At 60.7% G+C, this 57300-nt stretch carries 52 protein-coding genes, 1 pseudogene and 1 riboswitch (1 of these 54 only partly in view); of the genes and pseudogenes, 32 read left to right on the plus strand and 21 right to left on the minus strand.

Translation table 11 applies throughout. The annotated features are described in order from the left end of the window. The 13 genes from ACB030_RS14350 to ACB030_RS14410 all read left to right on the plus strand — a co-directional run. A protein-coding gene (locus ACB030_RS14350) for a PstS family phosphate ABC transporter substrate-binding protein (RefSeq protein WP_371160677.1) crosses the window boundary here: on the plus strand, positions 1-305 show its end. It extends 670 nt beyond the left edge of the window; the window shows 305 of its 975 coding nt (coding positions 671-975); the start codon falls outside the window, past its left edge; it ends in the stop codon at positions 303-305. Between the two features lie 152 nt (positions 306-457). Beyond that, positions 458-1267, plus strand: a complete 810-nt coding sequence (locus tag ACB030_RS14355) for a M48 family metallopeptidase (RefSeq protein WP_205641273.1) — start codon at positions 458-460, stop codon at positions 1265-1267. Further along, positions 1255-1761 carry an N-acetyltransferase family protein gene (locus ACB030_RS14360; protein WP_371160680.1) on the plus strand — a complete coding sequence of 169 codons (507 nt, stop codon included), beginning with the start codon at positions 1255-1257 and terminating at the stop codon, positions 1759-1761. Before ACB030_RS14355 ends, ACB030_RS14360 begins: the two co-directional genes overlap by 13 nt. A 110-nt stretch (positions 1762-1871) precedes the next feature. Next, positions 1872-2774 carry an ROK family protein gene (locus tag ACB030_RS14365; protein WP_371160682.1) on the plus strand — a complete coding sequence of 301 codons (903 nt, stop codon included), beginning with the start codon at positions 1872-1874 and terminating at the stop codon, positions 2772-2774. Between the two features lie 41 nt (positions 2775-2815). Beyond that, entirely contained in the window at positions 2816-3541 is a 726-nt protein-coding gene (locus tag ACB030_RS14370; RefSeq protein ID WP_025327844.1) for a copper homeostasis protein CutC, read from the plus strand. A 181-nt stretch (positions 3542-3722) separates the two neighbouring features. Further along, the gene (locus tag ACB030_RS14375; protein WP_005324672.1) at positions 3723-4334 is read left to right on the plus strand and encodes an FKBP-type peptidyl-prolyl cis-trans isomerase; all 612 of its coding nucleotides are present in this window, start codon (positions 3723-3725) and stop codon (positions 4332-4334) included. Between the two features lie 145 nt (positions 4335-4479). Continuing rightward, positions 4480-5361, plus strand: coding sequence for an ABC transporter ATP-binding protein (locus tag ACB030_RS14380; protein ID WP_371160685.1), 882 nt, complete (start codon positions 4480-4482; stop codon positions 5359-5361). An 82-nt stretch (positions 5362-5443) separates the two neighbouring features. Next, on the plus strand, positions 5444-6457 hold the full coding sequence (locus tag ACB030_RS14385; RefSeq protein WP_371160687.1) for an ABC transporter permease: 1014 nt from the start codon (positions 5444-5446) through the stop codon (positions 6455-6457). Further along, a complete protein-coding gene (locus ACB030_RS14390; RefSeq protein ID WP_106886124.1) occupies positions 6454-6753 on the plus strand; it encodes a DUF2845 domain-containing protein in 300 nt (99 codons plus the stop codon). The genes ACB030_RS14385 and ACB030_RS14390 overlap by 4 nt, the downstream gene beginning before the upstream one ends. 479 nt (positions 6754-7232) lie before the next feature. After that, entirely contained in the window at positions 7233-8252 is a 1020-nt protein-coding gene (locus tag ACB030_RS14395; RefSeq protein WP_106886125.1) for an amino acid ABC transporter substrate-binding protein, read from the plus strand. A 67-nt stretch (positions 8253-8319) separates the two neighbouring features. Beyond that, positions 8320-9507: an amino acid ABC transporter permease gene (locus ACB030_RS14400; RefSeq protein ID WP_371160690.1), complete on the plus strand. Its 1188-nt coding sequence runs from the start codon at positions 8320-8322 to the stop codon at positions 9505-9507. A 9-nt stretch (positions 9508-9516) separates the two neighbouring features. After that, positions 9517-10611, plus strand: a complete 1095-nt coding sequence (locus tag ACB030_RS14405) for an amino acid ABC transporter permease (protein ID WP_234571031.1) — start codon at positions 9517-9519, stop codon at positions 10609-10611. Positions 10612-10624: 13 nt separating this feature from the next. Next, complete coding sequence (locus ACB030_RS14410) at positions 10625-11368, plus strand: amino acid ABC transporter ATP-binding protein (protein WP_005328952.1); 744 nt, start codon at positions 10625-10627, stop codon at positions 11366-11368. A gap of 102 nt (positions 11369-11470) precedes the next feature. Here the strand turns inward: ACB030_RS14410 and ACB030_RS14415 are convergent, their stop codons facing one another. Beyond that, positions 11471-11686 carry a DUF1107 family protein gene (locus tag ACB030_RS14415; RefSeq protein ID WP_205641279.1) on the minus strand — a complete coding sequence of 72 codons (216 nt, stop codon included), beginning with the start codon at positions 11684-11686 and terminating at the stop codon, positions 11471-11473. 196 nt (positions 11687-11882) lie between these two features. Between ACB030_RS14415 and yfcD the strand changes: the two genes are divergently transcribed. The 3 genes from yfcD to ACB030_RS14430 all read left to right on the plus strand — a co-directional run bounded on the left by yfcD (position 11883) and on the right by ACB030_RS14430 (position 14047). Further along, complete coding sequence (gene yfcD, locus ACB030_RS14420) at positions 11883-12383, plus strand: NUDIX hydrolase YfcD (protein WP_371160693.1); 501 nt, start codon at positions 11883-11885, stop codon at positions 12381-12383. Positions 12384-12478: 95 nt separating this feature from the next. After that, the gene (locus ACB030_RS14425; RefSeq protein WP_371160695.1) at positions 12479-12952 is read left to right on the plus strand and encodes a peroxiredoxin; all 474 of its coding nucleotides are present in this window, start codon (positions 12479-12481) and stop codon (positions 12950-12952) included. Positions 12953-13078: 126 nt separating this feature from the next. Further along, positions 13079-14047 (plus strand): calcium/sodium antiporter, encoded by a 969-nt coding sequence (locus ACB030_RS14430; protein WP_371160697.1) that lies wholly within the window; start codon positions 13079-13081, stop codon positions 14045-14047. Between the two features lie 96 nt (positions 14048-14143). On the opposite strand, the gene ACB030_RS14435 is transcribed toward ACB030_RS14430, so the two are convergent. Then, complete coding sequence (locus tag ACB030_RS14435) at positions 14144-15292, minus strand: type III PLP-dependent enzyme (RefSeq protein ID WP_205641281.1); 1149 nt, start codon at positions 15290-15292, stop codon at positions 14144-14146. Between the two features lie 507 nt (positions 15293-15799). Beyond that, positions 15800-15915, plus strand: a riboswitch (glycine riboswitch). A 107-nt stretch (positions 15916-16022) separates the two neighbouring features. On the opposite strand from ACB030_RS14435, the gene ACB030_RS14440 reads away from it, so the two are divergent. Next, entirely contained in the window at positions 16023-17393 is a 1371-nt protein-coding gene (locus ACB030_RS14440) for an alanine/glycine:cation symporter family protein (protein ID WP_371160699.1), read from the plus strand. A 203-nt stretch (positions 17394-17596) separates the two neighbouring features. On the opposite strand, the gene ACB030_RS14445 is transcribed toward ACB030_RS14440, so the two are convergent. Continuing rightward, positions 17597-18319, minus strand: coding sequence for a protein ligase (locus ACB030_RS14445; protein ID WP_371160701.1), 723 nt, complete (start codon positions 18317-18319; stop codon positions 17597-17599). Between the two features lie 99 nt (positions 18320-18418). Beyond that, complete coding sequence (locus ACB030_RS14450) at positions 18419-19816, minus strand: nucleobase:cation symporter-2 family protein (RefSeq protein WP_371160703.1); 1398 nt, start codon at positions 19814-19816, stop codon at positions 18419-18421. Positions 19817-20061: 245 nt separating this feature from the next. On the opposite strand from ACB030_RS14450, the gene ACB030_RS14455 reads away from it, so the two are divergent. Beyond that, on the plus strand, positions 20062-21201 hold the full coding sequence (locus ACB030_RS14455; protein WP_371160705.1) for a diguanylate cyclase: 1140 nt from the start codon (positions 20062-20064) through the stop codon (positions 21199-21201). A gap of 27 nt (positions 21202-21228) precedes the next feature. On the opposite strand, the gene ACB030_RS14460 is transcribed toward ACB030_RS14455, so the two are convergent. Next, complete coding sequence (locus tag ACB030_RS14460) at positions 21229-21477, minus strand: DUF2498 family protein (protein ID WP_371160707.1); 249 nt, start codon at positions 21475-21477, stop codon at positions 21229-21231. A gap of 133 nt (positions 21478-21610) precedes the next feature. Further along, positions 21611-22990, minus strand: coding sequence for an MATE family efflux transporter (locus ACB030_RS14465; RefSeq protein ID WP_371160709.1), 1380 nt, complete (start codon positions 22988-22990; stop codon positions 21611-21613). A 120-nt stretch (positions 22991-23110) separates the two neighbouring features. Between ACB030_RS14465 and ACB030_RS14470 the strand changes: the two genes are divergently transcribed. Beyond that, entirely contained in the window at positions 23111-23968 is an 858-nt protein-coding gene (locus ACB030_RS14470; protein ID WP_371160711.1) for a helix-turn-helix transcriptional regulator, read from the plus strand. Positions 23969-24023: 55 nt separating this feature from the next. Beyond that, positions 24024-25718: an NAD-dependent malic enzyme gene (locus ACB030_RS14475; RefSeq protein WP_182786007.1), complete on the plus strand. Its 1695-nt coding sequence runs from the start codon at positions 24024-24026 to the stop codon at positions 25716-25718. Positions 25719-25792: 74 nt separating this feature from the next. On the opposite strand, the gene ACB030_RS14480 is transcribed toward ACB030_RS14475, so the two are convergent. The 4 genes from ACB030_RS14480 to ACB030_RS14495 all read right to left on the minus strand — a co-directional run bounded on the left by ACB030_RS14480 (position 25793) and on the right by ACB030_RS14495 (position 30449). Next, positions 25793-26866, minus strand: coding sequence for an OmpA family protein (locus ACB030_RS14480; RefSeq protein WP_371160713.1), 1074 nt, complete (start codon positions 26864-26866; stop codon positions 25793-25795). Between the two features lie 243 nt (positions 26867-27109). After that, positions 27110-28111: a porin OmpA gene (gene ompA / locus ACB030_RS14485; RefSeq protein ID WP_371160758.1), complete on the minus strand. Its 1002-nt coding sequence runs from the start codon at positions 28109-28111 to the stop codon at positions 27110-27112. Positions 28112-28528: 417 nt separating this feature from the next. Beyond that, positions 28529-29548, minus strand: coding sequence for a porin OmpA (gene ompA, locus ACB030_RS14490; protein WP_371160716.1), 1020 nt, complete (start codon positions 29546-29548; stop codon positions 28529-28531). A 307-nt stretch (positions 29549-29855) separates the two neighbouring features. Beyond that, positions 29856-30449, minus strand: a complete 594-nt coding sequence (locus tag ACB030_RS14495; RefSeq protein WP_371160717.1) for a hypothetical protein — start codon at positions 30447-30449, stop codon at positions 29856-29858. Between the two features lie 258 nt (positions 30450-30707). Here ACB030_RS14495 and ACB030_RS14500 point away from each other — a divergent pair, with 258 nt between their 5' ends. Then, positions 30708-30974: a DNA-binding transcriptional regulator gene (locus ACB030_RS14500; protein ID WP_005298604.1), complete on the plus strand. Its 267-nt coding sequence runs from the start codon at positions 30708-30710 to the stop codon at positions 30972-30974. 195 nt (positions 30975-31169) lie between these two features. Next, on the plus strand, positions 31170-32531 hold the full coding sequence (locus ACB030_RS14505; RefSeq protein WP_371160719.1) for a sodium-dependent transporter: 1362 nt from the start codon (positions 31170-31172) through the stop codon (positions 32529-32531). Between the two features lie 70 nt (positions 32532-32601). Here ACB030_RS14505 and ACB030_RS14510 read toward each other — a convergent pair whose 3' ends face one another. Continuing rightward, entirely contained in the window at positions 32602-33465 is an 864-nt protein-coding gene (locus tag ACB030_RS14510; RefSeq protein WP_371160721.1) for a patatin-like phospholipase family protein, read from the minus strand. A gap of 33 nt (positions 33466-33498) precedes the next feature. Further along, the gene (locus ACB030_RS14515; RefSeq protein WP_371160723.1) at positions 33499-35055 is read right to left on the minus strand and encodes a diguanylate cyclase; all 1557 of its coding nucleotides are present in this window, start codon (positions 35053-35055) and stop codon (positions 33499-33501) included. Between the two features lie 210 nt (positions 35056-35265). Between ACB030_RS14515 and ACB030_RS14520 the strand changes: the two genes are divergently transcribed. The 3 genes from ACB030_RS14520 (at position 35266) to ACB030_RS14530 (ending at position 42107) form a co-directional block, all read left to right on the plus strand. Then, positions 35266-36318, plus strand: coding sequence for an efflux RND transporter periplasmic adaptor subunit (locus ACB030_RS14520; RefSeq protein WP_371160725.1), 1053 nt, complete (start codon positions 35266-35268; stop codon positions 36316-36318). Further along, a complete protein-coding gene (locus tag ACB030_RS14525) occupies positions 36318-39455 on the plus strand; it encodes an efflux RND transporter permease subunit (RefSeq protein ID WP_371160727.1) in 3138 nt (1045 codons plus the stop codon). The genes ACB030_RS14520 and ACB030_RS14525 overlap by 1 nt, the downstream gene beginning before the upstream one ends. A 213-nt stretch (positions 39456-39668) precedes the next feature. Then, on the plus strand, positions 39669-42107 hold the full coding sequence (locus ACB030_RS14530; protein ID WP_371160729.1) for a YgiQ family radical SAM protein: 2439 nt from the start codon (positions 39669-39671) through the stop codon (positions 42105-42107). 169 nt (positions 42108-42276) lie between these two features. Here the strand turns inward: ACB030_RS14530 and ACB030_RS14535 are convergent, their stop codons facing one another. Together ACB030_RS14535 and ACB030_RS14540 are read right to left on the minus strand one after the other, a co-directional pair. Beyond that, positions 42277-42792 (minus strand): TIR domain-containing protein, encoded by a 516-nt coding sequence (locus ACB030_RS14535; RefSeq protein WP_371160731.1) that lies wholly within the window; start codon positions 42790-42792, stop codon positions 42277-42279. Positions 42793-42825: 33 nt separating this feature from the next. Beyond that, a complete protein-coding gene (locus tag ACB030_RS14540; RefSeq protein WP_371160733.1) occupies positions 42826-43662 on the minus strand; it encodes a macro domain-containing protein in 837 nt (278 codons plus the stop codon). A 293-nt stretch (positions 43663-43955) separates the two neighbouring features. Between ACB030_RS14540 and ACB030_RS14545 the strand changes: the two are divergent. Beyond that, positions 43956-44147 (plus strand): annotated as a pseudogene (locus tag ACB030_RS14545) (integrase core domain-containing protein); the annotation flags it as partial. Positions 44148-44220: 73 nt separating this feature from the next. Here ACB030_RS14545 and ACB030_RS14550 read toward each other — a convergent pair. The 5 genes from ACB030_RS14550 to ACB030_RS14570 all read right to left on the minus strand — a co-directional run bounded on the left by ACB030_RS14550 (position 44221) and on the right by ACB030_RS14570 (position 49842). Further along, positions 44221-44835 (minus strand): hypothetical protein, encoded by a 615-nt coding sequence (locus ACB030_RS14550; protein ID WP_371160735.1) that lies wholly within the window; start codon positions 44833-44835, stop codon positions 44221-44223. Positions 44836-44922: 87 nt separating this feature from the next. Next, on the minus strand, positions 44923-45318 hold the full coding sequence (locus ACB030_RS14555) for a hypothetical protein (protein WP_371160737.1): 396 nt from the start codon (positions 45316-45318) through the stop codon (positions 44923-44925). Between the two features lie 521 nt (positions 45319-45839). Continuing rightward, positions 45840-46673 carry a hypothetical protein gene (locus ACB030_RS14560; protein ID WP_371160739.1) on the minus strand — a complete coding sequence of 278 codons (834 nt, stop codon included), beginning with the start codon at positions 46671-46673 and terminating at the stop codon, positions 45840-45842. 2 nt (positions 46674-46675) lie between these two features. Then, positions 46676-48256, minus strand: coding sequence for a hypothetical protein (locus ACB030_RS14565; RefSeq protein ID WP_371160741.1), 1581 nt, complete (start codon positions 48254-48256; stop codon positions 46676-46678). 32 nt (positions 48257-48288) lie between these two features. Further along, complete coding sequence (locus ACB030_RS14570; protein WP_371160743.1) at positions 48289-49842, minus strand: OmpA family protein; 1554 nt, start codon at positions 49840-49842, stop codon at positions 48289-48291. 668 nt (positions 49843-50510) lie between these two features. Between ACB030_RS14570 and ACB030_RS14575 the strand changes: the two genes are divergently transcribed. The 4 genes from ACB030_RS14575 (at position 50511) to aqpZ (ending at position 53507) form a co-directional block, all read left to right on the plus strand. After that, positions 50511-50750, plus strand: a complete 240-nt coding sequence (locus tag ACB030_RS14575) for a hypothetical protein (RefSeq protein WP_371160745.1) — start codon at positions 50511-50513, stop codon at positions 50748-50750. 63 nt (positions 50751-50813) lie between these two features. Then, the gene (locus ACB030_RS14580; protein WP_371160747.1) at positions 50814-51722 is read left to right on the plus strand and encodes a Gfo/Idh/MocA family protein; all 909 of its coding nucleotides are present in this window, start codon (positions 50814-50816) and stop codon (positions 51720-51722) included. Positions 51723-51985: 263 nt separating this feature from the next. Continuing rightward, the gene (ruvC, locus tag ACB030_RS14585) at positions 51986-52507 is read left to right on the plus strand and encodes a crossover junction endodeoxyribonuclease RuvC (protein ID WP_025327806.1); all 522 of its coding nucleotides are present in this window, start codon (positions 51986-51988) and stop codon (positions 52505-52507) included. 313 nt (positions 52508-52820) lie between these two features. Beyond that, positions 52821-53507, plus strand: a complete 687-nt coding sequence (gene aqpZ, locus ACB030_RS14590; protein ID WP_371160749.1) for an aquaporin Z — start codon at positions 52821-52823, stop codon at positions 53505-53507. 119 nt (positions 53508-53626) lie between these two features. Here the strand turns inward: aqpZ and ACB030_RS14595 are convergent, their stop codons facing one another. Further along, positions 53627-54325 (minus strand): lytic transglycosylase domain-containing protein, encoded by a 699-nt coding sequence (locus tag ACB030_RS14595; protein WP_371160760.1) that lies wholly within the window; start codon positions 54323-54325, stop codon positions 53627-53629. A 326-nt stretch (positions 54326-54651) separates the two neighbouring features. On the opposite strand from ACB030_RS14595, the gene ACB030_RS14600 reads away from it, so the two are divergent. After that, positions 54652-55092 carry a GNAT family N-acetyltransferase gene (locus ACB030_RS14600; protein WP_289976245.1) on the plus strand — a complete coding sequence of 147 codons (441 nt, stop codon included), beginning with the start codon at positions 54652-54654 and terminating at the stop codon, positions 55090-55092. On the opposite strand, the gene ACB030_RS14605 is transcribed toward ACB030_RS14600, so the two are convergent. Beyond that, positions 55083-55634 carry a DUF1439 domain-containing protein gene (locus tag ACB030_RS14605; RefSeq protein WP_162520035.1) on the minus strand — a complete coding sequence of 184 codons (552 nt, stop codon included), beginning with the start codon at positions 55632-55634 and terminating at the stop codon, positions 55083-55085. The two genes, ACB030_RS14600 and ACB030_RS14605, sit on opposite strands and share 10 nt — an antisense overlap. Before the next feature lie 96 nt (positions 55635-55730). Here ACB030_RS14605 and cls point away from each other — a divergent pair, with 96 nt between their 5' ends. Next, complete coding sequence (gene cls, locus ACB030_RS14610) at positions 55731-57212, plus strand: cardiolipin synthase (protein ID WP_371160752.1); 1482 nt, start codon at positions 55731-55733, stop codon at positions 57210-57212. Positions 57213-57300: the final 88 nt, after the last annotated feature.

The following is a 57300-nucleotide window of genomic DNA, read 5'->3' on the forward strand; positions in this document are numbered from 1 at the left end:
ACAGCATCGGCTACTCCGGCATCGGCTATGTCACCTCAGGCGTGCGCGCCGTACCGCTCTCCAAGGATGGCACGACCTTCGTTGAGGCGACCGCAGACAACGCCTTGACCGGCAAGTACCCGCTGTCGCGCTTCCTGTACGTTTACGTGAACAAGGCTCCGAACAAGCCGCTCTCCCCGATGGAGCAAGAGTTCGTGAAGATGATGCTCTCCAAGGCGGGCCAGACCATAGTCGCCAAGGATGGTTATGTACCGGTTCCTGCCAAGATCGCCGAAGCCGACCTGAAGAAGCTGGGCATCATGTAATCCCGCTTTCGCACTGCAGACAAACGAGCCCAAGCGGGCTCGTTTTTATTTTGGTGCCGCGGGATCTTTTTGGTCGCATGGGGTGGCGCCTGGCTTGCACCGGACGGCAGCATTCCCGAGAATAGGGCAACTTCATGGTAAAGGACCTCCCTATGCGTGCATCTTCCCTGTCCAAATTCGGCCTGGCGGCCTTGTGCAGTGCCCTGCTGGCCAGTTGTGCCCAGTCGCCGACCGGCCGCAGCCAGATGCTGCTCTTCTCCCCCCAGCAGATGAACCAGCTGGGGGCCGACTCCTTCGAGCAGATGAAGAAGCAGGAGAAGGTGAGCCAGGATACCAGGGTGAATGCCTATGTCTCCTGCGTGGCCAAGGCGGTCACCGCCCAGGTGCCTGCCAGCTATGGCATCACCAGCTGGGAGGTGGTGGTGTTTGACTCCAAGGAGGTCAACGCCTTCGCCCTGCCCGGCGGCAAGATCGGCGTCTACAGCGGCCTGCTCAAGGTCGCCAAGAATCAGGATCAGCTCGCCACCGTCATCGGCCACGAGCTGACCCACGTGCTGGCACAGCACTCCAACGAACGTCTCTCCCGGGATCAGCTGACCGGCATAGGGCTGGCGGTGGCCGATGCCGCCATCGGCAGCAGCCAGGGGGGCGGTGCCACCATGGCGGCGCTCGGTCTCGGGGTCCAGGTGGGGATCGCTCTGCCCTATGGCCGGGCTCAGGAGAGCGAGGCCGACAGGTTGGGGCTGGATCTGATGGCTCGCGCCGGCTTCAATCCGGCCGAGGCGATCCCCCTGTGGCAGAACATGAGTGCCGCCGCCGGTGGCAAGGCGCCGCCCCAGTTGCTCTCCACTCACCCGAGCGATGAGAACCGCATCACCGAGTTGCAGGCCCAACAGGCTCAGGCAGAGCCCCTGTATCGGCAGGCCCGTGCCGCTGGGTTGACTCCCCAGTGCAAGGCATAAGCCTGCGGCTGGCCCGTCCCGCCGATGCCGCCGCCATGACGGTGATGCAGCGGGCCAGCTGGCTGGCGGCCTATGGCGGCGTGCTCGGTGAGGATCTGCTGGCCCAGCTGGCGGTCACCGAGCATCTGCAGATCTGGCGCCGCCGGCTCGCCGAGCCGGCCCCCATTCCCATGCTGCTCTGTCAGGACGAGGTGGTCATCGGCCTGCTCTATTGGCACCCTGTCCATGAGGAGGGGCTGATGACGGCGCGCATCCGGGCGCTCTATCTGCACCCGGATCACTGGCGTCGGGGCCATGGCAAGCGACTGTGGCAGGCGGTGGCGGTGCAGATGCGCCGGGCCGGTTGCGAGTGCGCCAGGCTATGGCTGCTCGATGGCAATCACATCGGCGAGGGGTTCTATCTGCGCCGCGGCTTCGTGTTTGACGGCCAGGAGCGCACCCTGACGAGCCTGGGACAGCCCTGTCTTCAGCGGCAAATGTTCCGTTTGCTTTGAGCTGGCTCCCGTTTTTCGCCCATGATCACTTTATTTTTTTTGCGAATTAATACAATGTGCCCCATCTGGACAGACTGAGGTGACCCGGTTCACCGGCAAGGGAGTGTGGCATGTATTACGGATTTGATATTGGTGGTACCAAGATTGCGTTCGCTGTGTATGACGGTGGCCTGAACCTCTGTCACGAAGAGCGCATGAGCACTCCCGGCAAGGATTACGAGGGGCTGCTGCAGCTGATCCTGACGCGGGTCGAGGCGGCGGACGCCCGTTTCGGTGCTAAAGGTGCCGTCGGCATCGGTTTTCCCGGCATCATCAATCGCCTGGATGGGAGCATAGTGGCGGCGAACCTGCCCGCCATTCACGGTCGTCATCTGGGGGCTGATCTGGCCGCACGACTGGCACGCACCGTCAGCGTCGACAACGACGCCAACTGCTTCCTCTGGTCCGAAGTGCACCAGGGCGCCGCCGCCGAGGCCGAGAGTGCGCTGGGGGTGACCATTGGCACCGGCATAGGTGGCGCCGTCTATCTGGCGGGCAAGCTGATCCAGGGCCGCAACTGGCTGGCGGGGGAGATAGGCCATTACCCGCTGCCGGCCACCATATTGATGAAATATCCCGACCTGCCCCGTCCCCGCTGCGGCTGCGGCCGCCTGGTCTGTTTCGAAACCTATGCCTCTGGCACCGGCCTGGAGCGGCTCTATCACCACTTTAACGGCGAGCGCGCCAGTGGTCACCAGATAGTCGCCCGCGTCGAGGCTCGGGAACCCGCAGCGCTCTCGGCCATCGACTGCTGGCTGGAGATCCTGGCCGCCGGGCTCGCCACCGCCATCTCGGTGATAGACCCCGAGGTGGTGGTGCTGGGGGGCGGCCTCAGCGGGCTGCCCGCCCTGTATGAAGAGCTGCCCAAGCGTCTGCCCGGCCACCTGCTACCCGGCGTCGCCCTGCCTGCTATCCGCCAGGCCCGCTTCGGCGGCGCCGGTGGCGTGCGTGGCGCCGCCCTGCTGAATTTATGAGATCAGGCACTGGGTCTGATCTCCCCGGATAAGGAGTCATCATGACCCGTCTTGAAATCTGCATCGACAACCTGGAATCCCTGTTCACCGCCCAGCAAGCCGGGGCGGATCGCATCGAGCTCTGCTCTGCGCTGGGGCTAGGTGGTCTCACCCCCTCCTATGGTTTCATGCAGCAGGTGGCGCGCCACGCCACCATTCCCGTCTACGCCATGATCCGCCCCCGTGCCGGGGATTTCTGCTTCAGTGCCGCCGAGTTCGAACTCATGTTGCTGGACATCGCCGCCGCCCGGGCAGCAGGCTTGCAAGGTGTGGTGGTGGGTCTGCTGGACGAGGGGGGCAGGGTGCCTGCCGCCCAGTTGCAACAGCTGGTCGAGGCGGCCGGTCCCCTGGGTGTCACCTTCCATCGTGCCATCGATCTCAGCTCCAACTGGCGCGCCGATCTGGAGACCATAGTGGCGGCCGGCTGTGAGCGTATTCTGAGCTCCGGGCATGCTCCGACCGCCCTGGCGGGTCTGGAGACCCTGCAGGCGATGCAACAGACCCTGGCGGGCCGCGCCAGCCTGATGCCCGGCGCCGGGGTCAATGCCGACAACGTGCGCACCATACTCGAGTTCACCGGGGTGAGCGAGGTGCACATGTCCGGCATGGGCTGGCGCGGCGGCATGGTGCCCCACGGAGTGAACATGGGCACCTCGGACGACGGCCGGGTCAATATCACCGACGGCGCCAAGGTGGCCGCGGTGAGGGCCCTGCTGGATCGCGCCTGAGTCAGTCTGTGGCTGGGCCGTCTCTTCTCCCTTCTCTCCTCGCGGGAGAAGGGCCGGGGATGAGGGGGATGTGAAGTGCCTCCCACTGGCGGGGAAATCAGGACGGCAGCCGGCAGCACCTCGCCAAAAAGTCTGATATTATCCCGTCTCTTTTACCCTCAGGACCCGGAGCAACATCTCAATGTCCCAATACGACTCTATCGAACAGAAGGCCAGCTATGGCATCGGCCGCAACATGGGTGATCAGCTGGCGCAGCAAGCCTTCGCCGGTCTGGATATCCCTGCCCTGCAACAAGGTCTGGCAGATGCCCTGAACGGCCTGGAGTTCGCGGTCAGCCGTGACGATATCAATGATGCCTTCCAGGTCATCACCGCCCGCATGCAGGAAGAGCAGGAAGCCGTTGCCAAGGCCGCCGCCGCCGATGGCGAAGCCTTCCTGGCCGACAACGCCAAGCGCGCCGACGTGAAAGTGACCGACTCCGGTCTGCAATACGAAGTCATGGTAGAAGGCAACGGCGCCGTGCCGGTGGCCGGTCAGTCCGTGCGCGTGCACTACCACGGTACCTTCACCCACGGTGGCGTGTTCGACAGCTCGGTTGCTCGCGGCCAGCCTGCCGAATTCCCGGTCACCGGCGTCATCGCCGGCTGGGTGGAAGCGCTGCAGATGATGCCGGTTGGCTCCAAGTGGAAGCTCTACATTCCGCAGGATCTGGCCTACGGTGCCCGTGGCGCCGGCTCCATCCCGCCGTACTCCGCTCTGGTCTTCGAAGTGGAGCTGCTGGACATCCTGTGATCCGGCTGGCGTGATGCAAACGGCGACCCCTGGGTCGCCGTTTGTTTTTGCGCGCCGCCACGCCCCGGTGGATGAGCCATGGCCTTCTCGGGAGATTTGGATATAGTCAGGACGTCGCACTCTCGGCCACCCAGGGAGACAGGCCATGGCCGCCATCATCGAAGTCGTCGATCTCATCAAGCACTTCCCCGGCGTGAAGGCGGTGGACGGACTCAGCTTTGCCATTCCCGCCGGGAGCTGTTTCGGCCTGCTCGGCCCGAACGGGGCGGGCAAGACCACCACCATAGAGCTGCTCGAGGGGATCCTTACCCCGGACAGCGGCCAGATCCTGTTTCATGGCGCCCCGCGCGGCCCCGACTATCGCTCCCGCATCGGCATCCAGTTCCAGCACACCGCGCTGCAGGATTTTCTGACGGTGCGCGACACCCTGCGCCTCTTCGCCAGCCTCTATCCCAACCCCCTGCCACGGGAGCTGCTCATCGAGCTGTGCGCCCTTGGGGAGTTCATCGACAGGGACAGCCGCAAGCTCTCCGGCGGCCAGCGTCAGCGCCTGCTGCTGGCCCTGGCTCTGCTCGGGGATCCCGAGCTGCTGTTTCTGGACGAACCCACCACAGGGCTGGATCCCCAGGCTCGCCACCACTTCTGGCAGCGCATCGAGGCGATCAAGGCCCAGGGCAAGACGGTGGTGCTCACCACCCACTACATGGACGAGGCCCAGCAACTGTGCGATCGCATCGCCATCGTGGATCACGGCCATCTGCTCAGCCTGGATACCCCTGCCGCCCTGCTGGCTCACCACTTCGACGGCGTGCTGGTGCGCCTCGCGGATCACCCGGCCCTCGCTAGCCTGGGTTATCCGCTGCGGCCCCACGGCGATCAGGTGGAGCTGAACTGCCCCGATGTGGCGGCCTTGCTGCCACGGCTGCTGAGTCTGGGGGTACCGCTGACCGGCATGCAGGTGCGCTCCCCCAATCTGGAGGATCTCTTCCTGCACCTGACCGGCCATAGCCTGAGGAGCGGTGCATGAGTGGATCGATGAATTGTGGCAGTGCACTGTTGCTTGTTTACCCTCGGTCAGCTCTAAGGGGTGAGTGCAGGAGGCTTGGCTCATGAACGGATCGCTGAAGCGTATCGGTGCGCTCTTCTACGCACGCAACCTGGAGTTCGTGCGCGACAGGGCTGCCCTGGTCTGGAACCTGCTCTTTCCGCTCTTGCTGGTGATTGGCTTCTCCCTCATCTTCTCGGGCCCCCCCAAGCCGCTGGTGCAGATAGGGGTGGTGGGGGAGCTGACAATGGCCTATCAGCCCCTGACCCATATCCCGCTGCTCAAGCTCATCCCCTATGACGACGAGGCGAGGGGCGTCCTCAAGGTGCGCCATCATCAGCTGGACTTGCTGCTGTCACCGGCGCGCGGCCACTACTGGGTCAACCCGGATGCCCCCCAGGGGGCCATGGCCGAATACCTGCTGCGCCAGGCGGTGCAGGAGCCCCTGCAAAGAGAAGCCCTGAGAGGTCGGGCCATTCGCTATGGCGACTGGTTGCTGCCCGGGGTGATCGGCATGAACCTGATGTTCTCCGGCCTGTTCGGGGTCGGCTTCGTCATCGTGCGCTATCGCAAGAACGGGGTGCTCAAGCGCTTGCGCGCCACCCCGCTGTCGGCGGCCGAGTTTCTCTGCGCCCAGTTGTTGTCGCGGGTGCTGATCACCCTGGTGGTGAGCCTGCTGGTCTTCCTGGTGGCTTACTGGCTGCTGGATGTGCCCCTGCTCGGCTCTGGCTGGCTGCTGCTCTTCATCGCCCTGGTCGGCGGGACCGCCATGGCTTCCCTCGGGTTGCTCATCGCCGCCCGCATTCAGAACGAGGAGCTGGCGAGCGGTTTGCTCAATCTCATCAGCTTGCCCATGATGTTCTTGTCCGGCGTCTGGTTTTCGCTGGAGGGATCTCCCCCCTGGTTGCAGGCCGTGGCGGCCCGCCTGCCCCTCAGCCAGATCATCGAGGCGGCCCGCGCCGTCATGCTGGAAGGGGCGGGCTGGCAGTCGGTGGCGGGGATGCTGGCCCAGGTCATGGTGTTTGCCCTGGTGTGTATCATGCTGGGGGCGGCGTTATTCAAATGGAGCGCAAAATGAAGCCAATACTGTGGTTGCTGCTGGTGGCGACGCTGCCGGTGGATGCCGGCACCCTGCGCTGCAAGAGCGCCCTGCTGACCGAGGGAGACACCACGGCCGAGCTGCTGATCCGCTGTGGTCAGCCGATGCTCAAGGAGGACCTGACCCGTTTTGAGGAAAACGGCTTCGGGGCGCGGATGACGGTCAAGTATGCCGAGCGCTGGACCTACAACTTCGGCAGGAGCGAATTCATGCAGTTCGTCACCGTCGAAAACGGCGTCATCACCGAGATTGAAGACGGCCCCCGCGGCGGTTGAGCCGCGAACCGACCTCGGGTCGGAACCCCGAGATTGAGGCCCTTGTCCTGGTCTCGCCTCCCGCCACAGAGTCCCTTTGGAACCTGGTTGTCCCCCCGCCATCACACCATATCGACGCAGCCCAATATTCGCTCCTGACTCCCCGTGTTGGGGCTTGCGGGCAGAAAAGTGAGCTTGATGAGTCAGTTGGAGTCCGATTTCGCTGCCCCATCCCGGTGCGCCCCATTTTTTTGCGAAAATAATCCTCACAGTGGGAGTGGCCTTTAACAGCAGGCTATTTGGTGAATAAGGGTCTACTTTTGATTCTGAGAGTGCATATAGCCCCGTGCGAACATTTTGTGCTGTTGCACCACTGTTGTGCCGGGTTGCACCGATTGACAGGTTTTTGAAGCGCTGGATAAGCTGCAAAAAAGCAGGGAAACGATGGCATCTTGCTCGGTTTGGGTGCCAATTCGAATCAAACCACAGGGAAGAGTGACATGAAGCAGATACACAAGGCAGGTATGGTGATAGTGCTGTCGCTGGCGGCAGCCAATGTCTGGGCAGAGGGGACCCTGGATGCCGTGAAGAAGAAGGGGTTTGTGCAGTGCGGGGTCGGTGATGGGCTGCCCGGTTTCTCCAATCCGGACGCCAAGGGCACCTGGACCGGGCTGGATGTGGACGTGTGCCGTGCGGTAGCCGCGGCCGTGCTCGGGGATGCCGGCAAGGTCAAGTATGTCTCCCTCACCGCCAAGGAGCGTTTCACCGCCCTGCAATCCGGCGAAGTGGACTTGCTGTCGCGCAACACCACCTGGACCCTGACCCGGGACGGCTCGCTGGGTCTGACCTTCGCCGGGGTGAACTACTACGATGGTCAGGGCTTCCTGGTCAACAAGTCCCTCGGGGTCAAGAGCGCCAAGGAGCTGGACGGGGCCGCCGTCTGCATCCAGTCCGGCACCACCACAGAGCTCAACCTGGCGGATTACTTCCGCGCCAACGGCGCCATGAAATATACCCCTGTGGTGTTCGATACCTCGGATCAGACCGTCAAGGGCTTCGAGGCGGGACGTTGCGACGTGCTGACTTCGGATCAATCCCAGCTCTACTCCCTCAAGATCAAGTTGACCAAGCCGGAGGATGCCGTGGTGCTGCCCGAGGTCATCTCCAAGGAGCCGCTGGGCCCGGCGGTGCGCCAGGGTGACGAGCAGTGGTTCAAGGTGGTGCGCTGGAGTCTCTACGCCATGCTCAACGCCGAAGAGGCCGGTGTGACCAGCGCCAACGTGGACGAGATGCTCAAATCCACCAACCCGGACATTCGTCGCCTGCTGGGGCTGGAAGAGCCCAAGGGCGCTGTGCTGGGGCTGGATGACAAGTGGGCCTACAACATCGTCAAACAGGTCGGCAACTACGGCGAGTCCTTCGATCGCAATGTTGGCGCCGGCTCTCCCCTGAAGATCGACCGCGGCATCAACGCGCTCTGGAACAAGGGTGGCCTGATGTATGCCCCGCCCATCCGCTAACTAGACAGCTGTCGGGGGGCCTGGCCCCCCATTTCCCCCTTGCCCTGGCTTTGTCGGAGTCATCCTCATGGCGATACAAGCATCAAACCATAGGAAAGAACAGGGCCGCTGGTGGTATGACGCTAAGGTGCGGGCGCAGATCTTCCAGTGCCTGGCCATTGCGGCCGTTCTCGCGTTTCTGTTCTACATCATCAACAATGCCCTGACCAATCTGGCGACCCGTGGCATCACCACAGGTTTCGATTTTCTGGGCAACACCGCCGGATTCGGCATCTTGCAGAGCCTGATCCCCTACGATGAGACCTATACCTTCGGTCGCACCTTCGTGGTCGGCCTGCTCAATACCCTGCTGGTCTCGGTGCTCGGCATCCTGTTCGCCACCCTGCTCGGTTTCGTGCTCGGGATAGCGCGGCTGTCCCGCAACTGGCTGGTGGCCAAGATAGCCACCGTCTACATAGAGACGTTTCGCAACATTCCGCTGCTGCTGCAGATCTTCTTCTGGTACTTCTCGGTGCTGCGCACCCTGCCGTCACCCCGTGAGAGCGTGGAACTGGGAGGGCTCGCCTTCTTGAACGTGCGGGGCTTCTATCTGCCCAAACCCTTGTTTGAAGAGGGATTTGGTTATGTGCTTTGGGCCTTGCTGCTCGCTGTCGTCCTGAGCTGGGGGCTGAGCCGCTGGGCAAGGCGCCGTCAGGCGCTGACCGGCAGGATCTTCCCGTTCTGGCGCAGTGTGGCCGCTCTGGTGATCCTGCTGCCCGCCATCGCCTTCCTGCTGGCGGGCAGCCCGCTCTCCTGGAGCGTGCCGGCCCTGCAGGGCTTCAACTTCCGGGGTGGCTTGACGGTACTGCCCGAGCTCGCGGCGCTGCTGCTGGCGCTCACCATCTATACGGCGGCCTTCATCGCCGAGATAGTGCGATCCGGCATACTGGCCATCAGCAAGGGGCAGACCGAGGCTGCTTCCGCCCTCGGGCTCTCGCCCACCAAGACGCTGCGGCTGGTGGTCATTCCCCAGGCGATGCGGGTCATCATACCCCCGTTGACCAGCCAGTATCTGAACCTCACCAAGAACTCCTCGCTGGCCACCGCCATCGGTTATCCGGATCTGGTCTCGGTGTTCATGGGCACCACCCTCAACCAGACCGGGCAGGCCATCGAGGTGATCGCCATGACCATGGGGGTCTATCTCATCATCAGTATCACCACCTCAGTCCTGATGAACATCTACAACCGCAGGATGACGCTGGTCGAGCGCTAGGGAGCTGTCATGTTTGTGAACGAGTTGCAGGAGGCGTTGCCGCCTCCCAATCATCGCCGGGGGCTGGTCGCCTGGATCAGGCAGAACCTCTTTCCCAACTGGTGGAACGGCCTGCTGACCCTGGTGCTGGCCTATCTGCTGCTGCCACTGCTCTGGTCGGCGCTGGACTGGGCTATCTTCTCCGCCAACTGGCAGGGAAGCAGTCGTGCCGATTGCGCCCAGGGCGGGGCCTGCTGGGTCTTTATCGAGAGCCGTCTGGGGCAATACCTCTACGGCTTTTACCCGGCCGACCAGTATTGGCGCATCAATCTGGCCTTCGCCGGTCTGGCCGTGCTGCTGGCGCTGCTGATCTGGCCGCGTACCCCGCGCAAGGGCTGGCTGGCGCTCTTTACCCTGCTGGTGTTCCCTGTCATCGCCTTCGTGCTGATCCACGGCGGAGCCGGTCTGGAGGTGGTGGAAACCAACCGCTGGGGCGGCCTGATGCTGACCCTGGTGCTGGCGGTGGTGGGCATAGTGGTCGCCCTGCCATTCGGGATCCTGCTGGCATTGGGGCGCCGCTCCCACATGCCGGTCATCTCCAGCCTCTCCACCGTCTATATCGAGTTCTGGCGGGCGGTGCCGCTCATCACAGTGCTCTTCATGGCCTCCGTCATGCTGCCGCTGTTCATGACCAGCGAGGTGGAGCTCGACAAGCTGCTGCGGGCGCTCATCGGCATCATTCTGTTCCAGGCGGCCTATGTGGCCGAGGTGGTCAGAGGGGGGTTGCAGGCGATCCCCAAGGGGCAGTACGAGGCGGGTGAAGCCCTGGGGCTCTCCTACTGGAAGGTGATGGGATTGGTCATCATGCCCCAGGCCCTCAAGATCACCATTCCCTCCCTGGTGAACACCTTTATCTCCCTGTTCAAGGACACCAGCCTGGTGCTGATCATAGGGCTGTTCGATCTGCTGGCCATCTCCAAGGTGGCGCTGGCAGATCCGGCCTGGCTGGGCTTCTCCACGGAGGCCTATGTATTCATCGCCATGATCTTCTGGATGTTCTGTTTTGGCATGTCCCGCTACTCCATCTATCTGGAGCGCAAACTCAACACCGGTCACAAGCATTAGGAGTAGTTTCGAGATGAAAACGGACGCTGTGGTAGAACTCAAGGACGTCAACAAGTGGTACGGTGAGTTTCATGTGCTGCGCAACATCAATCTGCAGGTGGGCAGGGGGGAGAAGATCGTCATCTGCGGGCCCTCGGGCTCGGGAAAGTCCACCATGATCCGCTGCATCAACCGGCTGGAGGAGCATCAGAGCGGTGACATCCTGGTCAAGGGTACGGCCCTGACCTCGGATCTCAAGAACATAGAGACGGTGCGCCGCGAGGTGGGCATGGTGTTCCAGCACTTCAATCTCTTTCCCCACCTGACGGTGCTGGAGAACTGCTGCCTGGCCCCCATCTGGGTCAAGCAGTTGCCGCGCAAGGAGGCGGAGGAGATCGCCATGACCTTCCTGCGCCGGGTCAGGATCCCGGAGCAGGCCCTCAAGTACCCGGGCCAGCTCTCCGGCGGTCAGCAGCAACGGGTCGCCATCGCCCGCAGCCTCTGCATGAATCCCCAGGTGATGCTGTTTGACGAGCCGACTTCGGCGCTCGATCCCGAGATGGTGCGCGAGGTGCTGGATGTGATGGTGGAGCTGGCCCACGAGGGGATGACCATGCTCTGCGTCACCCACGAGATGGGCTTTGCCAAGCAGGTCGCGGACAGGGTGATCTTCATGGATCGCGGCCAGATCATCGAGGAGAACGTGCCGGATCAGTTCTTCGACCACCCCCAGTCGGAGCGGACCAAGCTGTTTCTCTCCCAGATCCTGCAGCACTGATGAGGATAAGGCGCGGCCCGTCCTATGGAAAATAGCCCGCACGCTCGGTGAGCGGCGGGCAAAGACGTGCATGGAAGCAGATCACAAACGGAAAGGAGTATGTCAGCCCGGCAACAGGGTGCTGGTGCGCAGATCGCGCACGGCCAGGTTGATCTGCCGGGCCAGGCTCAGCGCCTGACGGCAGTTCAGCGTCTTCACATCGATGACTCCCCCCTTAAACTCGAATCGTCCCAGTGCCTCGACCATGAAGCTGCCGTGATGGAAGCTTTTGATATAGCGGGCAATTCGACGAGGAGACAACTGCTTGAACACCTTCATGGCAAGAGACCCTGTTGTTTGGACAGGGCACACTATGCCGCCTCACCGTGACACTGATGTGACACTTGATAAAGGTTTGTATGAATCCTTGTTGCGGTGTGCTGGCGTCCTGCTCCCGGCGTTGAAAAAGTTGTGCCGCCCCTGGCTCCGGCCCCGATATACTGCGGCCATCGCAGGTTGGACAAAGGTGCCGCACGTGGAGTGGGTGGACGTAGTAGACGAGCAGGACAGGGTGATCGGGGTGGCCGAGCGCGCCCGGGTGCGCCAGGAGAACTTGCGCCATCGCGCCAGCTATATCCTGGTGCTCGATGAGGCTGGGCGCGTGCTGGTGCAGCGGCGCACCCCGAGCAAGGATTTTTGCCCCGGCATGCTGGACGCCTGCGCCGGTGGCGTGGTGACAACTGGGGAGGCGATGGAGCCCTCCGCCCGGCGCGAGCTGGCCGAGGAGCTGGGGATCCATGACGTGCCCCTGCACGACTTCGGCACCTTCTACGCCGAGGGGGAGGCGAGTGGGGGAGGTTATCGGGTCTGGGGCGGTCTGTTCAGTTGCCATTATCAGGGGCCGCTGCAACTCCAGGCGGAGGAGGTGAGCGAGGTGCACTGGATGAGCCTGGCCGAGATAGCCGAACGGGCCGATGAATTCACCCCGGATTCGCTGCTCGCCATCGCCACCTGGCAGGCGCGGCGCTCGGCATAAGGCAGAGGTTCTTGCCGCCGACAGGGGAGCCGGTGTCGTCTCATTCCGGGTTGGAGTAGACTGAACCTCTTTCAGCTACTTAAGGACGAGACATCATGATCACGGTCGGTCAATCCCTGCCCGCAGGGGAATTTACCTTCATCACCGCTGAGGGCAAGCAGGTGCAAGACAGCCAGGCCCTGTTTGCGGGCAAGAAGGTGGTGCTGTTCGCGGTGCCGGGGGCCTTCACCCCCACCTGCTCCAACGCCCATCTGCCGGGCTATGTGGTGCTGGCGGACGAGTTCAAGGCCAAGGGCATCGATGCCCTCTATTGCCTGTCGGTCAACGATGCCTTCGTGATGAGGGCGTGGCAGGCGGCCCAGAATGCTGACGCCATCACCATGTTGGCGGATGGGGACGGCAGCTGGACCCGGGCCCTGGGCCTTGCCAAGGAGACCGGTGCCTTCGGCGGCCTGCGTGCCCAGCGCTTTGCCCTGATAGCCAATGACGGCGTGGTCGAGCAACTGTTCGTGGAGGCTCCCGGCAAGTTCGAGGTTTCCGATGCCCCCAGTCTGCTGGCTGCACTCTGAAATCATCAATCGGCGTTTGATTTTCCCTTGAAAAGGCAAGTCGGACCGTTACACTGTGCCCAACTTGGAAGGGGGTCAGGTTCAATACCTGACTCCTGTTTTTTCATCTGATGAGATAGAGAGATTATGACCCTGGCTGTTGTTGCCCTGATTGCCGGACTGGCGCTGCTGGTCTGGAGTGCAGACAAGTTTGTGGACGGCGCTGCGGCGACCGCCCGTTATGCCGGCATGCCGCCGCTCTTGATCGGCATGGTGATCATCGGTTTTGGTACCTCGGCCCCCGAGATGGTGGTCTCGGCCCTGGCCTCCATGCAGGGTAATCCGGGTCTGGCCCTGGGCAATGCCTATGGCTCCAACATCACCAATATCGCCTTGATCCTGGGTCTGACTGCCCTCATCAGCCCCATCGCCGTCTCCTCCCAGGTGGTGCGCAAGGAGATCCCGATCCTGCTCGGCATTACCCTGCTCTCCGGCGCCCTGCTGATTGACGGCCACCTGGGGCGCACCGATGCCTTGATCCTGGGGGGGGTGTTTGTCGTGCTGATGGGCTGGTCCATCTGGGCCGGTATCACCGGCAAAGGTGACGCCCTTGACGCCGAAGTCAATGAAGATATCGACAGTGAGGCTATGCCGCTGAAGAACGCCATCTTCTGGCTTATCGTCGGACTGGTGCTGCTGGTGGGAGCCTCCCGTTTGCTGGTGTGGGGCGCCGTCACCATAGCCCAGGCCTTTGGCATCAGCGACCTGGTGATTGGTCTGACCATAGTGGCGGTGGGGACCTCACTGCCTGAGCTCGCCTCCTCCCTGATGGCCATCAAGAAGAAGGAGCACGATCTGGCGCTTGGCAACGTGCTCGGCTCCAACCTGTTCAATACCCTGGCTGTGGTGGGCATAGCCGCCGGCATAGCGCCGCTGGATGTGGATCCGGCCGTGCTCTCCCGTGACTGGAGCCTGATGATGGGCTTGACCCTGCTGCTGCTGGTGATGTGCCTGGGCCGCAAGGGGCAGGGGCGGATCAACCGCCTGGAAGGGGGCATACTGCTCGCCATCTTCGTGGCCTACACCGGCTGGTTGCTGACCAGCCAGTTCATCTAGTCCCGTTCACGGGGACACAACGAAAGAGGGGGAAGCATCGGCTTCCCCCTCTTGTTTTTGTCTCTGGGCAGGCTCAGCCCGCGTCAGCGTGTATCTTCAGGCCACCGCCACCAGTTTCTGCTTCTGGGCGCTGTCCAGAATGAGGATGCTCGCCTTGGGGAAGAAGTTGAAGGTGGAAGCCGAGGCCCAGGTGTAGGCCCCCATCACCCGGCCTATGACCAGCTCGCCGATGGCCAGATCCGGCAGCATGATGCCATCGCGAATGACATCCACGCTGTCGCAGGTAGGGCCGGAGAGCACGGCATTGTGCAGCGGGCCCTGGGCATAGGGGGTGCTCACCGGGTAGGTGACATGGTCATAGAGTTGACCGTTGTAGCTGCCGTAGAGACCGTCATCCAGGTAGTACCAGATCTTGTCGCCGCGGTGGGCCTTGCCCATCACGCTGGACACCGAGGTCATGGCCGGCGCGCTGATGAAGCGGCCCGGCTCGGCGATCTTCTGTACGGTGGCGGGCAGCTTGGCCAGCGCCTCGCGGATCGGGGCGCAGAAGCCGTCGATATCGAACTCGCCGCCGTCATAATCCACCGGGAAACCGCCGCCGATATCCAGCACCCAGGGCTTGAGCCCCAGATCCCAGGCCTGCTCCATGATCTCGCGGCAGGCGTCGATGGCCTGCACGTGGCGACGGGCGTGGGGCACCTGGGAGCCGACGTGGAACGACAACCCCATCACCTTGATCCCCTTGGCCTGGGCCAGTTGCAGCAGCGGCAGCGCCTGCTCCGGAGTGCAGCCGAACTTCTTGGAGAGATCGACCTTGGTCTCGGGGTTCGGGAAGCTGACGCGCAGCAGCAGCTTGACCTCGTCCTTGTAGGGCAGGAACTTCTCCAGCTCCAGCGGGTTGTCATAGACGAACACGGTGCAGCCGAACTCCAGCGCATAGCGGATGTCGCTGTCGCGCTTGATGGGATGGGTGTGAATGCAGCGGCCCGGGCGAACCCCTTGGCTGCGCACCAGATCCACTTCGCCATTGGTGGCCAGATCGAAACAGGCCCCCTCTTCCTTCAAGACAGAGACCACAGCCTCATGGGGCAGGGGCTTGAGTGCATAGTGCAATCGCACATCGGGCAGGGCGGCGGCCAGGGCCCGATACTGTTTGCGGACGGCTGCCTTGTCGAGCAGCAGCAGGGGAGAGCCGAATTGTTCAACCAGCTGACGGTAGTCTTGTGCGATCAGGGTCTCGTTCATTCTCTTTTGAAAGTCCTTAGGGGGCGTGATATGCCCAAGCCATATGCGATTGAACCGGCGACGGCCGGCTCAGGCGAGTGGTCCGGAGGGACCGACCAGGCACAATGCATAACTTCCTTGCAAAGTGCTTAGTTATGCGCGGGATTATCGGCTTATTGAGTTTGTGTGCAAGCATTTTGATTGGATATGTTGGCAAGTATTTCTGGTCGAGACGAAACATCATCTTGATATGGGGCAGTCGGCGCCTGCCGGTGCGCGCCATCGCCAGAGAAGACCTCATAAGCTATTGATAGTTAACGAACATTTAACATGTTCTCCGCTCATGGCCGGGACAGAAAAAAGCGGCGCCGAGGTCGGCCGAGTGGGAGACAGCTCACATTTTTTGGATTAACATGCCCGCTTCCTAATCCAAACTAGTTCGGATGAAGGTAGCAGGAGAGCGATGGGGGACCATCCACCGAAGAAGTGAATCTTTCAGGTACCGGGCAACCGGTGTGGACTGCTACTGGACGATACTCTGGAGAGACCCGTTAGATCGGGCGCCGAAGGAGCAAGGCACCATGACGACCCGCAAGGGCTGGCTGGCGCCGGAAACTCTCAGGCAAAAGGACAGAGGGGATGGGATGGTTGTACCTGGGCTTGGCCCGCATCCGATCGCCTCTGGCCGATCGCGACACCTATGGGAAGATCATCCTTCTCCTCCTTAATCGTTGTTTTTTAAGGAGGATGCATGTCATCAATTCAATCGGCACTCGCCGCCATCGATAGTTTTATCTGGGGTCCGCCCCTGCTTGCCCTGCTGGTCGGGACAGGTATCTACCTCACCTGGCGATTGGGTCTGCTTCAGGTCGTGCGCTTGCCGCTCGCCCTCAAGCTGGTCTTTGGCCGCGATCAGGGCCAGGGCAAGCAGGGGGATGTCTCCAGCTTCGCCGCCCTTTGTACTGCCCTCTCCGCCACCATAGGCACAGGCAATATTGTCGGGGTTGCTACCGCCATCAAGCTCGGTGGCCCCGGCGCCCTGTTCTGGATGTGGATGGCGGCCCTGTTCGGCATGGCCACCAAGTACGCCGAATGCCTGCTGGCGGTCAAATATCGCGAGCAGGATGCCAATGGCCAGATGGCGGGCGGCCCCATGTATTATCTGGAGAAGGGGCTCGGCTCCAGGCCGCTGGCCAAGCTGTTCGCCCTGTTCGGCATAGGCGTCGCCTTCTTCGGCATCGGTACCTTCCCCCAGGTCAACGCCATCTCGGATGCCATGAGCCTCTCCTTCTCGGTGCCCCGTGAAGCGACCGCAGTGGTGCTGACCCTGCTGGTGGCCCTGGTGACCCTGGGGGGCATCCAGTCCATCTCCAGCGTCTCGAGCAAGGTGGTGCCCTTCATGGCGATTTTCTACATACTCGCCTGTCTGGGTGTGTTGGTGAACAACGCCGGGGCCCTGCCCGAGGCGATTGGTCTGGTGATAAGCAGCGCCTTCACCGGCCATGCGGCCACCGGCGGCTTCGTCGGTGCCGGCATCATGCTGGCGATCCAGTCCGGGGTGGCACGGGGGGTCTTCTCCAACGAGTCGGGTCTGGGCTCTGCCCCCATAGCCGCGGCGGCGGCCAAGACGGACTCCTGCGTGGAGCAGGGGCTGGTCTCCATGACCGGCACCTTTATCGACACCATCATCATCTGCACCATGACGGGCCTGACCCTGGTGGTGACCGGCGTGTGGAGCGGTGACTTGAGCGGCGCCGCCATGACCAGCCAGGCCTTTGCCCAGGGGCTGGACGCCCATATAGGCCAGTATCTGGTGAGCATAGGGCTGCTGTTTTTTGCCTTCACCACCATCCTCGGCTGGAACTACTACGGCGAGCGCTGCACCGAGTACCTGTTCGGGGTCAAGGCGATCAAGCCCTATCGCCTGGTCTATCTGGTGCTGGTGGCGAGCGGCGCCTTCCTCCATCTGGACATGATTTGGCTCCTGGCCGACATCGTCAACGGCCTGATGGCGGTGCCCAACCTCATCGGCCTTATCGGATTGCGCCACGTGGTGCTCGCCGAGACCCGGGCCTACTTTGGCCGCGACTGCGATACCGAGTCCGAGCCACAGACGGCCTGACCCTCTGTGGGGCACCATGGCTTGATCGCCGAGTCCCGTGTCCATTGCTTCAGTCGGGACCGGGACAGCGATACGGAGTCCGAGCCCGAGCCGCAGACGGCCTGAATCTGTGCCCGACCAATGCGGAAACGCAAAGCCACGACCCAAGTCGTGGCTTTTTTATGCGCGGCGCTATTTCCATGGACGGGCGTTTTCCCTCTCCCTCAGGGAGAGGGTGAGGGTGGCAGCCCCTCGGTCAGCAGGTTCTCCAGCCGTGCTCGCACCCTAGCTACCAGCTCGGTTTCGTCACCCTGCCAGCAGATGGCGCGCGCGAGCGTGGTAGAGGTGCCGGGTGCAAAGCGCAGCTCCCCGCCCGCCAGCTCGTAGAAACGGCTCGCCATCTTTGTGCCCTCATCCACATCCCCCGCCACCAGCAGCATGGCTTGCGCCAGCACGGCGCCGCCGTGATCCTGACCCGGTGCCAGCCAGCGCTGGGCGGTGCCGGTTACCTTGCGACCCCCGATCACCAGATTGTACTGGCCGTCGCAAAAGGATCCGGGCACGAAGTCATAGTTTCCCTCGAGACCGTATTCGCCCAGCAAGGCCAGCAGCGGCGCCCCCAGCAGCCGGTAGTAGTGGGCCAGATCCGTGGTGGTGCGAGGCAGCATGAGCGACAGATTGAGGATGCCGGCGCCGTGGGGCACGGCAGTGCCGCCGCTGTCGCGCACAAATACGGGCCAGCCTTCGTTGGCGAGTTGCTCGCAGGCCGCCTGATAGCGGGGCAGGCGCATCTCCTTGCGGGTGACGATGAGGCATTGGGGCGCCTGCCAGAGGTGGGCACGAGCCAGGCCGTCACGGGCACAGTCCCGCAGCCAGCGCTGCTCCTCGGCCAGTATCTGATCCGGGGTGTGGCGGGTGGGCAAGGGGGGAAGCAGGGTATAGGGCATGTAGGGCATCCTGAACAGAGGCTGCCCAGCACAGTACCCGGGGTGGCAAACAAGGTAAAGCCCCGCACTGCGGGGCTCTACCTGTTCGCTGACGAGAGATCAGGCCTGTGCGGCGACGCGTTTGGGCAGCAGCAGGTTCATGATGATGGCGGTGAGGCCGCCGGTGGCGACGCCGTAGGAGAGCACGCTCCTGGCCAGCTCCGGCAGGTGCTGCAGCACCTCAGGCACCTGTGCGACCCCCAGCCCCATGGCCAGCGACACCGCGAGGATCATCAGGGCGCGGCGGTCGAGCTCCTCGCGGGAGATGATGCGCACCCCGGCGGCGGCTATGGTGCCGAACATGACGATAGTCGCGCCACCCAGCACGGGTTCGGGGATCTGCTGCACCAGGCTGGCGACCGCCGGGAACAGGCCCAGCAGGGCCAGCATGGCGGCGATGAAGAGGCCGACATGGCGGCTGGCGACACCGGTCAGCTGGATCACGCCGTTGTTCTGGCTGAAGGTGGACATGGGAAAGGTGGCAAACAGGGCAGCCAGCATGGAGTTGCAGCCATCGGCCAGCACCCCGCCCTTGATACGTTCCAGATAGACAGGGCCACTGACGGGTTCGCCCGAGATATCCGATGTGGCCGTCATGTCGCCTATGGCCTCCAGCGCCGTCACCACGAAGATGATGGCGAGCGGCACAAACAGCTGCCAGTCAAAGCCAATGCCGTAGTGGAGCGGGATGGGCACCATCACCAGGGGGCCCTCGAAGGTAGGAGGGCTGACCTTGCCCAGCAGCAGGGCCACGGCGTAGCCCGCCAGCATGGCGATCATGATGGCGGAGAGGCGTAGCCAGGGGTTGCGACTGCGCTGCAGCAGCACGATGAGGCCGAGCACCAGCAGGGAGAGGAAGAGGTTGCTGTGGCTGGCGAAGCTGCCATCCGAGAGCGCGGCGTAGCCGCCACCCATGCTGATGAGGCCCACCTTGATCAGGGTCAGGCCGATGAGCAGCACCACTATGCCGGTCACCAGGGGGGTGATGATGCGCCTGACCAGGTGCAGGAAGCGGCTCATCACCACCATGGTGAGGGCGGCCACCAGCATGGTGCCGAACAGGGTGCCCAGCAGATCGTCGGTGGGCATGGCGGCCTGCTTGAGAGCGAGGCCGGAGGCGATGATGGGGCCGAGGAAGTTGAAGCTGGTGCCCTGCACCGAGAGCAGGCCCGAGCCGAGGGGGCCGAAGCGGCGGGTCTGGATGAAGGAGGCGATGCCGGACATGACCAGAGACATGGAGACTATGTAGCGGGTGTCGGCGGCCGGGAGGCCGAGGGCATTGGCGATGATGAGGGGTGGGGTGATGATGGCGACAAACATGGCGAGCATATGCTGCAGGGCGGCGAACAGGGTCTGGGGCAGGGGCGGAACCTCGTCTATGCCGTAGATGAGTTCACTGTGGGCTCGCCTGGGGGGATGTGCCTCTGGGGTGATGGGAGCGGCAGCAGCCTGTTCCATAAGTACCTCGAATTGTGTGGGGAGGGGGAGAAAATTGGGCGCTATTTTAGTGGCTGAACCTGGGCTGACCAGCGCTAATTGGAGCGATAACCGGTTTATTTTTCGATGGGTTGAAACGTTTGCGCGCGGCGATTATGATCCGCCGGTTTGTGTGAGGCAGTTCTCGTTATAAATGGGGGGCATGCTGATGCATACCGGCAGGGTCGGTGTAGAATGAGCCCTCAGTTGTCATATGGAGGCTCTGGATGCTGAAGCTGTCGGAGTTCTGGAGTGCCCGTGCCCACTCCGAAGATTTCACCCTGACCCGCATGGGCTTTATGACGGTGCGTCTGCGCCTGCTCACCTGTCTGCTGATGGTGGGCTTGCCCGCCTGGGCGCTGGTAGACTGGCTGACCCTGCCCGCCGCCCAGTTTGACGAACTGTTTCAGGTCAGGATCTTCTGCCTGCTGGCCCTCTCTCCCCTCATTCCTCTTTCGTATCTCATCCACTTCAAGCGCGAACGCATGAGGCTGGCGCTGGGCTACCTGATGGCGGTGATGATGCTGTTCTCCCTCATCTGTCTGCACAGCTTCGGGACGGATCAGGAGCTGCAGGCGGGCTACATGGCCTTCCCCTATCTGCTCATCAGCCTGTTTGCCATCTTCCCCATACCGCTCTCCCTCAGCCTGCAACTGGCAGGGGGCATACTGATCACCATGCTGGCCGGCAACTGGCTGCTGGTGGGTCAGCCGCTCCTGAGCGTGCAGACCCTCAATCAGGTCTGGCTGCTGGGGCTCTTCACGGTGGCGAGTGCCTGGGTGCAGTGCGGTCAGCTCAACATGCTGCTGCAGCTCTATCGGGAGTCCACCACGGACGAGCTGACCGGCATGATGAACCGCCGCCTGCTGATGAAGCGGCTCGAGAAGGCCAGGGTCACCATGATCCGCAAGCAGGCTTCCTTTGCCGTGCTGCTGCTGGATCTGGACAGATTCAAGCGCATCAACGACAGCTTCGGCCATCTGGCGGGGGACGCCGTGCTGAAAGAGGTGGCGGCGACCCTGGCGGAGCAGCTGGAGCCAGGCATGGTGCTGGGTCGCTACGGGGGGGAGGAGTTTGCCATACTGCTGCCCAACTGCGCCGAGCTGGCCCAGGCGAAACGGGTCGCCGAGCGGCTGCGGGTGGCGGTGGAGGCGCGGCTGGTGAAGAGCCCGACCTCGGATGAACTGCTGGAGGTGACGGTGAGCATAGGCCTGACCCTGTCCCTGCGCGGGGAGAGTGTCGAGGAGCTGCTCAACCGGGCGGACGAGTGCCTCTACATGGCCAAGATGGCGGGGCGCAACTGTGTGGTGGGGGAGCTGGCGAAGACGCCGGGCAAGCCCGGGCCCACCAAGACGGATGCCGCCTGAGGGCGGCATCTTGTCTGGAGGGCTCTATCAGCTCAGCCGGTACTTGCCTGACAACTGCTGGGCCAGCAGCTTGAACATGTTGAACACCGCCATTGTCTTGCCGGTCGGGGTGCCATCCTCGGCCAGGAAGAACTCCCCCTTGAACACCAGGATCTCCCCCTTCTGCTCCACCGCATCGGCACGCATGCCGTGGATGAAGTCTTCGTGGCTCTTGATGATGCCGTTGGCCATCTCCAGCAGGGCAGTCTCGGTGATCAGCTCTTTTTCTGGTTGCATGTGCGTCTCCTTAAACGACTACTGGCAGGGCGTGGTGTGCCCCGCCGCTGATTGAAGAGGCGGTTAGCATACTGCAAGGGGGGATTTTCTGTCATTGATATGACCCCGCTTTTTGCCCGGCTGCGGGCTGCCGTCACCCCATCACCAGATTCTTGAGCCAGTGACGCTGGCGGATCCTGCGCTGCACCAGCAGCACCTTGCACAGCTCCTCCAGCAGCACCACGGCCACCACCCAGGAGAGGGGCCAGCCCAGCAGGCTGACCGCGACCCAGGCGAGCGGCAGGCCGATGCACCACATGGCGACGATGTCGATGAAGATGCTGTAGTTCACATCCCCGCCCGAGCGCAGCACCCCGACAATGCCCACCATGTTGAACACCTTGAGCAACATGCCCAGACACATGATGGCAAGCACCTGGCCCGCTTCCTCCATCAGCTCCCCCGGCAGGTTGCCGACCCACTGCAGCAGGTTGGTCTGCAGCAGCCAGACGGCTATCCCCACCAGCAGGGCGCCTATGGGGGCGAGCAGCAGGAACAGCTGGGAGTGCTGCCAGGCGGCTTCGTACTCCTCGGCCCCGAGCCGGTGTCCGAGCAGGGTGGAGCAGGCCACCGCCAGCCCGAAGAAGAGGGAGATGAGGATGCTCTCCAAGGTGCCGAGGGTGGTCATGATGGCCAGGGAATCCGTGCCCAGATGGGCGTAGAGGAAGCCGTAGAGCAGCATGCCGAAGGCCCAGAGCCCGTCATGGAACAACAGCGGCAGGGCGATCAGGGTGAAGCGCACCACCTCCTTGCGCCGAAAGGCGTCCCACCAGTCCTGTCTGCGCGGGATGAGGCGAGGCTCCTGGCGCCACACATAGGCAAGCAGCAGCGCCGTCTGCAACAGGCGGGAAATCGTGGTACCCCAGGCCGAGCCCGCCACCCCCATGGCCTCGAAGCCGAAATGGCCGAAGATGAGGGCGTAGTTGAGTATGACGTTGGCGATGATGGCAATGATGCCGATCCGGGTCGGCGCCGCCGCGTTGCCCACGGAGCGCAGGGCCGCCTCCAGGGGTACGACGATGGCGGTACAGAGGATGGTGGCACCGGTGATCATCAAGAACTCGTCGGCCAGCAGGCGCAGCGCGGGATCCTGGCTGGCAAAGCCGAGCACGCTGCCCGGCGCGAGCAGATAGATGAGGGCAAACGGCAGGCTCACCAGCAGGGCGCCCACCAGGGCCAGCGCCAGGGAGCGGCGCACCCCGGCCAGCTCGCCCCGGCCATAGTATTGCGCCGCCAATACCGAGACCCCGCCAGAGAGTCCCGCTATCACCAGCAGATTGAAGAAGAAGACCCGGTTACCCAAGCCGACCGCCGCCACAGCCGTGGTGCCAAGCTGGCTCACCATCATGATGTCGATGAGACCGAGCAGGGAGAACATCATGGATTGCAGCGACACCGGCAGGGCCAGTCGCCACAGTCGGGTCATGAACTCACGATCGGTGGTTTGTTTTAAAATCGCTTGCCAATAATTCATTTATGTTAACCGGGTATGTGAAAAGCAAGGTTTGTCATGGGTATGATAGGGGGAGTAGCGAGAGGCTTCACTGTGAGTAGCTCTCGGCTTTCTTGTTCAAAACTATCATGTTGAGGCGTTATGCCATTTGTCAGCGAGTGTCTTGAGATAGCTCCCGGCTGCGAGGAGCGGATGCTGGGGCGCGAAGGCTTGCCCCTGCTGGGGGAGGCGGGCATCTTCCTGACCGGTCTCTCCCGCTTGCGGGATCACTACCTTATTCGCCGCAACAGACCCGAGTTCCACATCCTGATGGTGAGCCACGACGAGGGCGGGGCCCTGCTGACGGACCAGGGGGAGCAGCCCATCCCCGCGGGCTCGCTCATCTTCCTGCCGGCGGCCGTACCGGGGGGGCTCAGGCTCATCGGTGAGCACTGGCAGATCAGCTGGATCCTGCTCGATGACGTGCCGCGCTGGCAGCATCTGCACCGGCTCGGCCACCGCATCTGGCAGGGGGAGGAGGGGGAGCAGCTCTACCATCTGCTCAGCCTGATGCAGGGGGAGGGAGTGCGATCGCCTTTGCAGCCCCAACTGCTCAGCCTGTTGCTGGCCCTGCTGGACCGCACCCTGCAAGGGGAGGTGCGCGGCACCCCCGAGCTCAGGCTGCAGGCGCTGTTTCGCCGGGTGGAGGCGCGTCTCGATGAACCCTGGAGCGTGGCCCTGCTCGCCGACCAGATGGCCTGCTCTGTGCCCCATCTGCATCGACTCTGCCGGCAGGTGTTCGGCATGGGGCCCATGGCGAAGGTGACCGAGCTCAGAATGAACAAGGCGCGCCAGCTGCTGCTCTACACCAACTGGCCGTTGGCTGAGCTGGCCAGCCGGGTCGGTTACAGCGACGGCGCCAACTTTGCGAACCGTTTTCGCCGTCTCACTGGTCAGACCCCCGGCGCCTTTCGTCGCCTGGGTCGCAAACCTGTTGTCACTGAGGTGCAAACCCTTTGAAATTGTTGGCCCAAGCCCATAGGATCGGCGGGCCACACAGTCAAGGTACAGATCCATGTTTGAAGATAATAATCAGAAACGTCCCCTCTACATTCCCTACGCCGGCCCGGCCCTGCTGGAGACCCCGCTGCTCAACAAGGGCAGTGCCTTCACCAGCGAGGAGCGCAGCAGCTTCAATCTGGAAGGCCTGCTGCCCCAGAACATCGAAACCATCGAAGAGCAGGCCGAGCGCGCCTATCGCCAGTTCATGGCGTTTGGCAACGACATGGACAAGCACATCTATCTGCGCAACATCCAGGACACCAACGAAACCCTGTTCTACCGCCTGCTAACCAACCACCTGACCGAGATGCTGCCGGTCATCTACACCCCGACCGTGGGCAAGGCGTGCGAGGAGTTCTCCAACATCTACCGCCGTGCCCGCGGCCTCTTCATCTCCTATCCGGACAAGGACAGGATCGATGACATGCTGCAAAACGCCACCAAGCAGAACGTCAAGGTGATAGTGGTCACCGACGGCGAGCGGATCCTGGGCCTCGGTGACCAGGGCATCGGCGGCATGGGCATTCCCATCGGCAAGCTCTCCCTCTACACCGCCTGCGGCGGCATCTCCCCCGCCTACTGCCTGCCGGTGGTGCTGGACGTGGGCACCAACAACCAGCAACTGCTCAATGACCCCTTCTACATGGGCTGGCGTCATCCGCGCATCTCCGGGGAGGAGTACGACGAGTTCGTCGATGCCTTCATCCAGGCGGTCAAGCGCCGCTGGCCCGAGATCCTGCTGCAGTTCGAGGACTTCGCCCAGGGCAATGCCACCCCGCTGCTCAACCGCTACAAGGACGAGCTGTGCTGTTTCAACGACGACATCCAGGGCACCGCCGCCGTCACCCTCGGCAGTCTCATCGCAGCCTGCAAGGCCTCGGGGGCCAAGCTCTCCGAGAAGCGGGTCGCCTTCCTCGGCGCGGGCAGCGCCGGTTGCGGCATCGCCGAGCAGATAGTGGCGCAGATGAAGGCCGAAGGACTGAATGATGCCGAAGCTCGCGGTCGGGTCTTCATGGTGGACCGTTTCGGCCTCATCACCGACAAGATCCCCAACCAGCTCGACTTCCAGCGCAAGCTCTCCCAGCCGCTGGAGCGGATCAAGGAGTGGCCGGTGGGGGACAACATCTCCCTGCTGGAGGTGATGGAGCACGGTCGTCCGGACATCCTGATCGGGGTCTCGGGCCAGCCTGGCCTCTTCACCGAAGAGGTGGTCAAGACCATGCACAAGCACTGCAGTCGTCCCATCATCTTCCCGCTCTCCAACCCCACCTCACGGGTCGAGGCGACGCCAGCGGATCTCATTCGCTGGACCGACGGCCAGGTGCTGGTGGCCACCGGCAGCCCGTTCGCACCGGTGGAGTACAAGGGCAAGCGCTACGTCATCGCCCAGTGCAACAACTCCTTCATCTTCCCGGGGATAGGCCTTGGCGTCATCGCCTCGGGCGCCACCCGGGTGACCGACGCCATGCTGATGTCCGCCAGCCGGGCACTGGCGGAGTGCTCGCCGCTGGTGAAGGGAGAGGAGGGCTCCTTGCTGCCGGATCTGGCGGATATCCATCGGGTCTCCCGCTACATCGCCAAGATGGTGGCCAAGACCGCCATGCTGCAGGGCAAGGCGGTGCAGACCCCGGACGAGGTGATAGACCAGGCCATCGAAGCGAACTTCTGGCGGCCGGAATACCGCCGCTATCGTCGCACGTCGTTCTGATCGCAGAGGCCGCAGAAAGCAGAAGGGATGCGCAAGCATCCCTTTTTTTGTGCACGGCAGAGGTGGATGAGGGGTTATTGTGCCGGTTGCTCGGCAGCAGGTTCGGCCGCGGGCTCGGTGGCCGCTGGTGCGGCGGCCTGCACGCCGGTCACCCGGATCTCGACCCGGCGATCCGGGGCCAGGCAGTCGATGAGGGCGGCTCTCGCCTTGATGTCATCGCACTGGGTGCCGGTGACCGGATTGCTCTCGCCATTGCCCTGGATGCTCACCTTGTCGGCGGGCAGCCCCTTGCCGATGAGGAAATCGGCGACCGTGCTGGCGCGAGCCTCCGACAGCGTCAGGTTGTTGGCATCCGAGCCGATGCGGTCGGTATAGCCCATCACCAGGGCGTTGCCATCCTTGGGCTTGACGTCGACTATCTGCTGGTAGAGGTCGTCCAGGGCGGCCATGCCTTCCGGTTTGAGCTCCGCCTTGCCAAAGGCAAACAGCACGTCCGAGCTCAGGTTGAAGGTCTGATCCACCGGCTCTGGCGGCGGCGGGGTCACCACCAGGGGGGCGGCCACCGGCACTGCTGCCACGGTGCGGTTGGGGTGCAGCACCAGCTCCAGGGTGGCGGTGCTGATGTCGCTGACCCAGCGCTGGGTGCCGCTGCCCAGCTTGTCGTTGTCAGGATCGTCCCCGACCCGCACCAGGTAGCGGTAGCGCGCCTGTATGTCGACCCAGTCGGTGAGCCTGGCGGTCAGCCCCAGACCCGCCAGCGGGGCCAGGTTGTCATCGCCGCCGTTGACGGAGTCGACGTGGTAGAGATAGCCGCCCCCTTCGGCGAACACCGAGAAGATGTCGCCAAGGGGCAGTCTGCCTATCACCGACAGGGTGGCCCCCTGACTGTTGAAGTCGTTGCCGGCGATATCCCAGTCACCGGTCGACAGATAGCCGAGTTCGGCGCCCAGGTTTTCGGTGAAGTTGTAACCGACAAAGGCGTCGATGGCGGTGGCGTCCTTGTCGACCCCCTGGCTGAAATCATTGATGTCGTGGGCTATGGCCCAGCCTCCCCCAGCCCCTATATACCAGTCGTGAACAGGTGCCGCCTGGGCGCCACTCGTCGCCAATGCCAATGCAATCCACACGGGTTTCAGTCTTATGTTCATCGCGTTTCCTCGTCGATGTTGGGTGTTATAGGGCTCCCAGCCCTTTGTTATGTATAGCCACCATTATGTATAGGCGATATAAGAGGTTTAACCACTTAAGTGGCGCATCTATATGGAGAATTTGTGAGGAAGCAAGCAAGTGTGGCGTCTTGGACGCCGCCTTGGGCGGGCATGGAGGAGAACAAAAAAAGGGGCCGTACGGCCCCTTTTTTTCAGGTGCGGATTGACCGCATGCGGCTGAACTTACTGCTGAACTTCCTGCACGCCGGTGACGCGCACTTCGACGCGGCGATCCGGTGCCAGGCAGGCGATCAGCTCGTTCTTGCCCTTGATGCCGTCACACTGGGTGCCGGTGACCGGATTGGCTTCGCCATGACCTTCGATGGCCACCTTGCCTGCCGGCAGACCCTTGCCGACCAGGAAGTCGGCCACGGTGCGGGCACGGGCTTCGGACAGCTTCTGGTTGTAGGCGTCAGAACCGATGCGGTCGGTGTAACCGACGACCACTGCGCTGCCATCTTTGGGCTGCACATCGACGATCTGCTGATACAGGGTGTTCAGCGCAGCAACCCCTTCCGGCTTCAGGGTGGATTTGCCGAAGGCAAACAGCACGTCAGAGCTCAGGGAGAAGTTCTTGTCGACCATGACCGGCTCGGGAACCGGCTCGGGAGCCGGTGCGGCCACAGGGGCTACATAGGCTTTGCGGTTCGGGTGCATCACCAGTTCCAGGGTGGCGACGCTCATGTCGGTTTTCCAGGTCTTCTGCTCGTCACCCAGATCCCAGATGTAGCGGTAGCGGGCCTGCAGATCGAGCAGATCGGAGACCTTGGCGGTCAGACCCAGACCGGCCAGGGGCGAGGTGCCGTTGTCGCTCTCGCCATTGCCGTTGACATGGTTGAAGTAGGCACCGCCTTCGGCGAACACGGAGAAGATGTCACCCAGCGGCAGACGGCCAAGGGCGGAGAGGGTCGCGCCTTGGGTCTTGAAGTCGACGCCATCGACGCCAGCCTTGCCTGCATAGAGGTAACCGAGCTCGGCCGCGTAGTAATCGTTGAAGTTGTAACCGCCGAACAGGGAGAGCGCGGTGGCGTCCTTGTCGGCATCCAGACCGAAGGAGTCCAGGTCATGGCCATAAGCCCAACCTGCACCCATACCTGTGTACCAGTCATCGGCCGCCTGGGCGGTGGAGGTTCCCATGGCTGCAATAGCCAGAGCAATCAGGGTTGGAGCCACTTTCATTTTCATCATTTTATCCTCGTTGAGTTGCCGTGCTATGGGCGTACTGCGCACTCTTTGTTATACCGATCGCAGATGACACTTCATGTTGTCATGTTGCGATTCCGTGACCGGGTCACGGACGGCTTGAATAAAAAATGGATGGTAACCTGGATTCTCATGAAGCTGTTTCTCCATGGACAACTAACCGGGCAATAAGCACTTTTAATAGTTCATCCAATGTCTTACAAGCGCAGCTACTGTATTCTTTTGAATCGGCTTGATCAAGTTTCTGGTCAGATATGCAGCGCTGGCGCGACGGGGCGCGGCCTGATCAGAGAGGGGACGGGGAGGGCGTGATGAGACAGAGGGTGACGTTTGAGACGACCGACATGCAAAAGGGGATGCCGTGGCATCCCCTTTTCGCGTTATCTGAGCGGAGTCAGATTACTGCTGAACTTCCTGTACGCCGGATACGCGCACTTCTACGCGACGGTCCGGGGCCAGGCAGGAGATCAGCTGAGCCTTGGCGGTTACGCCGTTGCACTTGGTGCCGGTAACCGGGTTGGCTTCGCCACGACCTTCGATGGCAACCTTGCTGGCAGCCATACCCTTGCTGACCAGGAAGTTGGCAACGGTGCGGGCACGGGCTTCAGACAGCTTCTGGTTGTAAGCGTCGGAACCGATACGGTCGGTGTAACCAACGACAACGGCGTTACCGTCTTTCGGCTGGAACTCGACGATCTGCTGATACAGACCGTTCAGGGCTTCCACGCCTTCTGCCTTCAGGCTGTCTTTGCCAAAGGCAAACAGCACGTCGGAGTTCAGGGCGAAGTTCTTCTCAACGATCTGCGGAGCAGGAGCCGGAGCTTCTTCAACAACAGGAGCCGGAGCCGGAGCTACGTAGGAAGTACGGAACGGGTGGTAAACGGCTTCCAGGGTCGCAACGCTCTGGTTGGACTTGTAGCGTACGTTGTCGGCGTGCAGGTCAGCCACGTCCCACATGTAGCGGTAACGAGCTTGCAGATCCAGCGCGTCGTTGACCTTGTAGGTAACACCGGCACCGGCCAGCGGGGATACCTTGGTATCGCTGGTGCCCATACCGTCGGTGTGGCCCCAGTAGGCGCCAGCTTCACCGAACAGGGAGAAGTCGTTGCCCAGCGGCAGACGAGCGATACCGGACAGGGTGGCACCCTGGCTCTCGTAACGGTTGCCATCGGTATTGCCACGGCCGGTGTACTGGTAGCCCAGCTCGGAACCGAAGTACTCGTTGAAGTTGTAACCGACGAAGGCATTGGCAGCAGCCGCGTCTTCTTCACCAGCGTTCACGCCTTCGATCTTGTTCAGACCGTTGAAGTGAGTTGCACCGACACCGGCACCGAAGTAGATATCATCAGCGGCGTGTGCAGCAGTTGCACCCATGGCAGCCATGGCGATGGCGATCAGGGAAGGAGCCATTTTCATCATAAAATAATCCTCGTTGAGATGGCACGTTGTTCACGTGCTTCGCACTTTGTAATTTATGTAAGCTGCTGGCTCTGCCGGCCAACAAGGGTTGCGCCGAGCAGGGATCCTAGATCCATCCAGGAGGCACGTTATCTGGGTGCACAAGTGAGCGAGTTGCACTATCGAGAGCGCATACTTCGCCACTAACAGCCGATGTCATTCCGATGACGTGGCGCACTCTATGCGCATTTCAAAACATGATCAAGCTCACAGATAATCTGTTGGGCAGATTGTGTCGTATGGATAACTGGCTGTTTATCTGGATTTATTAGTGATCCAAGTAGGCGCGATGCAGCTTTCGCTCAAGCTTCATATAGGCCTCAACCCAAGCGTGCTGCGGGGTGGCGATGGCGTCCCTGGTCGCGAAAACCGCAAGATAGTCGGCCTCAGTTGCTTCGCACAGCAAGGGTGTGAAGCCGAGTAAAAAATGGCGGGCGAGATAGGGGTCCAGGGGCCAGATATTGAGGATGGCCCTGGCCACCGGCTGAATCGCGGCTGAACAGATGAAATGTTGATGACCGGCTTCCAGCCATTGTGCCATCTCACGCAGGCCCTGTTCGGGCACCAGTCCCCCATCCCCTTTTTCTGTCGACAGTGTCATGCGGTTACCATTGCCAAGCAGCAGAGTGCCATCTTGCTGCAGGACGCCGTCGTGGCTGCGCAGAGACAAGGTGGTGGCTTGCTCGAGATAGAGGCTGCACTTGTCCGGAAGGGAAGCCAGTACGGATGCGGCCTCGCTCTGCATGGCGGCGGGTAGCCAGAGTGCCTCGGCCCGGGTTTGCTGACTCTGACGGAGCTGACGGGGGAGGGAATCCGGGTCTGAATCCGGGTGAAGTCGGGAGATGATGCCGGGGAATGCCATGCTGAATACTCTTTAAGGGATAACCGGCGAATTATACGAGTAATGGCCGTGGCAACAATAAAGGTTTCTCTTCGAGACTGTTTACCTGAGGCGACTCTGCGATTACCATCCCCGAGGTTTGTTTGGGTTGTCGTCGAAAGACGCTTATTAAAGATAGAGGCTCGACCATAACGAGTCCGTTCAAAACTGATACACTTGACTACGAGTCGTCGCGAAAAATAAAGGTGGAGTGAATCCGCCGAACGGAGTATGGAACACATGAATTCAAATATCGTAACTGTTGGCAAGAAGATCCGTCAGATCCGCGAAGCGGTTGGCCTGAGCCGTCCCAAGTTTGCCGATCTGCTGGGCGTCCCCCCGACTACCCTGAAGAACTATGAACTGGGTTACCGTGAAGTTGGAGGCGCCTTCCTGGTCGCCCTGGCTCATCACCCGGAGCTGCACAAGTTCACCCTCTGGCTGCTGGCCGACAAGAAAGTCGCCGAAATCGGTCAGATCGGTCCGGACGATATTGCCAAGGCTTGATTGCCTGAGCCTTGATAAAAATGCCGCCCACAAGGCGGCATTTTTTATTCGTCAAAACAGGCATTTATTTAAATAAGTAATGCGTTGTGTGCTTCATGTGGCGATTTTAGCTAAATCACCTTGGCAAGCTGGATTAATCCCCGGAAAATTCCGACCCTTTAATTTCAGGCCCCTGATCCACAAAGCGAGACACGCATGAGCAATACCCTTCCCAAGGCCAGAGATGGCTTTACCAGCACCTTCGGCGTGCTTGCCGCGACCCTGGGCTCGGCGGTCGGCCTTGGCAACATCTGGAAGTTTCCCTATCTGACCGGGGAGAATGGCGGCGCCGGTTTTCTGCTGGTCTATGTCATCGCCACCCTGCTGGTGGGGCTGCCTGTGATGATCTCGGAGATCATGCTGGGGCGTCAGGCGAAATCCGATGCGGTGAGCGGGCTCATCAAGCTGGCGCCCAAGGGGCAGCCCTGGTGGCTGATCGCGGCCATGGGGGTGACGGCGGCCTTCCTCATCATGTCGTTTTACTCCGAAGTGGCGGCCTGGGTGTTTGCCTATATCTTCAAGTCAGCCAGCGGCGAGATCCTCTCGACCGATCCCGCCGTCACGGGCGCGGCCTTCAATGCGCTCATCACTGATCCCTTGCAGAGCCTGCTGTGGCAGTGGCTGGTGCTGGCGCTGATGGGGGGCATATTGCTGATGGGGGTGTCGAAGGGGATAGAAGCGGTCACCAAGCGGTTGATGCCGGTGCTCTTCATCCTGCTGCTGGTGATCGGCATTCGCAGTCTGACCCTGCCCGGGGCGAGCGAGGGGCTGCGTTTCCTGTTCTCCCCTGATTTTTCCAAGGTCACCGCCGGCGTGGTGCTGACGGCCATGGGGCTGGCCTTCTTCAAGCTCTCCATCGGCATGGGCTGCATGATGACCTATGGCAGCTACTTTCGGGACGATCAGCACATTCCGCTCACCACGGTTCGGGTAATGTGCGCCGATCTGTTCGTCTCCATGCTGGCGGGGATCGCCATCTTCCCGGCGGTGTTTGCCTTCGGCTTCGAGCCGACCGCCGGCCCCTCCCTGCTGTTCATCACCATTCCTGCGGTGTTTGCCAGCATACCGTTCGGCCACCTCTTCATGGTGCTGTTCTTCGTGCTCTCCGCCATCGCGGCCACGGGGGCCATGCTCTCCATTCTGGAAGTGCCGGTCTCGGTGCTCTCCGAGCGTTTCCACATGAGCCGAAGAAGGGCGACGCTTATCAACCTGCTGGTGCTGGGGGCGGTCGGGTCGACCTGCGCGCTCTCCAACAGCACCCTGGCGGACGTGCAGATAGCCGGCAAGACCTTCTTCGATCTGTTCGACTTCGTCTCTTCCAATGTGTTGATGCCCCTTGGCGGTATCTTCCTCTGCCTGTTCGTGGGCTGGGTCTGGGGCTTCGAGCGGATGAAGGCGGCGCTGACCAATGGGGGCGAGCTGGAGCTGGCCATCCTCAAGCCGCTGTTCTTCATCATCCGCTACGTGTCGCCACTGCTCATCCTGATCGTCATGCTCAAGGGGCTGGGGCTGTTCTGACCTCTCGGTCCGGACAGCAAAAGAGCGCCTAGTGGCGCTCTTTTTCATTGGCGTTGCTTCAGGGGTGCCGTCAGAGCAGGCCGAGTCGGGAGAGCTCCTCCTTGAGCTGGTCCAGGTTGCGCTCGACGCAAGCCTCCCCCTCGTTGATGGCATCGCTGGCGCGGTGGAAGTCCATGATGGAGAGGCTGCCAAGGCGCGGACAGAGCTGGATCTCGGGGGGATCCCCGGCCATGCGGGCACGGGTGATACGCTCCTGCATGATGTTGATGGAGCCCGTCATCACCCCCCACATGCCGGGAGTGCTGGGTTCTCCCCGGTTCAGCCACTGACTGAACCTGTTGCCTGTGACGGGCTCGTCCGGCTCGTCGGTCCAGGGTTGATGCAGGTCTGTGTTGAGGTTGACGGCGATCACCACCTCGGCCCCCATGGCCCGGGCCAGGGAGATGGGGACAGGGTTGACCACGGCGCCATCCACCAGCCAGCGGTCGTCAACCCGGGTCGGGGTCAGAATGCCGGGCATGCCGCAGGAGGCGCGCACGCACTGGCGCAGTGGCCCCTCTTGCAGCCAGATCTCGCGGCCGGTATCGAGCTCGGTGGCGACGCAGGCGAAGGGCAGCGGCAGGCTCTCGATGGCGGGATCGCCGAGGTGGCTGGCGGCGATGCCAAACACCTTGTCACCGCGGAACAGGCCGCCAGAGAGGGCGGGATCGAGCAGCCCCATCACCTGCAGGCGGCTGAAACCGCGCACCCAGGACTCCAGCTTGTCCAGCTCGCCGGCGGCATAGGCGGCGCCGACGAAACTACCGATGGAGCAACCTGCCACCAGATCCGGTTTGACTCCGAGGCGCTCCAGCGCCCGTATGATACCTATGTGCGCCCATCCTCGGGCGGCGCCGCTGCCAAGGGCCAGGCCAAGGCGGGGTTTTCGTGCCACTGTGCGTCTCCTGCTGTGAGTTGGGGGTCCAGCTTACTCCTGCTTTTTCTGTGCGTCACCCTGCCAGCCTTCGCTGCGATTGCGGCCATTGGCCTTGGCCTCATAGAGGGCGAGATCGGCCCGGCGGATGACTTCCTGCAGGCGAACGTCGGGGCCCTGGCGGCAATGACCCAGGCTGACGGTCACCCTCAGCTCGGGGGCTATCTCGGTCCAGGGATGTTCGGCAATGCGCAGCCGCAACTGCTCGGCAAGCTGAGCCAGGGGGAGATCCTTGTCTGCGACCAGCAGCAGAAATTCCTCGCCGCCCCAGCGGATCAGGGTGCAGCCCCGGGTCAGCAGGGGCTGGCAGAGCTCGACCAGGCGGATCAGCACCTGATCCCCCACCCCGTGACCGAAGCGATCGTTGACCAGCTTGAAGTGATCGCAGTCGAACATGATGGCACCTATGTGGCGGGTGCCCGCCAGGATATGGCGGCGCTCGAAGGCATCGAAGTGGTGGCGGTTGAAGGCGCCGGTCAGCGCATCATGGCTGGAGAGGTAGTTCAACCGACGGTTGAGACGGCGGGATCGCAGGCTGGAGAAGATGGCCACCACCAGGCAGAGCAAGGTGAGCAGCGCCGTCGCCGATTGCCACAGCAGCATCTGCAGCAGGGGCAGCAGCGCGATGCGGTGGATCAGGGTGAGTGGTGTAGCGGGAATGGGGTAGACGAGCTGCAAGGCACTCTGCTGCCAGTGATATCCTTCCCGCGAGGCTTCCCGGGCCAGAGGCGGCGCCGTGCCGGACTGGCTGCTCGCCAGGATCTGCTGGTGCTGATTGACCAGAAACAGAGTGCCAATCTGGGGGGCTAGGCGGCGCAGTGTCTGCTCCAGGGTGCGGGTCTGAATGTCGATGCTGAGCAGGCCGATGATCTGGCCACCCTGGGTGATGGGCTGGGACAGGGTGATCATCTGCCCTCTGCCGGCAAAATCCTGATAGGGGCGTGACAACATGGCGCGCTCTGACGGCGGATGCCGGGCCAGTGCCTCCTGCCAGTAAGACTTGTGGTAGATGGTGGGGTCAAAGCGGAACTGGCTGGAGGGTACCCAGGGGTAGAGATAGATGAAGTTGTCGGTACCGGTGAAGTAGATCCAGGCCACGTCCTCGTCGAGCAGCTTGCTGGCAGTGGCGAGCAGGGGAGAGAGGCTGAGGGCGAGATGCATCCTCGCCTCCCGTTCGCTGTCGCCACGGGGCAGCGGGCTCAGCCCGGTCAGGTTGCCGATGAGGGCGGGCGGCAGCTCGACGGGGATGCGATCCAGATTGATGCCGTGCTCCCCATCGACCTGCAGCGCCTGATAGAGCTGGCGAGAGAGCACTGACTGGGGGTTGCTGCGCAGCCGCTCCTCCGCCTGGCCGCGCATGGCCTCCAGAAAGGCCCCCATCCGCTGATGCTGATTGCTGAGCTGGGCCGCGGCATTGATGACGTCGCGTCTGTTCAGCTCGGTGACCTGGCGAAAAGTGTGTTGCAGGGCGAGCAGCAACAGCAGCAGACTCAGGCTCAGCAGCAGCCACTGCAAACGATATTTGGCGAAGGCACGGGGCAATGTGGGCATGGGGCACCGGGAAGATGACTGGGTCGGCACATCAGTGTAAGGCAGAAAAAATCCACAGTCTCAGCTGGGTGTGATTTTGATGATCTTCCACCCGGGCTGTTACGTTTTGTCACATTTATACATAGTCACGGCATAGTCAGGGGGTAACATGGTGTCATCATTGATGAAGTTTCCTCTTCTCCTTCTCTCTTACCTTGCATGGATTGTCTGATGAAAATGCGCGTATGGCTGTGGCTTGTTCCTCTTCTCCTGCTGCTGGGGGCTGGCGCCTGGTCTCTCCGGCAGGCTGAACCCGCCAGCAAACCCGAGCCCAGACAGGTCAACATCAGGGCGGAAACGGTCAGGCAGAGCCTGGCCGAGCCCTCCATCAAGCTGGTCAGCAAGCTGGCGGCCAATCGCTCCGTGGTGGTCAGTCCCGAGGTCACGGGTCGCATCGTCAGGATTGCGGTGCGCTCCGGTCAGCAGGTCAAGCAGGGGCAGACCCTGATCGCCCTGGATGCGGGCAAGCAGCAGGCCGAACTCGCCGAGCAGAGCGCCAGCGTACGCGACGAGAGCCGCAAGCTGCGGGACATGCGCCGCCTGGTGGCGCGCGGTGCCATCACCACCTCCGAGCTGGAAGGGCAGGAGGCGACCGTGGCCCAGGCCCAGGCCAGGGTCGACGCGGCGCGCTATGAGCTGTCGTTACGCACCCTGGCGGCCCCCTTCGACGGCACCGTCAGCCTGATCGATCTCAGCGAAGGGGCCCTGGTCAACAGCGGTGACGTGCTGCTTCACCTGGACGAGCTGGCCAGATTGCGGCTCGATCTGGCGGTGCCGGAGCGCTACCTCTCCCTCCTCAAACCCGGCATGACGGTGACCGCCACCAGCTCGGCCTGGCCGGATCAATCCTTCGCCGGCGTATTGGAGACCCTGGACAGCCGCGTTTCCAACGATACCCAGAACATCAAGGCGCGGGTCATACTTCCCAACCCGGACGGCCAGCTGCGGCCCGGCATGCTGATGAACGTGGAGCTCGAACTGCCTGCCCAGAAGATGACCCTGATCCCGGCCCAATCGGTGGAGTATGCGGGGGAGCTTCGCTTCGTCTACCGCCTGGAGGCGGACGGCCGGGTGAAACGCATTCCGGTGGAGCTGGGCGACACCCATGGCGAGGAAGTGTGGGTGCTCAAGGGGCTGAACGTCGGCGATCGCATCGCGGTGGAGGGGCTGGTCAACCTGCGTGACGGCGTCCTGGTCCGTGATCTGACCGAGGTGAAAGGCTGATGTGGCTCTCCGATATATCTGTTCGTCGCCCCCTGGTGGCGGTGGTCATCAGTGCCTTGCTCACCGTATTCGGCCTGGTGGCTTTCAGCAAATTGACGGTGCGGGAGATGCCGGACGTCCAGACGCCGTCCGTCTCCATCACCACCACCTATGAGGGGGCCGCCCCCGAGGTGATGGAGAGCCAGGTCACCAAGCCCATCGAGGATCAGCTCTCCGGCATCAGCGGCATCAAGAACATCAACTCGGTGACCCGCAAGGGGCGCTCCTCCATCACGGTGGAGTTCAAGCTCGGCTGGAACATGCTGGAGGGCACCTCGGATGTGCGTGACGCCATCTCCCGTGCCAGACCCAGGCTCCCGGACGAGGCGGACGAGCCCATGGTCACCAAGGACAACGGCAACGGCGACGTGGCCATCTGGCTCAACTTCAGCAGCACCCAGATGGACCGCACCGCCATGACAGACTACGTCAACCGCATGCTGGTCGACACCCTGAGCCTGGTGGACGGGGTGAGCGAAGTGATGCTCTCCGGTGATCTTGCCCAAGTCATGTATGTGCGGCTGCGCCCCGCCGAGATGGCGGCCCGCGGCATCTCGGTGGCCGACGTGCAGGATGCCCTCAAGCGGGAGAACATAGAGCTGCCAGGGGGGGAGATCCGCAACAACAGCATGACGATGGCGGTGCAGATCGCCCGCCTCTACCACAGCGCCGAGGATTTTCGCGCCCTGCCGGTGAAGACGGCCGTCAATGGCCAGAGCATCTACCTGGCGGACATCGCCGACGTGGAGGTGGGGGCCAAGAATGAAGACAGCGCCTATCAGCGCAACGGCCGCGAGAGCTTAGGCATTGGCATAGTCGCGCAATCCACCGCCAACCCCCTGGCGGTGGCCCAGGGCATAGAGCGCAAGATGACAGAGATGCAGCGCTTCCTGCCGGAAGGCGCCACCCTGGAGGTGGACTACGACTCCACCGTCTTCATCAAGCAGGCCATCGACGAGGTGTACGAGACGCTGGCCATCAGCGCAGTGCTGGTGGTGGCCGTGCTCTACCTCTTCCTCGGGCAGGGGCGCACCACCCTCATTCCTGCCATCACGGTGCCGGTGTCGCTCATTTCGGCCTTCATCGGCGCCTGGTATCTCGGTTTCTCCATCAACCTCATCACCCTGCTGGCGCTCATTCTCGCCATCGGCCTGGTGGTGGACGACGCAATCGTGGTGGTGGAGAACATCCACCACCATCTGCAGCGAGGGGAATCCCCCCTGATGGCGGCCTGGCACGGCACTCGGGAGGTGGGCTTTGCCGTGGTGGCCACCACGGCCGTGCTGGTGATGGTGTTCGTGCCCATCGCCTTCATGGAGGGCATGGTGGGGCGGCTCTTTACCGAGTTTGCGATCCTGCTATCGCTCGCGGTGCTCTTCTCCTCCCTGGTGGCGCTCACCCTGACCCCGGCCATGGGCTCCTGGCTGATGCGCACCGTCGACAAGCCCAATGCCATGACGGCGGCGCTGGACCGGGGGCTCGGCCGGGTGGAGGTACTCTATCGCCGGTTGCTGGGCGCCGTGCTGCGCCGATCCGTCTGGATGCCGCTGGTGCTGCTGCTCTGCCTCGGCGGCATCGGCGCCCTGTTTGGCAAGCTGCCCGCGAGCCTGACCCCCACCGAAGATCGGGGAGTCATCTATGTGTTCGTGAAAGGGGCCGAGGGCACCAGCATAGAGCGGATGAAGCGCAACATGCAGCAGGTGGAGGCCGCCATCATGCCGCTGCTCGGCAAGGGGGTGGTGCAGGCCATGAGTTTCAGCACTCCGGCCTTCGGGCGCGGCGGCGATCAGACCGGCATGGTCATCATCCAGCTCACCGACTGGGCGGTGCGGGACGAGACCGCCACCGAGTTTGGCCGCAGCTTGAGCGGGCGGCTGGCCGGCATTCCGGATGTGATGATCCGCACCTTCCAGCCCGGATTCAGGGGGGGCTCCACCGCCGCCGTGCAGTTCGTGCTGCAGGGCTCCGACTATGGGGAGCTCTATCAGCAGGGGCTGGCGCTGCAACAGGCCGCCGGCCAGAGCGGGCTGATGCTGACCCCGGATCTCGACTACGCCGAGAAGACCCCTGAGCTGCAGGTGACCATAGAGCGGGAGCGGGCCAGCCAGCTCGGCATTCCTGTCTCCACCGTGGCGAGCTCGCTTCAGGCCCTGCTCGGCGGCGTCAGCCAGACCACCTATGTGGACAGGGGGGAGGAGTATGACGTCTACCTGAGGGCCAACCAGACCCAGTTCAACGGCATCTCGGATGTCAGCCGCATCTATCTCAAGGCCGCCAATGGCGAGATGGTGAGCCTCTCCACCCTGGCCACCGTCACCCAGGTGGCGAGCCCGCAGCGGCTCAACCACTACCAGCGCCAGAAGGCCATAGCCCTCACCGCGGACGTGGCCCCAGGACACACCCTGGGGGAGGCGCTCGACTTCCTCGATGGCTGGGCAGGGGAGCATCTGCCGAGCGGCATGACGGTGGATTACGCCGGTGAGTCCAAGGATTATCGCGACAATCAGGGGGAGATGGTGATGGTGTTCGGCCTCGCCCTGCTGGTGGTCTATCTGGTGCTGGTGGCCCAGTTCGAGAGCCTGCTGACCCCGACCGTGGTGATGGTGACAGTGCCGCTCGGCATCTTCGGCGGCCTGCTCGGCCTCTGGCTGACGGGACAGGAGCTCAGCATCTACAGCCAGATAGGGATGATCATGCTGATCGGCATGGTGACCAAGAACGGCATCCTCATAGTGGAGTTCATCAACCAGCTGCGCCAGCGGGGGGAATCCTTCGAGGAGGCCATCATAGCCGCCTCGGTGCGCCGTCTGCGGCCCATCCTGATGACCTCCCTCACCGCCATCATAGGCGCCGTGCCGCTGATGGTCTCCATGGGGGCGGGGTATGAGAGCCGGATGGCTGTGGGAACCGTGGTCTTCTTCGGGCTCTCCTTGGCGACCCTGGTCACTCTGCTGATAGTGCCGGCCATCTATCACCTGATCGCCAGACGGGCGGGAATGACGGGGGCGCGGGATCAGCTGGTGGACGAGGCGCTGGCTGCGGGAACAGCCCCGGACGTAGAGGCCGCCCCTGAGAGCCGGGACAAGCCGGCGGCCTGAGCGGCCAGGCTGAAGCCGTTGGATTGAGAAGGGCGCCTGCGGGCGCCCTCTTTGTCGGCCCGCTGTCGGCGCTGCCTGCCGCCGTGGCGGCGGTGCGCCTCGCTTCATCGGCGGCAGTGCCTTATCCCTCTGGGTTTATGGGGGCAAAAAGCCATCGCCCCCGCCTTGCTCTGCCGGTATAATGCGCGACCCGAATTGTTCCAGGTGTTCAAAATGCAGCCGGTTACCCACCTTTTCTCCTATCCCCGCTACTGGGCCGAGTGCTACGGCACGGCGCCTTTCCTGCCCATGTCCAGAGCGGAGATGGACAAGCTCGGCTGGGACAGCTGTGACATCGTCCTGGTGACCGGTGACGCCTATGTGGATCACCCGAGCTTCGGCATGGCGGTCATAGGCCGCATGCTGGAGTCCCAGGGCTTTCGGGTCGGCATCATCGCCCAGCCGGACTGGTCATCCAAGGATGACTTTATGCGCCTGGGCAAGCCGAACCTCTTCTACGGGGTGACCGCGGGCAACATGGACTCCATGATCAACCGCTACACCTCCGACAAGAAGCTGCGCCACGACGACGCCTACACCCCTGGGGATGTGGGCGGCAAGCGGCCGGACAGAGCCACTCTGGTCTACACCCAGCGCTGCAAGGAGGCCTTCAAGGAGGTCCCCGTGGTCATCGGCGGCATAGAGGCATCGCTGCGCCGTATCGCCCACTACGATTACTGGTCCGAGACCATACGCCGCTCCATCCTGCTGGACGCCAAGGCCGACATCCTCATCTATGGCAACGCCGAGCGGCCGCTCATCGAAGTGGCGCACCGCATCGCCAACGGCGAGACCATAGAGACCATGCAGGACATTCGCGGCACCGCCGTGATCCGCAAGGAGCCGCTGCCGGGCTGGCGCGGGGTGGATTCCAGCAAGCTGGATCAGATTGGCCGCATCGATCCCATCATGAATCCCTATATGGAAGGGGCGCCCTGCTCGGATGACGAAGGCACGGCGCCGGTGGAGCAGGAGGCCAAACCCATACTGGTGCAGCCGCCGAAGCAGAAACCCTGGGAGAAGACCTACGTCAAGCTGCCGGCATTCGAGCGGGTGAAGGAAGACAAGGTGCTCTACGCCCATGCGTCCCGCATCCTGCACCACGAGACCAACCCGGGCTGTGCCCGCGCGCTCTCCCAGGCCCACGGCGATCGCATCATCTGGGTCAACCCGCCTGCCTTCCCGCTGGAAACCGACGAGATGGACGGCGTGTTCGGCCTGCCTTATCAGCGGGTGCCGCACCCGGCCTATGGCAAGGAGAAGATCCCGGCCTACGAGATGATCAAGACCTCGGTCAACATCATGCGTGGCTGCTTCGGCGGCTGCTCCTTCTGCTCCATCACGGAGCACGAGGGGCGCATCATCCAGAGCCGCTCGGAAGAGTCGATCATCAAAGAGATCGAAGAGATCCGCGACAAGGTGCCGGGCTTCACCGGCGTCATCTCGGATCTCGGCGGCCCCACCGCCAACATGTACAAGCTGCGTTGCAAGAGCCCCAAGGCCGAGCAGACCTGTCGCCGCGCCTCCTGCGTCTGGCCGACCATATGCCCGCACATGGACACCGACCATACCCCCACCATAGATCTCTATCGCAAGGCGCGGGATGTGAAGGGCATCAAGAAAATCCTGATCGCCTCCGGCGTGCGCTACGACATAGCGGTGGAAGATCCGCGCTACATCAAGGAGCTGGCCAAGTACCACGTCGGCGGCTACCTGAAGATCGCCCCTGAACACACCGAGGAGGGCCCGCTCTCCAAGATGATGAAGCCGGGCATGGGCAGCTACTACAGCTTCAAGGAGCTGTTCGACAAGTATTCCAAAGAGGCGGGCAAGCAGCAGTACCTGATCCCCTACTTTATCTCGGCCCACCCGGGCACCACGGATGAAGACATGGTGAACATGGCGCTCTGGGTCAAGACCAACAGCTTCAAGCTGGATCAGGTGCAGAACTTCTACCCGTCGCCGCTCGCCAACGCCACCACCATGTATTACACCGAGAAAAACCCCCTCAACAAGGTGAGCCGCCAGGGTGGGGATGTGTTCGTGGTGAAAGGGGAGCGTCGCCGCCGCCTGCACAAGGCGCTGCTGCGCTACCACGATCCGGCCGGCTGGCCCATGATCCGCGAAGCCCTGCTGGAAATGGGCAAGGGCCACCTTATCGGCAACGGCCCCAACTGCCTGGTGCCACCGGAAGGGCGCGGCGAAGCCAAGGCCGAGCGCAGCCGGAGCAAAGGCCTCAAGCCTGCCCTGACCCGCCACAGCGCCATCACCCATCAGCGCAGCAATGGGGCTGGCAACAAGGCCACTGGCGGTAAGGGTGCAGGCGTGCAAGGGGTCGCCGCCTCCCAAGGCAAGGCTCGCAGCGACACCCCTGCCGCCAGCAAGGGCGGCAAGGCGGGCAATGGCAAGCCGGTCGGCTCCCAGCTCAGCAAAGGGGCTGGCAACGGCAAACCCGCCGCTCAAGGGGCAGCTCAAGGCAAACCGGCTGGCAAACCCGCCCATAAGGGCAAGGCCCCGACCCGTGCTGGCTCCGCCAAGCCGGGTGCCAAACCCGCCGTTCAAGGCGGCAAGCCTGCGGCTAAAGGCAATAGTGCCAAGCGACCGGCTCGGTGATATTTGCTGATTTGGAAAGTGATAGAAATAAAAAAGCGACCGGATGGTCGCCTTTTTATTTTTTATTTTTTATTTTTTATAATTAATTCGAGAAATATGGCATAGATTTTAGACCTATGTCAGGCGATAACTAGAACTGTAAAATTTAGACAGATATACCACGTCAATATCATCCATTAAAAGCTGCTTTTACGGCTTCATAATCCCAGAAGAATTGTCCATCTCTGTAATAACACATAGGAACATGTGTCCCAACATCCCTTAGTGATTCAGGACATTTAGACTTATTTACAGATGCTGCATTGTAAAGCACTATAATTTTAAGCCCATCTTTAATTGCTTTGTCGCATTCATAGTCAATATAACTACGGAGATCTACTGTATACGCCTTAGCACAATGACTTGTCCAACTATTGTAACTACTACAATATTGACAACTGCCACTTATAACATATTTTGTGTTATTCCCCACAATTAACACAAATGTCTTTGAGGCATTTAATCGAGTGGCGAGAGATTTTTTTATTGTGCAATTTAAACTATTATCTCTAGCTTGTGTTAGATCGTGTGCATCGGTGAAAGATAGACTCCAGTTTTTACTATTATTCCACAAATGTAATCTCTGGATCGCATCCTGATCTCCATCCCATTCACCTGCGAGGTATGTTTTTGTACGATAAACCATTACTCATCACTCCTTTGCTCACCCAAGGAAAGTTCACAATCCATTTCTTGCTGATTGAAGATCAAATAAATTTATTCTATCAACTTTGTCTTTATGAACAACAATAGTTAATTTAGCAGGGTGTGTAAAACGCATTTCACTAATCCTGAACGTCCAGAGCATAATTTTCAACAAATCTTCATCGTTAATATTTTTATGTTCTTTTATTCTAGTTATACCAGAGCCAAAAATTGGGACCGAAACGCTTTGTTGTGCATAGACACGATTGACTCGATCCCAAAAATTAATTAAAAAACTAAGATACTCAGGCATTGTTAAACGGGCTTCATTATGTTCATTAAATTTCGAGAATGCCGTCAACAAATAATCATCCCAAACACAAATCGTTCCCAATTCGTATTTTTGTTTCTTCCCTAACAATCGACTATGATTAACATCAGCAACATCCTCTCTTGCAAAGGCGTACTGTGCTATATGCTTATCAAGATCCATCACTGAGCAAGACATTTTCCTTGTGATGAAAATCCCATTAAGGCTACGATGAGCAATAATTATGTCATCTACTTGAGTGTCGAAGTATTCATTAAAGGCGATTGCCTTAAGGCCACGTTCAGAAAAAATATCCCCTGTCTTAATTGTTACGGTACTACCGTCGACAGATAGATCAATAGACTTGAGCTTGTTAGCTCTATACCATATGAAAAAATAAATAAAAATTAAAATAACAACCCAGGTAAAACCTGCAAGGCTCTTGCATTCTTTTGGTATTTCCCAAAACAAAACAATTGCAGCAATACCAGCATTGATACCTGATGCATATTTAAAAAACTCATCTCTGACTTTCTTGTCAAAAAAGTCGACTTTCAACATACTTTCCGATCCTTTTAAAAAGAGGATTCTGGGACACCCACCTTTTCTGTATGAGGTATATCACCACCAAATCCCACGCTACCGCCCGTGGATGACAGCTTCCAATATGCTCCTTTGGCCAATATGGGCAGCAATCCATCGCGGTTCAACAGGTTCTGGATGGCCATGGTAAGCCAAACGAAACTGCTTATGCGAGCATCAGAAGTGATACAACCATCAGAAAGTTATCGTTTTTTGAACTGCGTCATCAAAGCGTTTAAGCAGGTGCTGCCGAAATCTGGGACATCCATCTTTTTGGTATCAAAGGGCGAACAACTTGGTATGAGTCGGTGGAGCAGATGCAGACAGACCTGGACAGCTATCTGGAACACTACAACAACCAGCGGCCACATCAGGGCAGGATGATGGAGGGACAGACTCCCTACAGCATGTTCAAGAAGGGTCTGAAATTGATACCGAAGGAAGTGCGCACTAAAGTAGCGTAAACAAGACACCGGCTTGAGGCCGGTGTCAGGTGATAACGAGATCTGTACAACTGGCGCATAGTTGATTGACTCGTTAGATTGCATCATGAGGCAATTGAAACTCCTTTCGAAACTCAACACCTCTTATATCAGCTAAGTATTCCTCACAAGAAAATGAGGTTGCGTAGGCTAGATTATATAAAAAAATCATATTATTGTAATTAATGTCAAAATCTAGTTCTGCTGACGAATGCGCTGCATGGGCGATATCATTCCTTGTTGCTAGAATGTTCTTTAGCATATTGTTAACCTCGTGCTCATTTCTTCCGCATCTAGCCCAAGATTCAGTAACATTTGGAATTCCTATATTCTTTTTGAATATTTGTTTTATGTTGTCTTTGTTTGGCGTTGAAAAAGCTCTAATGGATTCCGATAGGTTACTTTTAAGTAGTGTTACTACAAGTTTATTACTGTTTTCTTCCTCTGTCAGCGCTCCAAATATCCATTCTAGTTGATCTTGTATATAAACTTGCCAATACGCTACTAGGTGTAAATGGTATGTTTGGTTTAAAAACCAAATCTTGTATCCTTTCTTGTTTATATCCATTTTTTCAAGATCTTTCTGAATAATCTGGATTGATTTTATTCTCACAAGGTTTTTGCTAAATAACATCAATGGTGTTTTTCTTAAGTCAATCTTGAATTCCATATCTTACTTCCAGAGAAATCTAACGATTACAAAAACTGGGACATCCACCTTTCTGGTACTAGCGGTGCGAGCATTTAGAAGCAGTTGCTATACTGCTACTGAAGATATCTTCTTCGCAATAATGGTTACACCTTCGGTATAGCTATACCCATAACCATAACTATAACAAGTGTCTGCGGTATTCATGTGAGCACTGAATTTGCCTACCTTATAATTATATGCCCCTGATGTTATGGGCTGTATGGCAATCACCTCATAACCTTCGCGGTTTAATTTTTCTACTGCTGTACTAATGTCATTGGAAAGACATTCACCATCTATTTCGTGATCTGACCAGCCAGTTTGTTGCCATTCTTTCTTTTTAACTGTTACCTCTTTCTCTCCGCCAAAAAAGCCTTTCGTTATTTCTCCGGTAGATACTTTTACGGTTACTTCTTCTCCAATTGGCTTAAACTTGGCTTTGACGTAAATAACTTTGTTCAAGATTGACTCCTAAGCTATAACAGTGATTGTATGGAAGATAATAGTAATCTGATGATAAAGCGTTTCATATAACTCTAAAATGTCCTAATAGCAGCTATAAAAACTATTTTACATTAAAATTCAACCAGGCGACTTCTGATACTGAATACATCTTACAGAATTTCCTTTGGATCCCTTTTTGTCCTCGAGCAACAATATACTCAAGGAACAATAATGGAAAGTTCCACCAAGCCTATTTTTCTTGAACAGGCTTGGATTGTGATCGAGGCGACACATCACATGGTGAAGTTGCCGGGTCGTAGGACGGTGAGTCAGGATGTATTGTGTATGAAATGATCTCGGTTTAGTGCCAGAGAAAGAAATCTAGGACACCCACCTCTTGCTCACATCATCAACCCTGATACCAGGCGGCTGGCACGCCGATATCCCAGATTGGGCAGCGATGGAAATAACAAGGGCGACCAGTTGGTCGCCCTTGTGTCATAGGATGGGAGCCGCGAGGCTCACCTTGAATATCACTCTTATTGCAAATCCGTGCTCAGGCTGGGGGCACCGAAGTTCACCAGGCTGGCATGGGAGTGCTCGAAGTACTGTGACCAGAAGTCACCGAGTGCATCCATGGTCTTGCCGGAACGATAGGCGTGTTTCACCGCGTCGGTCACCAGTCCGGCCCCCGTGACATAGACACGAGCCCCTTGCAGATCGGCAAACAGTCCCTTGCTCTTGGCCTGTTTGAGCTCGTCACCGACATTGAGCTGCTTGATCTTGTTGGTGGCATAGAAGCTGGTGTAATCGGAGTGTTCCAGCATGTCCGAAATAAGGAACACGACCCGATCGTTGACGCCTTGCTCGGCCTTCATATCCTCGCCCACCTTTCGCAGCGAGTTCATTATCTCGCTCTTGGGGATGTCCTGGCGGGCGTCACGCAGCGCTTTCACGAACTGTTTGCCAAAGCCGTTACGAAAGACTTTGGTCTGTGTTGCCAGGCAGGTGTCCAGACTGCGCAATTTGCGCATGCTGACATCGTCCCGGATCTCTCCGTTCAGCGGCATATCCAGTTGCCCCGCGTAGGCCAGGCGAAGGTATTCGCCTGGCAGGAAGGCGGAGAAGGTATAGAGCTTGACACGATCCCCGGCCTGCACGAAACGTTCGATCTGCCCCCAGCTGCTGCGTTGCAGATCGTCGGGCATCGGAATGGTCTGGTCGATGATGACCACCAGCTCGCGGCCCGTGCCCGAGGGCTTGATGTCGGTCAGGCCATTGCGCTCATAGCAGCTCTGTATGTCGTTACGGTCGGCGGCCAAGGCTGCGCAAGGCAGCGTCAACGCCAGTAGTAATACCTGGGTGATCTTCACGGTTAGGCACTCTGCTTGGTGGGGAAGAGACCCAGAGTCTTGAGGGCCATCTGCTGTTCACGGATATCGCGCAACTGCGCTTCGTCCACCCCCAGTGCCCGACTGGCCGCAGCCAGGCTCTCTTCGGGCAGGCCAGTGACATCATGGAAATCGGCGGCCTTGACGACAGTGCCGGCCTGGCCGGGGGCATCTGAGGTGGACGGGCGCGCCGCCTCTGCCTGAGCAACTGCCGGTTGCACGGCAGGCGCCGGCTCGGCTTGCGCAGTCTGTGTTGCCTGAGGCGCCGCCTGAGGGGCAGGCTTGGGTGGTACCGCGCCCGCCTTGTACTCGATAAAGGCCAGGAAGTTACGATGGGCGGATTTTTCCCCTTCCAGCGCACCCAGCACACCTGAGTTGGTATGGTCACGGCTCGACAACAGGGTCTGCAAGCGGCGGAGCTTGTCATCGGCATGACTGGCAATGGCGGTGCGCTGCTGGTCCATGGCGTCCAGCATCTCCTCGGCGGTCGCGTATTCGTGCGTCAGACGCCAGGCAGTCTGCGAGTGAGTACCGGCAAAGTGGTATTTGCTGGCAAGCCAGATGCTGATCCCCTGGATGGCGATGTAGATGAGCGACAGCATGACGTAGGTGGTCAGGCTGGCCTCACGGATGGCCTGCATCTTGTCGTCTATGGTGGCCTCTTCCGCCTCGCTGTTGATGGCCTGGGACTCCTCCGGCAGATCGAAGGGCGACGCCATGCTGCTGTCACTCTGTGACGTTGTTTCTGCACGCATGTTGTTCACCATCTCGGTCTCTATGCTGTCGAGGGTGGCTGAACGCACCACGAAGGCACCCACAGCCATGCAGGCAACAAACGAAGCACAGACAATCAGCCAGACAAACTTGCGGGTCACCCCCGAGTTCACATCTTTCAGACGCGCCAGCAGCTGTTCATAGTCAGGCTTGTCAGAGTCCGAGAAGGAGTCTTCCAGATTGATGGCCTTGTTTGCCTTGAGGGTACGAGAGCGCTTGGAAGGCTCTTCCCCTTGCCACCAGTGGCGGGCGCGGGCGATCAGGCTGTTGTGATGCAGGGAGTGCCCGGCCACTTCGGCCAGGAAGGCGGATGCGACGGCGAGCAGCAGTGCCGTCGCGGCTGCCAGCAGGTGACGGTCATTGGTTGACGCGTCCATGTTCATCCAGCCTGCGAGCACGTAGGCAAACCCCATTGCCTCGACCAGCACCAGTACCAGCACCAGGGCAAGCACCCATGCCGGGCGCGGGGAGCGACCTGCCTCTCCGGCCTTGGCCAGGTAGTCGAGGGAGGCGTTGTAGGCATCCGTTCCCTTTATATGCTTCTTGTATTCGCGGTAATACACATTCGACAGGGTCACTTCATGGTTGATCCAGCCATCACCATCGACCGAGGCGGGCTTGCGCGCGAGGCGAGCCACAGTGCCGATCAGAGGCAGGCTATGCCATACCCGGATCAGGAAGTAGGAGACATTCTCCCAATGTCGCCACACCACAACGGCGCTGATGAGGAATGAAACAATGCCAACGGTCAGCATCTGGTTGGCGAGGATCAGCGCTTTGAGCGCTGCCAAAGAAAAGTCTTCCACTAAGTTTCTCCGTTTTCTTATTTGGAATGGGTGGCGGGAATGGGCATGTAGGAAGCCACATAAGCCTCGGAACCTGCCGGATAGAACAGGGCGCCCTGGCTTACCTTGGCGTTACCTTTACTGAACACGAGATCCATGCAGGAGACGGGCGCCTTGGGATCGCTGGTGAAGACGCGGTAAAGCACTTCACTCTCGCCCTCGTAGGTGTTGGCCACCGCCTTGAGGGTTTGGGCCTTCTTCTTGCTTGAGGATTGGTAGCCCTGAACAACTTGCAGGATCGGCTGGCGATCGACCTTGGCGTTATCCCGCAGGATGGAAACCGGAGAGACTGTCACCAGGTGGCCGTTGACGGTATTGGCCCAGACGCGGTTGTTGTAGCCGGGCATGTACTCCTTGGTGGCATGGCGTGGGAGCGGCTTGTCGTCTGCCATGCTCAGCACCTGGCCCGCACTGCGCGGCTTATCCGCCTCACAGCTCGACATCGGCATGTCGCTCGCGTAGGCGCTGCTGATCAGTGCAAAGCCGCTCGCCTTGGGCTTGATGTTCTGGGCCATGTTCCACTGGTAGGTACCGGCAGGCTTGCCGCCGAAATCCACCGCTGCCTTGGCGTTGGGTACGGCCTTGGCCGTGCTGGTGTCAGGTGCGCTCTGTTTGGCTGTGGCTTGAGGAGTGGCTTGCGACCTGGCCGCCACCTTGCTTGCACTGCTTGCGGACTGGGCGGCGGGTTTGGCCGCAGCCACACGGGGCTTGGCCGCATCGGAAGCGCCATAACGCAGATATCGGGTGTTGCCCTCTTCGGACTGAGCCCGCATCACCAGGGCCTGCTCGTTGGCGAGTTCAACGATCTCGACCCGGCGATTCTGACCGCGCAGCAAGGGGTCACTGTTGTCTGCGATGGGGCGCGAAGAGCCCGCTCCTTGGTAATAGATGGAGCTGGCCGGGATCCCCGCTTTTACCAGGACCTTGCCGACAGCCCTGGCCCGTTGCTCGGACAGTTTCAGGTTGAATTCTGCAGGGCCGGTCGCATCGCTATGACCTACCAGGAGAATGCGGCGCTCTTGACGCTCAGCGGATGCCTCGGCTTGAGTGGCTGCAGGGGGGGTGGCATACACCTGAGCCAGTTTGGTCACCACCCGTTGACCGCTTTCCGTCAGCTGATCAGAACCAATGGCGAACATGCCCGAATCGGGTATCTGGGCAACCAGCCCCGCATTCTGGGGCACATTGGTCGCCACCGCAGGTTCGGCAAGGGTCAGCTGTTCTGTGGTGATCTTGAGATTCTCTTCCTTCGCGATACGGTCAAGCTCTTGCAGCCGGGACTGCCACACATAGCCTGCCGCGCAGCCCAGCACGCCGCCGATGGCCAGCCCTGCGACGGCCCCTTTTTCCCCGTTAAGAGCGTAACCCGCAGCCCCACCTGCGATCATGCCTGCGCCGCAGAGCACGGGCATACCATAATCTTTGCCGATGTCATTGACCGTCGATTTGAAACTCTGCATCTGCTGAGAGCTGCAGCCAACGGCAGCAATCAATACACAGCTGAGGGGCGCAAGACGAAACGATTTATCCATAGCTATTCCTTGCCATTCTTATTTAATGCCGAGATTCAGGCATGCAAAAAATGCGCAGAGAAAGTGATCTCTCAATACGCGGTAAAATAATCGACGATTATTGACATGAAAGGCATTAGTGGTGAGTTTTTGAATATCAGCCCACAACGCGCTCATTCTCGTAAATAACGGCTTCCTGTTTGCCCTATTTGTCAGCAGAGGCCATCGCCCATGCCGTTCAATAGGTATCGAGTGGCAATGATAAGCCAAACGAGGCTGATCAAGCGAGTGCAAAAGTGATGCAAGCATCAGAAAAACATCGTTTTTTAAATTATGTTGCCAAGTTGTTTCTTTCTCGGTAATAAAGGCGGCGAGTGGCTGTCAGGCTGCCTCTGAGGGGGAGATCTGCCGTTGTGTCCTATTGGGTCGCGGCACGGCAAGAGGGAGAACAGGAGATGGCATCTGGCGTTATTATCGCGATGCGTTGGCGAAAAAATACGCATCAACAGGATAAAACACGGCATTGATCGCAGTTGGTGAATTAATTATCGAGAGGGGCTGTTTGGCGGTGGCGGCGTTGCTATCTTGTGCTGCTAAATAATATCGATAATGAGAGCGGCCGGATGCTTGCCTCTCTTGTTAATCCTTCACGAACACGTCGGCAGGCTTATCTGCATTGGGAGAGATAGATGGCGGTTAAGGTCAGATCCAGAAGAGAGAAGATTGGCAGCGGGCTCGGGCTGGTGCTCGGGATCATTGCCTTCAACCTCATGGTGCCCCTGCTGTTTGAGAAGCAGGCGAGCTTTGATTTCAACCAGCTGCTCTGGGCTGTGGTCAGCGCCATGCTCTGCTCCGAGCTGGGGGCCAGAGTGGGCAAATGGCTGGATGCCAGAGAGCAGGCCAAGGGATTGGGGAAAGAGCTCGAATAGAAAGCTCTCTATAGAAAGGCCGGATGTTACCCTGTGCCATCGCACTCATGACAAGGAGTTCCCATGCGCATTGCCTTGATTGGCCTCGGTGATATCGCCCAGAAGGCCTATCTGCCGCTGCTCGCGAGTGACGAGCGGATCACCCCGATGCTCTGCACCCGTAGCCCGTCTGTGCTGAACAAGCTGGCCCGCCAGTACCGGATCGCCGAGTGCTTTACCGAGGTGGATGCGCTGCTCGGGAGCCGCCCGGACGCCGTGATGATCCACGCCGCCACCGCCGTGCATGGCAAACTGGCAGAGCAGTGCCTGCGCGCCGGCATCCCCACCTTTGTCGACAAGCCGCTCTGCTTTAGCTACGCCGAGGTGGAGGCGCTCGCCAACCTGGCCATGGCGCAGGATTGCCCGCTCTTTGTGGGCTTCAACCGCCGTTATCTGCCCGCCATGAGCGCGGCCCGCGGCCAGCCGCTCACCGAACTCCACTGGCAGAAACACAGGCATGCCCTGCCGGGGCTGCCGCGCCAGTTCCTGTTCGACGACTTTATCCATGTGCTCGACAGCCTCTGCTGCTATGGCGGCATGCCAGGCGGGGAGCTGCATGCGGTAATGAGGCGCAGCAGTCAGCAGCCCGGGCTGCTGGTCGGGGTGAGCGTCGCCTGGCAGAGCGGCGACTGCGCCGTGAGCGGCAGCATGAACCGCAGCGCCGGTCTCACCGAGGAGCGCATCGATGCCTATGGGGACAACCTCTCCCTGCATATCGAGAACTGCACCCGGGGCACCCTGGCCAAAGGCAAGGTGGTGCAGACCCTGGCCCCCGACGATTGGCAGCCGGTGCTGGCGAGCCGGGGTTTTGTCGCCATGCTGGCCCACTGGTATCAGCAAATTGAAACGGGCAAGGCAGATGGGGCGCTTGTCGAGAGCTATCTGCACAGCCACCGTCTGGCGGAGCGACTGGTTGAGCTGGCGGGGGAGTGAGCCCGGCTCGCCCTTCCCACGGGCCGCCGATGGAGTGCAGGGGTGAGAAAACAACCAGACTACTGTACAAGATGACGCATCCCTGCGCGGTTGACAGGGGAGGGCGCCGCCGTGCGAGCCAAGGGGGCGCTTGTTTGCTATCTTGGCGCCCATGAAAGACCTGCAGAGCAACAGAGTGTGATGAGCAACGTTTCGCAAATGGCGCCGGGTTTTCCACGGGCCTGTGATGAGCGCCCGGTCGCGGCGGACAGGGTGATCCCTTCATGAGCATTATTCTGGGCATAGACCCCGGTTCGCGGATCACCGGATACGGCGTCATCCGCATCGTCGCGGGCAAGGCGGAGTATCTGGGCTCGGGTTGCATTCGCACCGACCTGGGCGAGCTGCCGTCTCGCCTCAAGCAGGTGTATGACGGGGTGAGCGAGATCATCACCCAGTTCAAGCCCGATGACTTTGCCATCGAACGGGTCTTCATGGCCCGCAATGCGGACTCGGCGCTGAAGCTGGGTCAGGCGCGGGGCAGCGCCATAGTGGCGGCGGTCAACGCCCTGCTGCCGGTGAGCGAATACTCGGCGACCCAGATCAAGCAGGCGGTGGTGGGCACGGGCGGGGCGGCCAAGGAGCAGGTACAGCACATGGTGACCCATCTGCTCAAGCTCTCTGCTACCCCCCAGGCGGATGCGGCGGATGCCCTCGGGGTGGCGCTCTGTCACTTCCACACCCGCCAGAGCCTCATCAAGATGGCGGGACGTGCCACCGGCTCGGTGCGTGGCCGTTACCGCTGATCCCTGACGGGCTCTGGGAGGACGCCCATAGCGCCTGGCACCACCCTGTTGCCAGGCGTGCTGTTCTCAAAAGCGCTGATTGGGTCACAAGCTGTCGCACGGTCAGGGGGGACTCTGATGAGAAGTGGGGGCGACGCAGGTGCGGAAGCTCCCGCCGAATCAACAACTTGTGACGCACATCACACATTTTGCGTAAATAAAGCCGGCTTCGTCTTACTCCACCACACTCCCATAATATGGCGCCTGTTGAATAGCAGTGTCCGTATGAGCCTTTTCCTGGCTCCTGTTCTAGTCATCATCGGGAGATATGAGAGTGAAACCATTTGCAGCTGAATTTATGGGCACCTTCTGGCTGGTGCTGGGGGGCTGTGGCAGTGCCGTGCTGGCTGCCGCTTTCCCGAATGTGGGGATAGGCCTGCTCGGGGTTTCCCTGGCGTTCGGTCTGACCGTGCTGACCATGGCCTTTGCCATAGGTCACATCTCTGGCTGTCACCTGAACCCGGCCGTGACCCTGGGTCTGTGGGCCGGTGGCCGTTTCCCTGCATCGGGCGTCGTGCCTTACATCGTGGCTCAAGTCCTTGGCGGGATTGCGGCGGGTGGTGTGCTCTATGTGATCGCCAGCGGCCAGGCCGGGTTTGACGTGAGCGCCGGCTTTGCCTCCAACGGTTATGGTGAGCACTCACCGGGCGGCTACAGCCTGCTGGCGGCACTGGTGTGTGAAGTGGTGATGACCGGCTTCTTCCTGTTCGTCATCATGGGTGCCACCGACAGCCGTGCACCGGCTGGCTTTGCCCCCATCGCCATCGGTCTGTGCCTGACCCTTATCCACCTCATCAGCATTCCGGTGACCAATACCTCGGTGAACCCGGCTCGCAGCACGGGTGTGGCACTCTTTGTGGGTGACGGGGCCGTCAGCCAGCTCTGGCTGTTCTGGGTCGCTCCCATCGTCGGTGCCATTCTGGGGGCATTGGCCTATCGTGTGATCGCCACCAAAGAGTGAGCTGTCACTGAACTACGTGTGGTATCGACACGCCTGAGGGCGTGTTTTTTTGTTTCTGGCGGGCAGCAAAACCGGGGTGACCCCGGTTTTATCTTTTTCTAAGGAAGAGGATGAGGGGCTTATAGGCCCCGTGCGCTCAGCATCTCTTTATAGCGCTGGTGCAGCAGCTTGACCCGCTCCACATAGGCGCGAGTCTCTGCGTAGGGCGGTATGCCACCGTGTTTTTGCACCGCACCGGCCCCGGCGTTGTAGGCGGCCGTGGCCAGGGCGACGTTGCCGTCATACTGCTTGAGCAGGCCCGCCAGGTATTTCACCCCGCCGAAGATATTCTGCTCGGCCAGCAGGGCATTGCCGACCCCGAGCTCGCGGGCGGTTGCCGGCATCAGCTGGGTCAGCCCCATGGCCCCCTTGCGGGAGACGGCCAGCGGGTTGAAGGCGGATTCGGCGTGGATCAGCGCCCGGATGAGGGCGGGCTCCACCTGATAGGTCTTGGCCGCCGCCGTGATGGTGCTGGCATAGTCGTAGAGGAAGAGACCTGTGGTGCGCCAGTTGACCCTGGAGGCGGGATCGCAGGCGTAGCAGTCATTGAACAGCAGCAGCTCGTAATGACCCTGCTCCGGCATCATGTCGGAATAGCGCACCACACCGTTCTTTTGCACCGACTTGTAGACCTGGATCTGGCGCGCGGCGGGGGGCGGTGCGGGCTCTGCCACCTTGGGTGACGGGATCGACTCGGATGTCAGGACTACCACCTCGGCCGGTGGCGGCGTCTGACTCCAGGCACTGAGGGGGAACAGCGAAATGGCTCCCAGCAACATCCATGCTTTCAACGGCTTGCTCCTTAAGCCTTGTTAGCCACGTTGAGTAAAGCATCCGGGGCGAGGCAGAACAAGGGCCCCGGCGGCGAGTCGCAAGAAAAGCCCGGGCAGAGGGGGCCACCAGCCCCCCGAGGTGGATGGCCCCGCTTCGCAAGGGGCAGCGGATGGCGCCGCAACTCGCCAGCTGGCTATTGGCTTTTTTGTAAGTTAAAGGCGTGTTATCTTGCTGCTGCTCCACTCTGGTCTGATCTCTTCGTGGGGCCGGTTGATGGGTCAAGAGAGGGCCAGGTGGCCAGAGCAAAATGGGTATGAGAAGCAGGCGGGCGATGGAGCTCAGATTCGAAGAGTACTGTGATGCGGATCTTTCCCTGATCAGGGACTATTACGAGACGACGTTTTCCCACTATGTACCGGATCTGGCCGAGCGGATCTTCGTGGTACGTGATGCCCATTGGCTGGTGGGGGCCGTGCGCCTGCGCGACGAACAGGACTATTACCACCTGTGCGGTTTCCGGCTGTTGCCGCACTACCAGTCATTGGGGCTGGGTTCCCGGCTGCTGCAGCATGCCTGCAGCGATCTGCTGGACAAGCCCGTGATCTGCCACGCCTTGCCCTTCGAGAAACCCTTCTACCTCAAGGCGGGCTTTGCCCACCTTCCCCTGCATGAACTCGACGGACCGCTTCATACCCTCTACCACCAGCAGCGCGAACAGGGTTACCAGATCGAGCTGCTGGTGCGTCAGGCGACGGCCACTGTCTACAACTGATCCTTCGGCTTGGTCAGCAGGTGGATCTTGCCCGGTGACAGCTCCAGCCCCAGCAGATTCTCCTTGAGCCAGGCCTGGTTGGGATCCTTGTCATCGAGCTTGTAGACGGGCTGGGTCTCCAGCCGCTTCTCCATGCTCTGCAGCAGCATTCTCAGCATGAAACCGAACTTCTGCTCCGCCGCCGCCGGCTCCAGCTTGTAGTCAATCAGCTTCATGTTGTCGAGGAAGAGCGCGCTCTGGGCCTTGTCGTAGCGCGGCCTTGCCTCATAGGTCATGTTCAGCAGCGCGTCGTACTGGGTCTGGTCCGGCAGGGAGATCTTCAGTTTCCCCTTGCCAAAAACCCTGGCGGTATCCGGACTCTGGCGACCTATCTGGACATCGCTCTGCTCGAGCTGGACATGGGCCTTGATGATGCCGGGCAACTCCAGCTGTTTGTCGACTTGCACCTGGGATTGCAGGTACTGGTTTATCTGTTGCTCATTGATGTCATATGAGCCTTGACCTAGCATGGCCAGACTCAGCAGCATAGATTGCAGGATCATGCTAACGACCTGATAGAATGGGTTTGTCCCACAGCATACCATTGTGGCCCTGCGGGATCTGCCCATGCCCTTTGTTCAACACACCAAGGAGTCGTCTTGCTCGACGGTCTGGAATACGACATTCAGTTGCTGTTCTCCCGCTTTCTCGGCTGGCTGTTGCTGTTGTTTCACACCGTGATAGTGGCGGGGATCTCCCTGCGAGTGGTGATGAAGCGGCGCCCCATCGGCGTCTCCCTCGCCTGGCTGGCGCTCATCTATGCCATCCCCTTCGCCGGGGTCGGCTTCTATGTGCTGTTTGGGGAGATACGGCTCGGCCGCAGGCGGGCCGAACGTGCCCAGGCCATGTACCGCCCTTACGCCATCTGGATCCGCCAGCTCGCCCGCCTCTTTCCCCAGCACTGCTGCGAGGTGGGCAGCAAGGCGCGCCCGCTCCATGATCTGATCCAGGGGCGGCTGGCCATGCCCATGCTCTCGGGTAACCGGATGACGCTGCTGCACAGGCCCGACACCATCATTCAGGAGATAGTGCGCGACATCCGCGGCTCCTCCCAGTCCTGCTACCTGGAGTTCTACATCTGGCATCCCGGCGGGGACGTGGACGCGGTGTGCGAAGCCCTTGTCGAGGTGGCGGCGCGCGGCGTGGATTGTCGCTTGTTGCTCGATTCCGTCGGCAGCAAGGCCTTTTTCCGCTCCCATTGGCCAAGAACGCTGCGCTCGGCCGGGGTCAAGGTGGTGGAGGTGCTGCCGGTCGGGGCCTGGCGTATTCCGTTCCAGCGCCAGGACTTGCGCATGCACCGCAAGCTGGTGGTGATAGATGACAGGGTCGGTTACACCGGCTCCATGAACATGGTGGATCCCCGCTTCTTCAAACAGGATGCCGGTGTCGGCCAGTGGGTCGACATCATGATCCGGGTGCAGGGGCCAGTGGTGCCCCTGATGTGGTCCACCTTCGTCTGGGACTGGGAGATGGAGACCGGTGAGCGGCTGCTCGACAGCCTGCAGCACGAACCCGAGGCCTGGCCGCAAACCAACTATCGGGCCCAGCTCATTCCCTCCGGCCCCTTCGTCGGCGGTGACTGCATCCAGCAGAGCCTGCTGCTGGCCATCTACCAGGCGCGCCACCACCTGGTGCTGACCACCCCCTATTTCGTACCGGACGATCCCCTGGCGGCGGCGCTCTCCTCGGCGGCGGCGCGGGGCGTGCTGGTGCAACTGGTGCTGCCGGCGCGCAACGACTCCCTGATGGCCAACCACGCCAGCAACTCCTTCATGGAGGATCTGCTGGCGGCCGGGGTCGAAATTTACCGCTATGATGCCGGTCTGCTGCACACCAAGAGCGTGCTGGTGGACGACGACTTCGCCCTGGTGGGCACGGTCAATCTCGACAGACGCAGCCTCTGGCTCAATTTCGAGATCACTCTGCTCATCGACAATCCGGTGTTTGTCGCCGAGATGAATCAGCTGGTGCAGGGCTACATGCTGGAGGCGACCCCCATGTCGCTGACCCAGTGGCGGGCCCGCCCATGGTACAAAAAATTGCTGGAGAACATCTTCTACCTGTTCAGCCCCTTGCTGTGACAGTCGAGAATGGGTCATGAGCCGGGATCTGGCTTGCTTGTGTTCCCATCCTCCCCGTAGAGTGCGCCTAGGCACCCGCCATAGAAAA

The sequence above is a fragment of the Aeromonas sp. S16(2024) genome (genome assembly GCF_041403065.1).
Classification (GTDB): Bacteria; Pseudomonadota; Gammaproteobacteria; order Enterobacterales; family Aeromonadaceae; genus Aeromonas.

Coding starts and splice junctions, on each gene's coding strand:
- ACB030_RS14480 (WP_371160713.1), bottom strand. CDS start 26,866: ATGAACATAAGACTGAAACCCGTGTGGATTGCATTGGCATTGGCGACG.
- ACB030_RS14595 (WP_371160760.1), bottom strand. CDS start 54,325: ATGTTGCTGGGAGCCATTTCGCTGTTCCCCCTCAGTGCCTGGAGTCAG.
- ACB030_RS14455 (WP_371160705.1), top strand. CDS start 20,062: ATGCTGAAGCTGTCGGAGTTCTGGAGTGCCCGTGCCCACTCCGAAGAT.
- ACB030_RS14415 (WP_205641279.1), bottom strand. CDS start 11,686: ATGAAGGTGTTCAAGCAGTTGTCTCCTCGTCGAATTGCCCGCTATATC.
- ACB030_RS14355 (WP_205641273.1), top strand. CDS start 458: ATGCGTGCATCTTCCCTGTCCAAATTCGGCCTGGCGGCCTTGTGCAGT.
- ACB030_RS14475 (WP_182786007.1), top strand. CDS start 24,024: ATGTTTGAAGATAATAATCAGAAACGTCCCCTCTACATTCCCTACGCC.
- ACB030_RS14430 (WP_371160697.1), top strand. CDS start 13,079: ATGACCCTGGCTGTTGTTGCCCTGATTGCCGGACTGGCGCTGCTGGTC.
- ACB030_RS14370 (WP_025327844.1), top strand. CDS start 2,816: ATGACCCGTCTTGAAATCTGCATCGACAACCTGGAATCCCTGTTCACC.
- ACB030_RS14460 (WP_371160707.1), bottom strand. CDS start 21,477: ATGCAACCAGAAAAAGAGCTGATCACCGAGACTGCCCTGCTGGAGATG.
- ACB030_RS14495 (WP_371160717.1), bottom strand. CDS start 30,449: ATGGCATTCCCCGGCATCATCTCCCGACTTCACCCGGATTCAGACCCG.
- ACB030_RS14405 (WP_234571031.1), top strand. CDS start 9,517: ATGTTTGTGAACGAGTTGCAGGAGGCGTTGCCGCCTCCCAATCATCGC.
- ACB030_RS14385 (WP_371160687.1), top strand. CDS start 5,444: ATGAACGGATCGCTGAAGCGTATCGGTGCGCTCTTCTACGCACGCAAC.
- ACB030_RS14365 (WP_371160682.1), top strand. CDS start 1,872: ATGTATTACGGATTTGATATTGGTGGTACCAAGATTGCGTTCGCTGTG.
- ACB030_RS14580 (WP_371160747.1), top strand. CDS start 50,814: ATGCGCATTGCCTTGATTGGCCTCGGTGATATCGCCCAGAAGGCCTAT.
- ACB030_RS14505 (WP_371160719.1), top strand. CDS start 31,170: ATGAGCAATACCCTTCCCAAGGCCAGAGATGGCTTTACCAGCACCTTC.
- ACB030_RS14530 (WP_371160729.1), top strand. CDS start 39,669: ATGCAGCCGGTTACCCACCTTTTCTCCTATCCCCGCTACTGGGCCGAG.
- ACB030_RS14525 (WP_371160727.1), top strand. CDS start 36,318: ATGTGGCTCTCCGATATATCTGTTCGTCGCCCCCTGGTGGCGGTGGTC.
- ACB030_RS14390 (WP_106886124.1), top strand. CDS start 6,454: ATGAAGCCAATACTGTGGTTGCTGCTGGTGGCGACGCTGCCGGTGGAT.
- ACB030_RS14440 (WP_371160699.1), top strand. CDS start 16,023: ATGTCATCAATTCAATCGGCACTCGCCGCCATCGATAGTTTTATCTGG.
- ACB030_RS14550 (WP_371160735.1), bottom strand. CDS start 44,835: ATGGAATTCAAGATTGACTTAAGAAAAACACCATTGATGTTATTTAGC.
- ACB030_RS14535 (WP_371160731.1), bottom strand. CDS start 42,792: ATGGTTTATCGTACAAAAACATACCTCGCAGGTGAATGGGATGGAGAT.
- ACB030_RS14575 (WP_371160745.1), top strand. CDS start 50,511: ATGGCGGTTAAGGTCAGATCCAGAAGAGAGAAGATTGGCAGCGGGCTC.
- ACB030_RS14435 (WP_205641281.1), bottom strand. CDS start 15,292: ATGAACGAGACCCTGATCGCACAAGACTACCGTCAGCTGGTTGAACAA.
- ACB030_RS14380 (WP_371160685.1), top strand. CDS start 4,480: ATGGCCGCCATCATCGAAGTCGTCGATCTCATCAAGCACTTCCCCGGC.
- ACB030_RS14515 (WP_371160723.1), bottom strand. CDS start 35,055: ATGCCCACATTGCCCCGTGCCTTCGCCAAATATCGTTTGCAGTGGCTG.
- ACB030_RS14570 (WP_371160743.1), bottom strand. CDS start 49,842: ATGGATAAATCGTTTCGTCTTGCGCCCCTCAGCTGTGTATTGATTGCT.
- ACB030_RS14410 (WP_005328952.1), top strand. CDS start 10,625: ATGAAAACGGACGCTGTGGTAGAACTCAAGGACGTCAACAAGTGGTAC.
- ACB030_RS14375 (WP_005324672.1), top strand. CDS start 3,723: ATGTCCCAATACGACTCTATCGAACAGAAGGCCAGCTATGGCATCGGC.
- ACB030_RS14445 (WP_371160701.1), bottom strand. CDS start 18,319: ATGCCCTATACCCTGCTTCCCCCCTTGCCCACCCGCCACACCCCGGAT.
- ompA (WP_371160716.1), bottom strand. CDS start 29,548: ATGATGAAAATGGCTCCTTCCCTGATCGCCATCGCCATGGCTGCCATG.
- ompA (WP_371160758.1), bottom strand. CDS start 28,111: ATGAAAATGAAAGTGGCTCCAACCCTGATTGCTCTGGCTATTGCAGCC.
- ACB030_RS14540 (WP_371160733.1), bottom strand. CDS start 43,662: ATGTTGAAAGTCGACTTTTTTGACAAGAAAGTCAGAGATGAGTTTTTT.
- ACB030_RS14470 (WP_371160711.1), top strand. CDS start 23,111: ATGCCATTTGTCAGCGAGTGTCTTGAGATAGCTCCCGGCTGCGAGGAG.
- ACB030_RS14465 (WP_371160709.1), bottom strand. CDS start 22,990: ATGAATTATTGGCAAGCGATTTTAAAACAAACCACCGATCGTGAGTTC.
- ACB030_RS14425 (WP_371160695.1), top strand. CDS start 12,479: ATGATCACGGTCGGTCAATCCCTGCCCGCAGGGGAATTTACCTTCATC.
- ruvC (WP_025327806.1), top strand. CDS start 51,986: ATGAGCATTATTCTGGGCATAGACCCCGGTTCGCGGATCACCGGATAC.
- ACB030_RS14450 (WP_371160703.1), bottom strand. CDS start 19,816: ATGGAACAGGCTGCTGCCGCTCCCATCACCCCAGAGGCACATCCCCCC.
- ACB030_RS14520 (WP_371160725.1), top strand. CDS start 35,266: ATGAAAATGCGCGTATGGCTGTGGCTTGTTCCTCTTCTCCTGCTGCTG.
- ACB030_RS14395 (WP_106886125.1), top strand. CDS start 7,233: ATGAAGCAGATACACAAGGCAGGTATGGTGATAGTGCTGTCGCTGGCG.
- ACB030_RS14605 (WP_162520035.1), bottom strand. CDS start 55,634: ATGATCCTGCAATCTATGCTGCTGAGTCTGGCCATGCTAGGTCAAGGC.
- ACB030_RS14600 (WP_289976245.1), top strand. CDS start 54,652: ATGGAGCTCAGATTCGAAGAGTACTGTGATGCGGATCTTTCCCTGATC.
- ACB030_RS14400 (WP_371160690.1), top strand. CDS start 8,320: ATGGCGATACAAGCATCAAACCATAGGAAAGAACAGGGCCGCTGGTGG.
- ACB030_RS14500 (WP_005298604.1), top strand. CDS start 30,708: ATGAATTCAAATATCGTAACTGTTGGCAAGAAGATCCGTCAGATCCGC.